Source organism: Sphingopyxis sp. H073 (assembly GCF_001468395.1).
GTDB lineage: Bacteria > Pseudomonadota > Alphaproteobacteria > Sphingomonadales > Sphingomonadaceae > Sphingopyxis.
In genome coordinates, this window is record NZ_LNSG01000011.1 from 1 (window position 1) to 57,531 (window position 57,531).

Here is a 57,531-nt window from a genome sequence, read left to right on the forward strand (position 1 = left end):
CCTGCTCGTGCTCGTTATTCATCGGGCTGTGATGCCACCAACTCGTTACGTCCGCAATTAGGAAGCCTATTCCTCGGCTTAAACGGCAAAAAACGGTCGTTAGCAGTCATCCGCTCCAGATCGGCACGAATGGCGGCTAACGACCGGAAGCTGCCCTATCCATCATCGTCACCCCGGACTTGATCCGGGGTCCATGACTTCAGCGCTGCGGTGGATCCCGGATCAAGTCCGGGATGACGAATGACAGCATACGGCCGAAAGCGGACGTAGCTACTCCGTGCCTGCAATGGGTTTGAAATCGTAAACTTGGCAGCTGAGGCCCCGGCTCTTGAGAGGCAGAGGCGGGGTTGCCCGCTTTATCCACTTGTTCCGAAACCAGAAATCGAGCGTGCAACTATCCACGAAATCAATGACCGGAAGATTGCCTCGGAAGGCCAACACTCCATACTCTCCTGCCTCGGGGAAGACAGCACGATAGATCGGACAATTTGCTCTATGGATCGCGAAATAGTCGACGGCCCAAGCATCCAACTGCTCGTCGACCTTCAATGAACCTGCATAAACATGGATCACCCTAAATTGTGCTTTCCCGCCGTTTTTTGGCGCGTCGGTGATGACACCGTAGACAATGTTATATGAGTTTTTGAACCGCTCGGTCGCCGCTTCGCGCGCTTCCGCTCCAAGGTTACGATCGGGCGGAGGAGGCGGTAGCGGGGGGCAAGCTAGGGCCGAAGATGCACGAAACATCAGAATTGCCGTTAAGATCTTTATTCCGAGAATCCTCATCGTCCAATTCCCTGCTTGCGGGTCAATCCAATCTTGCCCTTTCCAATAGGCTCTTCTGATTTACCTGCGCCGCCTCCCTGGAATACCGAGCATTGCCGATCCGATTAGTCTCTGTGAACGAAGGAGTTTAACGACGGCTTTCCACCCCATCGCGGTCATCAACGCCGCAGAGCCCCGGTGACGCACTCCGCCACCTTCAGGCCGCAAGCCGCCACCCCGTCGCATCACCCTCCCCCGCCGAACCCGCGTCTCCGCCCGGGGCCACCGCCAGCTCGCGCCGCGCGATCCCCGATAGTTGCAGCGCCAGCTTCGCCTTGAACGGTGGCACCCAGTCGAGTGTCCGCAGCAACAGGTTGCGCACCCCGCGCCGGACCCGCCCGCGAACCAGCGCCAGCTTCGTCAGCCGTCCCGCCAGCCCCAGCACCGCCTCGGCCGCCGGACGGCGCCGCGCGCCATACGCATCGAGCAGGCTTTCGGGCGCGCCGCGCACGACGCGCGCCAGCAACGGTGCCAGCAGCATCGCATCGACGATCCCGGTGTTCATCCCCTGCCCGCCCGCGGGGCTGTGGACATGCGCGGCGTCGCCCATGACGAGCAGCCGACCGTCCCGATAGGTGTCGGCGACGCGGTGGTGGACGCGGAACGCCGAACTCCAGTGGACTTCGGCGACGACCGGGACGACCGCCGGCCCGCCGCGCGCGGGGCCGCGCGTGTCGAGCAAATGCTGGATCGCGGCACGATCGGGGCGCTCGCCTTCGTGGCGGTGCGTCGCGACGATACGATGGCGTCCGCCGGGCAGCGGTGCGACCACGACCATCCCCGCGGGTGAGAAGAACAGCGACACCTCCTGCTCGCGCGGGGGCACCGCGAAGCTCACATCGGCCAGCACGAAGCTCTCTTCGTAGCGTCCGCCCTCGAAGGCGATGGTCGACGCCTCGCGCACCCTGCTGTGCATCCCGTCGCCGCCGACGACGTAGCGGGCGCGGATCGTCCGCTCGCCACTGCCGGTCGTCACGCGCACCGTCACGCCGTCCGCATCCTGCGCGAGGTCCAGCGCCTCGACGCCGCGATGCACCCGGCCGCCGAGCGCGGCGAGCCGCTCGGTCAGGATGCGTTCGGTGACGTCCTGCGGCAGCATCAGCACGAAGGGATAGCGCGACGGCAGCCGGTCGAAATCGATCGACAGCAGCCGGTGGCGCCGGTCGCGCACCGCAAAGCGCGTCATCTTCAGGCCCGCGGCCAGCATCTGCGGCACGACGCCCAGCGGTTCGAGCATTTCCAGCGTGTGCGCATGGATCACCCCGGCGCGCGACAGATTGAGGCCCGCTTCCAGCCGGTCGATCAGCAGATGGTCGATCCCCGCCTGCTGCAGCGCGGTGGCGAGCGCGAGCCCGGTGGGGCCGGCGCCGACGATCAGCACGTCGGTCTTCGTCTTCATCGTCTCGACTCCTTTTGTCAACATTTGTTGACTTTTCTCACATGGTCTTGTTTTTGTCAACAGTCGTTGATAAATGTTGCGCCATGGTCGACAAGCCGTTGAAAATGAAGAAATCGGAACGCACGCGCGCGGCGATCGAAGCGGCCGCGCGGCGGCTGTTCGCCGAGCATGGCTATGAGCGGACGGGGATTCGCGACATTGCCGCGGCGGCGGCGATCGATCCCGCGATGGTGATCCGCTATTTCGGCAGCAAGGACCGCCTGTTTGCCGAGGTCGCCGATTTCGACCTGGGCCTGCCCGATGTCGCCAGCATCGATCCCGCGCATGTCGGGCGGACGCTCGTCGCGCATTTCCTCGCGCTGTGGGAGGGCGACAGCGCGAACGGCGGCCTGCCGGTCCTGCTCCGTTCGGCGGCGTCGAACGAATTCGCGGCGTCGCGAATCCAGCAATTGTTCGCGGCCCAGGTGCTGCCCGTGCTGCTGTCGCTCGGTCCGCCCGCAACCGCGTCGCAACGCGCCGGGCTCGTCGCCAGCCAGATCCTCGGCCTCGCGCTCACGCGCTACGTCCTCGCGCTGCCTCCCGTCGTCGCGCTCGACCGCGAAACGATCCTCGCCGAGGTCGGCGCGACGGTCCAGCGTTACGCAATCGGCGGCTAGGGCAGCAGCGCGGCCAGCGCGCGTTCGACCATCTGCGCCGCGGCGTCGGCGCCGAAGCTCGCGGCGTCGAGCGACAGTTCGAGCCACAGGCCGTCGACCATCGCGGTCAGCATGATCGCCAGACGGTCGGGATCGCGCGCGCCGCACGCGACGAGCAATTCGCCGAGGCGCGCGCGATAGCCGGCGTAGCTCGTCGCGTGGATCGCTGCCATCCGCGCGTCACTCCGCGCCAGCGCCCAGAAGGCGGTCCATGCGCCGAGCAGTTCGGGATCGGTCACCGGCGCGCGGAAGCTCGCGGTGAGGTAAGCCGACAACCGCGCGCGCGGATCGGCGCCGGCCCCTTCCACCGCGCCCGCGAAGATCGCGTCCATCCGGTCGCTCGTCGCCTGATAGGTCGCGGCGACCAGGTCGTCGATTCCCTCGAAATAGTGGCGCAGCAGCCCGGGCGACACCCCCGCCTGCGCGCAGATCGCGCGGACGCTCGTCCCCGCGAGGCCATGTGCGGCCAGCACCGCCGCGGTCGCCTCGATCAGGTCCGCCCGGCGGGCATCGGCGCTTTCGCGCGTAAAGGCTTGGCGAGCGGCGGTCATGTTGTTATACAATCGTACAACAAGGAACGAACCATGGCAACGCTGCGCGACACCTTCGACACCATCGACCCGCTCCCCACCGATTCGCTGGACGGCTGGTCGCTCCCCGCCTGGACCTACAGCGACCCCGACTTCTACGCCGCCGAAATGGACCGCATCTTCCGCCCGAGCTGGCAGGTCGTCTGCCACGACAGCGACATCCCGAACACCGGCGACTGGCATAGCATCGACTATTGCGGCGAGAGCGTGATTCTCGCGCGCGGCACCGACCGCGTCGTGCGCGCCTTCACCAACGTCTGCCGCCACCGCGGCTCCCGCCTCGTCGATGGCGCGACGGGCTGCGCGAAGAAGCTCGTCTGTCCCTATCATGCCTGGACCTACGAACTCGACGGGCGGCTCTCTGGCGTACCCGACAGCGCGAGCTATCCGACCCTTGACAAGGACAAGGCCGGACTCGTGCCCGTCGGGCTCGAACAATGGCGCGGCTTCTGGTTCGTTCGGCTGGAGGACGATGGCGGCCCGTCGGTTTCTGGCATGATGGCGCCCTATGAGGCGATGATCGACCCGTACCGTTTCGAGGAACTCGGCGCGCTGGGCCGGGTCACCATGCGCCCGCGCGCGGTGAACTGGAAAAATGTCGGCGACAATTATTCCGACGGTCTCCACATCCCGGTCGCGCATCCCGGCCTCACCCGCCTGTTCGGCAAGAGCTATGGCGTCGAGGCCGAGGATCGTGTCGACCGCATGTGGGGCGATCTGATCGACCGCCCGTCGGTCAACTGGTCCGAACGCATGTACCAGCGGCTGCTGCCGCCGGTGCCGCACCTACCCGAAACCCGTCAGCGTCACTGGCTCTATTTCAAGCTGTGGCCGAATGTCGCTTTCGACATCTATCCCGACCAGGTCGATTTCATGCAATGGCTGCCGACCGGACCGACGAGCTGCCTGATCCGCGAAATTTCCTATGTGCTCCCCGATGAGCGCCGCGAGATGAAGGCCGCGCGCTATCTCAACTGGCGGATCAATCGCCAGGTCAATGCCGAGGACACCGAACTGATCACGCGCGTCCAGATGGGCATGCAGTCGAAAAGCTTCTCGATGGGCCCGCTCAGCGACAAGGAAGTGTGCCTCAAGCATTTCTGCTCGCGGATGCGCGACCTGATCCCCGAAGCGCGGCACGAGCAGGCTCCGCCGCCGGGGTGGAGCCGGGCATGACGATAATTTTCCCGTTCGCATCGAGCGAAGTCGAGATGCCCATCGGGAGTGCGCTGCCTCACGGTGTCTCGACTTCGCTCGACACGAACGGAGACTGATATGGCTGACGTTCGCCGGGTCATCATCGTCGGCGGCGGACCCGCCGGCATGGTCGCGGGGCTGCTCTTTGCCCGCGCCGGCGTTCCCGTCACCATCCTCGAAAAACATGCCGATTTCCTCCGCGATTTCCGCGGCGACACCGTACACCCCTCGACGCTCGAGCTATTCAACGAGATCGGGCTGCTCGAAGAGTTGCTGAAGGAACCGCACGCTGCGATCGACACGATGACGCTCGATCTGCTCGGCGGTCAATATACGATCGCGACGATGAAGCATCTTCCCGTCGCGGCACGCTTCGTCGCGATGATGCCGCAATGGGATCTGCTCGATTTCATCGCCGGACAGGGCAAGCGCTACCCGACCTTCGACCTGCGCATGTCGACCGAGGCCACCGGGCTGACTAGTGATGCCGCGGGTCGGGTCAGCGGCGTGACGCTCGCGACCGGGGAGACGCTGCCCGCTCGCCTCGTCATTGCCGCCGACGGCCGCCGCTCGGTGCTGCGCGACGCCGCCGAGCTGCCGCGGGAGGATCTCGGCGCGCCAATGGACGTGCTGTGGTTCCGCGTCCCCGTTCCCGCGGGCATGGATATGTCCGAGGTCGCGCTCGGCACGATCGACAAGGGCGGCATGGTCGTCGCGATCCCGCGCGGCGACTATTGGCAATGCGCGCAGATTATCGAAAAGGGAGGCTTCGCGCCGATCGAGGCGCGCGGGATCGCCGCCTTTCGCGATCGTATCGTCGAGATTGCGCCGGGCCTCGCCGCCGGCATCGATGCGATCCAGAGCTTCGATGATGTAAAATTGCTCTCGGTTGCGCTCGACCGGCTGACGCGCTGGTCGCGTCCCGGCCTGCTCGCGATCGGCGATGCGGCGCATGCGATGTCGCCGGTCGGCGGCGTCGGGATCAACCTCGCGGTACAGGATGCCGTCGCGGCGGCGAACATGCTCGCCGCACCGCTCGCCGCAAACGCCGATCCCGATCCGCTGCTCGCGACGGTGCAGGCGCGCCGCTGGACGCCGACCACGCGGATGCAGGCGATCCAGCGTTTCGCGCACCAGCGCGTCATCGAACCGATGCTGCGCGGCGAAATCACCCGCGTGCCCTTCGCCGTCCGCCTGCTCGATGCCATCCCCCTGCTCCGCCGCATTCCGGGCCGTATCCTCGGCCTCGGCTTCGGCCGCCAGCATGTCCAATCCCCGCTTGCGAAAGAATTTTCATGACCAAAGCCTATGACGCCCTGATTATCGGTGCCGGCCACAACGGCCTCGTCTGCGCCTTCTATCTCGCGAAGGCGGGGCTCAAGGTCCGCATCGTCGAGGCGCGCGACGTCGTCGGCGGCGCCGCGGTGACCGAGGAATTTGCGCCGGGGTTCCGCAATTCGGTCGCGAGCTACACGGTCAGCCTGCTCCAGCCGAAGGTGATCGCGGACATGAAGCTCGCCGATCATGGCTATCGCGTCATCGAACGCCCGATCAGCAATTTCTTGCCGCAGGAGGATGGCGGCTATCTGAAGCTCGGCGGCGGGCTCGAACGCACGCAAAAGGAATTTGCGCGCTTCTCGGCGCATGATGCCGCGCGCCTGCCCGAATATTATGACATGCTCGAGGGCGTCGCCGACGTGCTGCGTGACCTCGCGCTCAAATCGCCGCCGAATGTCGGGGATGGGTTCAAGACATTGCTCGACGCCGCACGGCAGGGGCGCGGGCTCACCAAACTCAGCCTCTCGCAGCAGCGCGACGTGCTCGAACTGTTCACCAAGTCGGCGCGCACCTTCCTCGACAGCTGGTTCGAAAGCGAAGCGGTCAAGGCCGCCTTCGGCTTTGACGCGGTCGTCGGCAACTACGCCAGCCCCGATACGCCCGGCAGCGCCTATGTCCTCCTCCATCACGTCTTCGGCGAGGTGAACGGCAAGAAGGGCGCGTGGGGCCACAGCGTCGGCGGCATGGGCGCGATCACCCAGATGATGGCGAAGGTGTGCACCCAGCTCGGCGTCGAGATCAGCCTCGAAAGCCCGGTCGACAAGGTGCTGGTCGACGGCGGCAAGGCGGTCGGGGTCAAGCTGGTTGGCGGCGAGGAAATCGCCGCCACGCGCGTAATAGCCAATGTCGGGCCGAAATTGCTCTACGAACGGATGTTCGACGAAGGCGATATCGCCCCCGAGTTCCGCCGCCGCATCAAGGCGTTCAAGGCGGGCAGTGGCACCTTCCGGATGAATGTCGCACTCAGCGAGCTGCCGAAATTTACCTGCCTGCCCGAGCCCGGCGAGCATCACCAGTCGGGGATCATCATCGCCCCGACGCTCGACTATATGGACAAGGCCTTCCTCGACGCGAAAGAGCGTGGCTGGTCGAAGAAGCCGATCGTCGAAATGCTCATCCCCTCGACCGTCGACGACAGCTTGGCGCCTCCGGGCCAGCATGTCGCGAGCCTTTTCTGCCAGCAATTCGCGCCCGAGCTTCCGGGCGGCCGCGACTGGGACGCCGAGGAGGGCAAGGCCGCCGATACGATCATCGACACCGTCGAGGCGCATGCTCCCGGCTTCCGCGCGTCGATCGTCGGGCGCCAGATCCTCAGCCCCAAGGGGCTCGAACGCAAGTTCGGCCTCGTCGGCGGCGACATCATGCACGGCAATATGAGCCTCGACCAGCTCTGGGCCGCGCGCCCGGTGCTGGGCAACGGCGGCTATCGCGGACCGGTCAAAGGACTCTATATGTGCGGTGCGGGCACGCACCCGGGCGGCGGCGTGACCGGCGCACCGGGGCACAACGCCGCGCAGGTGATCCTACGCGATCGGGGCTTCTTCGCGCCACGCTGGCGCTGAGCGACGCATCAGGAAATAGATGGGAAGCCCCGCCGCGGTCATCGCCAGGCTCCACAAGCTCGCCTCCAGCCCGGCGCCGTAAAAAGCCCAGCAGCTATAGGCTGCACCGACGAGCGTGACCGCCGCGAAGCCCGGCGACACGCGCAGCTCGCCGCGATGTTCGAGCTTCAGTGCGGCGAGGCTGCCGACGACATAGAGGATGATCGCCGTCGAGGTCGTTACCAGCACCATGAAGGTGAAGAGCCCGGCCAGTCCGCGCGAATAATTGGCGTAAACGACGAAGCTCGCGAGCGCGCTCGACAGGATCTGTGCGGCGAGGGGCGAGCCGAACCGGTTGTCGTGGCCGAGCAGCGACGGGAGAAGACGGCGGTGCGCCAGTTCGCGGGGAATCTCGCCCTGTAGCAGGACGAAGCCGTTGAGCGCGCCGAGCGCGGCGATCGCAGCGAAGATCGCGACGACGTCACCCGCCGTCGGGCTTACAAAGGCGCCGAAGAAGGTCGCATAGGCCGCGTTGGACTGCTGGAGCGTGTCGACCGGCAGCAGCAAGGTCACCGCGGTGCAGGAGAGGAGGTAAAGCAGGCCGGTCGCCGCCGCCGCGATTAATGTCGCGCGCGGGATCGTGCGTTCGGGATCCCTTACGCGATCGCCGACAATTGCCGCGCTTTCGAAGCCGAGCAGCGCGAACAATGTCAGCGTCGCGGCGCCGCTGATCGCCGACAGGCTGACCGGCGCGGTGTGTGCCATCCCCTCGACGCGCGCCTCACCCGTACCGAGCAGCCATAGCGCGACGCCGATGGCTCCGATAACCGGCACCAGCTTTAGCAGGAGCGTGATTACCTGCGTATTCCCCGCACGCCGCACGCCGGTGAGGTTGATCAGCGTAAAGAACCACAAAAAGCCGATCGCAAGCAGCGCCGCGAGTGGCCCCTTCTCCCCCAGCCGCGGGGCAACGACGGACAGGTTGCTGATCGCCGCAACCGCCAGCGTCGCGTTGGCGGTCCAGCAGCTGATCCAGTAGCTCCACGCGACGATGAAACCGACCCCGGGACCGAAGGCCGCATTGGCATAGGTGAAGGCCGCACTGCCGCCCGGCAGGCGGCGCGACAGGCGCGCAAAGATCAGCGCGAGGCACAGCGTTCCGGTGATCGTCACGCCCCAGCCGATCACGGCGTTCCACCCGAGCGGGGCAAGGTCGCGCGGGAGCAGGAACACCCCCGACCCGATCATATTGCCCATGCCGAGCGCGATGCACATCAAAAGGCCGAGCTTTTGGCCCGGCCTTTCGATTGGGTTGGCGGTTTGCACGGCGATCAGAACTTGGCGCCAGCCTTCAATCCGAAAATTCTCGGCTTCGTAGGATAGAGCCTGGCGTAGGAACCGCAGATGCTTGGCGCGCAGGTGACGTTTTTGCTGAGAATTCCCCGTTCGTCGAAGATGTTCTGAACATAGGCGCCGATCGAATAGTTGCCCCATTCGTAGCCGAGAGAGAAGTCGGCGGTCACGAAGCCCTCCGTCGGTCCGATCGCCGTTGCGTCGGCGGGCACCAGGGATGAGATCGTCCCGCTTTGATAATTGACCCCGGCCTGGACATAAGCCTCGTTCTGGCCGAACCGGAAGACATAGCGGGCACTGCCGTTAACCTTCACCTTCGGCGTAACCGGCAAGCGCGAACCCGACGCCGCGATGATCGAACCACCATTCGCGGGATCGCACCCGTTGATGACATCGCAGAACGGCTTGGTGAGTTTCGCGTCGACATAGGTGCCGGATGCGGCAAGCGTCAGGTCCCCGAGCCGCCAGTTGATATCGGCTTCGATCCCGCGCGATCGTGCCGCCCCCGCGTTGACGGTGTAGAAAATCCCCAGAAGACCGGGAAGGCTATATTGAACATCCTTCCACTCTTCCCAGAAGAGCGCACCGTTGATTCGGAGTTTCCGGTCAAAAAATTGCGTTTTCCAACCGATTTCATAGTTGGTCAGCGTGTCGGCCTGGTAAGGCGGGATGCTTTGAAGCTGCCCCAGTGCGAAGGCGTCGCGGTTGTTGCCGCCGGGCCTGAAACCGGTCGAATAGGTCGCATAGAGCATACGGTCGTCGTCGACCTTCCACGTCAGGTTGACCTTGTGGGTCTCGCCGCTTTCGACATATTTCTTGTCGATGTTGGGGCATTCCTGCGCCGTCGTGCCGGTGCATCCAAAGACGGTGATCTGGCGGTCGACGGCGCCCGCACCGCCCGAAAACCCTTCGAGCGTATTGTGCGCGATGAAACCGCGGATACCGCCGAGCAGGGTGAGGTTGGGCAGAATGTCGAAAGCCGCCTCGCCGAACACCGCATAGTCGCGGTCGACGCGGTGAATTTCGGTGTAGAAGACATCGTTTGGACCGCCGCCGGGGACTGGCGGGCTGAACGGGGCAACGGCGTCGCTGAGCCCCTCCGTAATATATTCGGCGATGCGATCGTCGACCTGGCGCTGCATGAAGATGCCGGCCGTCATGCGGAAACGATCCGCGGCGGGCGAGCTTACGCGCAGTTCATGCGCCATTTTCTCATATTTGTCGAAGCCGCGAACCGTCTGGGTCGGATCAATGTCGTTGCCCTGGCTGTCGACCAGATAATTATAGTCGACATAACTGTCATAGGCGACGTTGAAGTAGGAATAGTCGGCGAAGCTGTCGAACTTGCGGTTGAAATAGGACCCCGAATAGGTCACGTCCCAGTCGCTGAGCTTGCCCTGGATCGTGAGCGACGCGAGATACCATTTGTCGAGCGTCCGGCTGGGCACGAAGTCGTGGTTTTCGAGATCGCCCGCGCGCGGATCGAACAGGAACTGGCCGTTCGTCTTTTGATGCTGATAGATCAAGGCCGGCGTCACCGTCCAGTCATCGTCGAGCTCGATTCCCAGAGCGGCGCGGCCGCCATAGGTTTCGACATCATTGTAATCATCCTCGGCCAAGTCGGCGTTGGAAATGGTCAGGGGCGCGTCGCCGCCGGTCGTCGTGTTGGGGCGCAAATAGGTTCGGGTGGCGAGGGTGTTGTCGATATAGCCGCCCTCGCGTTCGTAGAAGCCCATCACGCGCAGCGCCATGCGGTCATTGAGTGGCAGGTTTACATAGCCTTCGAGCGAGCCGCCGAAGTCGCCATCGCCATATTTGTTGACTTCGGCGTCGACCGAACCCGAGAAGCCGCTTGTATCGGGCTTGTTGGTGATGAGCCGCAGCGTACCGGACAGCGAACTGGCGCCATAAAGCGTACCTTGTGGGCCAGCGAGCGCTTCGACGCGCGCCATGTCATACGCGTGGATGTCGACCGAGCTGAAGATGGTCGTGACGGGAATTTCGTCGATGTAGAGACCGCTGCCGGGAAGTGGTCCCGAAGCGAGGCCGTCGCCGCCGGTTGCAATGCCGCGGAAATAAAGCTGCGACTGTCCGGGGCCGAAGGACTGATAGCTAACGCTGGGAAGCAGCTTCACATAGTCGTCGAAGCGCGAAACCTGATTTTGCTCAAGCGCGTCGGACGTCAGCGCCGTGATGCTGATCGGTACGTCCTGAATATTCTGTTCGCGCTTGTTCGCGGTGACGACAATTTCGTTGCCGTCGTCGGCATTGGCCTGCTGGGCCATGGCGACGCCCGATGTGCAAAGCATCGTCGTAGCCAGCAGCATGCCGCCGGCTTTTGTAATAGTCTTGTTGGACAATCGCATATCAGACCCCCTCGCATACGCCGATGCGTCATTAGCCGCGAGGTCTTGATCGAACGCAAGGATTGTTCGATCAGCAACTTATGGTGCGGCGCGAAATAATATGCATTGTTGCCGAATAGCAACAATTTTGCGGCGCACTTGTGACCGGAAGAAACGGCTCAGGCGGGATAATCGTCGACCACGTCGCCCAGCGCATCGCGAAGGGGCTGAAGGTAGGCTCGGTACCGTTTCCAGGCACCGACGCCTTCGCGGTTGATCGGCCGCCGCACCTGTTCGGAACTGGCCGTCTGGACGGCACGGCCATTTTCGTGGAACCGCAGGCATGCAGGGTCGTAATCGAGCCCGATGTGGGCAAGCAGCGACCGCACTTCCGCCTCCGGATCGTCGAGCAGCCGTTCGTGAAAAACGCGATGGATACGCCCCGGAAGCACCGCGTCGAAATGATCCATCAGCGCGACATAGTCGGCATAGTAACGGCCAAGATCAACGAGGTCGTAGGAGAAGCCCTGGCCGCGCGCGAAATGCTGCCGAAAGTTGGAGAAGCAGCAGTCGAGCGGGTTACGGCGCGCGTCGATGATTCGCGCGTTCGGCAGGATGAGATGAATGAAGCCGGCATGAAGCCAGTTGTTCGGCAGCTTGTCGATGAACAGCGGCTTGTCCGATTTGCGATGGACACGCGTGCGATCGAGATATTCCGAGCCGAGAGCGGCCAGCGTCGCCGCATCCATGCCGACGATCCCGCCATGCGCGGCCTTTGCGCGCGCTGCGATGACGGGGAGGTCGGGCAACTCCATGGTGCCTTCGATCGCCGGGTGGCTCGCCAGTATCTGTTCGATCAACGTCGATCCCGCGCGCGGCATGCCAAGCACGAAGATCGGATCAGACGCGGGCGTCCCGACGCCCGCGCGGGCCGACAGAAATTCGGGTGTGAACAGGCCGATCGCCCGATCGACCTGTGCGCGCGTATCATCGCGATCATAGTCGACCAGCGGTCGGCGGAGACGGTTGCCTTCGGCATAGTGGGCAAAAGCTGCGGCGACATCGTCCGCATCGTCATGGGCCTTGCCCAGCGCGAAATGGAGATGGAAGCGATCTTCGTCGGTCAGGGTGGAGCCAGCGAGGGCGTCGGTCATGGCCGCGATGTCCGCCGCGCTGAATCGCACCGTCTTCAGATTGGCCAAGCTCCACCACGCTTCACCAAGGCCGGGTTGCAGGTCGATCGCGCGGCGATAGGCCGATATGGACTCCGGCTGGCGACCGACGGTTTTGAGCATGTGTCCGTAAGACATCCAGATCTTCGGATGGTCGGCGCGCTTTTCGAGCACCGATGCATAGATTTCCAACGCCTCGTCATATTCGCCGATCCGGCCGAGTGCCGCGGCGCGCAGATTGGCATTTGCCATCCGGCCCGGGTCGGCGGCCGCGATTTCGTCGAGGATGGGGATCGCTTCCGCCGACCGCGCCTGTTTGTGCAGGACCATCGCGAGGTTCGACTTGGCGGTCAGGAAATCGGGTGCTAGCTCGACGGCCCGGCGAAGCAGCTTCTCCGCGTCCTGCATGCGGCCGATTCGCCCTGCCAGTTCAGCCAGCATGCGCATGGCGACGACGTCAAACGGATTCTGCCTGAGCCGGCCCTTGAGAAGCGGCTCGGCATCGTGGAGGCGGTTTTCGGCGAGCGCCTCGGCGGCCGAAAGCATCGCCGGGTTGCGCATCGCGGCGTCAATGGCTTGCTGCGCGGTGGTCGCGCCGATCATGCCTTCGATCGCGCCTTGGCGATCGCGCGGCGCAGCGCGTCATAACCGACCTGGCCCTGGAACAGCTGGTCGCCGACGATCCAGGTCGGGGTCGCGTTTAGCTGCAACTGCGTCGCGAGCGCGAGGTTCGAATCGATCTCGCGCTGGAACAAGGCCTCGTTCGCGGTCGCGTCGGCGCTGCCGTCGGTGACTACGCCGGCGCGCGAGGCGGCGGACGCGATCGCCGACGGGTCGAGCGACGACGCCTGGAACATTGCGTGGTGGAAGGCGTCATATTTGCCTTGCCGCGCGGCGGCGAGCGCCATGATCGCGGCGTCGCGGCTCTGCGGCGAGATGATCGGCAGTTCGCGAAACACGACCTTCAGCCGCTTGTCTTCGCGGATCAGCCGGTCAACGTCGGGAACGCTCGCGCGGCAGAAGCCGCAGGCATAGTCGGTGAAGACGACGAGGGTAACGTCGCCGTCGGCATTGCCAGCCCAGGCACCGGCATAGGGCTTCTCGAGCGCCGGACGCACCGCGTCGACGGCCTTCGCCATTTCCTTGTTCCGCTGCGCCTCGAAGGCTTCGGGCACGATCTCGGGGTGCGCGCGAATATAGTCGGCGACGATCGTCTCGACCTCGCTCTTGCTCATGCCTCCGCCGAAGCGGCCGCCGAGCCAGAAGGTCGCGCCAAGCAGCAACAGCGCGCCGAGCGCAACTGCCCAGAGCGGCGCAGGCAGAGTGGGCGCCGCGGAGGCGGGACGCGACGCTGCCGGACGATAGGGCGTGCGCTCGTCATCGGCCGGCCCCGAAACCGACGGCGGCGGCGCTGCCGAAGCAGCCTTGGTCCTCGCTGATTTCGCGGGACGCCGCGCAGCTGCCTCAATCGATTCGCCAGCGAACAGCGGCAGATCGGGAGCCGCTGCCGGCGCCTCGGCGATGCGAGCCCCGGCTTCTTCGCGGGCGAGCAGTTGCTCGAGCCCCGACGGCGGCGGTGCCAGTTCCTCGCGCGGTGCGGGCCGCAGCTTGGTCGCGGCGCCGCCGATCCCGTCGCGGATCGTTTCGCCGCCGGCCCGCGCGGCGTTGCCGATGCCGGCCTTCGCCTTGTCGGCAACCTCGCCGAGCCCGCGCCCGGCCTCTCGCGACAATCGCGAAACCTTGTCGCCGATCGCCATCTTGTCCCACGCCTCGCCGCTCGCGCGGGCGGCGGCACGGCTCGCTTTCGCCGATCCGCGCCCCACCGCGCGGGCGGCGCGGGCGGTCAGTTCACCGGTTTTCGCGGCAAGTTCGCGCGAACGGCGCGGGATTTCCATCGCTTCGACACGTGCAGGAATGTCGGCCCGCTCGCCGACGTCGATCGTCCAGTCGGCGAAGGCTTCGGCGCCGTCGCGGATGCGGTCCCACAGGTTCGCGGCCCCTGCCTTGATCGCTTCGGGTTTGACCAGCGGGTCGCGCGGCTTGTCGCCCGCCCTGTAGCGCGCGAGGTCGATGCCGACCGGCGGTTCGTCCTTCGGCTTTGCCAATCCGCCCTGGTCAAGCGTGTCGCGCATGGGTGCGCTCCCGGGCGTCGGGGCCGGGTCGCGCAGCCACGGCTGGTAATAATCGTCTTTCCTGTCAGTCACTTGTCGCCCTTGTGCATCGCCGACGGCGATGCGTCCCCATCGTATCTCGTTCGAATCTAGCGTCTTTTGCGCGCCTGTTCCACCTCGGCGCGCGACACCAGCGCAATATCCTGTGCACGGATCCAGTCGGGCGACCCTTCGGCCAACCCCTGCATCGCGGTTTCGGCATTACGCAGCGCCAGCGCCGACTGTCCACCCTCAAGGCTGTAACGCTCGGCCGAAGCGAGAGCCGCGCGCGGCTGATCGCCCTTGCTCGCGTAGACGATGCCGAGTTGGTACCAAGCGAAAGGATTCTGGTTGTCGAGCGCAACCGCGGTCTTGAGCACCTTTTCCGCTTCCGCGAAATTGCCGGGATCTTCGGTCGCGATAAGTGCGTGGCCGAGCGTTGCGGCGATCAGCGGTTGCGAGCGCGAGTTGGCCACCGCCTCGCGCAACGGCGGAATCGCGTCCTTCGGCCGCCCCGATTCAAGCAGGACCTGTCCTTCGAGCTCGAGGAAATAGGGGTCGTGCGGGTTGCTTTTCAGCAACCCTTTGACCTCGCCGAGCGCCTTATCCGGGTAAGCGGTCTTGTGCCAGGCATAGGCGCGGGCGTAGCGCGCCGGGATGCTCGTGTCGCTTTCAGGATATTTGCGCAAGGTACGGTCGGGGTCGGCGATATAGCCCGACAGTTTCGCCTTGATCCGCTGGAAACGCGCCTCGATCGCCGGGTCGGCGGGTTTGCTCCACGCCGGGTCGACGACATAGACTTCGCGTAGCGCCTGGATGCGATCGCCCGACATCGGGTGGGTACGACCATAGGCCTGATCGTCGTCCTGCTTGATGCCATAGCGGAACTCGAGATTCTGAAGCTTCTTGAAGAAGGCGAGGCTGCCGCGACCGCTGATCCCGGCCTTCGACAGATATTGCGCGCCCGCCGCGTCGGCGGTCGATTCCTGGACGCGGGTGAAGGCGAGATATTTGCCGAGCGCGGCCTGCTGGCCCGCCATCAAGATACCCATGCCGGCCTCGCCGCCGCCCGCCGCCATCGCCGCTGCGCCGAGCAGCAGGCTGAGAAGCGAAATGCCGGTCGCGGTTTTGGCCCCCTCGCTCGCGCGGATCGCGTGGCCGCCCATGATGTGCCCGAGTTCGTGCGCGAGCACGCCCTGCACTTCTTCGGCACTGTCGGCAGCCTCGATCAGTCCGCTGAAGACATAAATGTCCTGGCTGCCCGCGACGAAGGCGTTGATGCTGCGGTCGCCGAGCAGGTGAACACGCACCTGCCCCGGCTGAAGCCCCGCCGCGACGAGCAGCGGATCCATCATGTCCTGGAACAGCGCCTCGGTCTCGGCATCGCGCAGGATCGACTGCGCCATTGCGGGCCGCACGGCAACGGCGACCATCGCCACCAAGGTCAAGAGGATGCGCGGCAACGCACGAAGGCCATGCGCCCGGAGCGCCTTGTACGACGGGGAAGCGGTCATCGCCGACTGTCTCGCGCCGCGCGCCTGAACCTCGAGTGAAGCCATGGAAGGCTTATTGGGGTTCAGCGCGCGCGGACGCAAGGTCAGCGTGTCGTTTCTGCGGTCAACCGCGTCGATCAGTTGCCAAAGGTGCGCTGCCACCAACCGCGACGAGGTTCGCCGTCGGGGCCTGTGCCGTCCTCTTGACCATCTGCGGCAACCGTTTCCCGGTCGCTCGTCGTCGCTTCCTCGGGCGCAGCCTCGACCGCGACGGCCTTCTTCGCGCGGCTCGCACGCTTTTTGGGCGCGGGCTTGACGATTTCGGCATCATCCTCGGGTTCGACCGCCGGTGCTTCGGCAGCGGGCGCCTCGACGGCTTCGGGCACCTCGGCCTCGGCAGCCGCAGCAGCCTTGGTCTTGCGCGGCGCGCGCTTGCGTTTCGGCTTCTCCTCGGCGGCGGGCGATTCCTCGACAACCGGCTCGGGCGCAGCTTCGGTGGGAGCAGCTTCTTCTTCGGTCACTGGCTCGGCTTCGGCTTCTTCGACCTTCTTGCGACCGCGTCCGCCGCGGCGGCGCTTGGGCTTCGCCTCTTCCGCTTCGTCCGCTACCGGAGCAGCCTCTTCGGCGGCCGCTTCGCGGGGATCTTCGCCAATGTCCTCGCCGTCGGCAGCCTCACCCTCGGGCGCTTCGCTGCCTTCCTCATCGCGGCGACCGCGACGTCCACGGCGACGGCGGCGGCGGCGCTTGCGGCCCTCGCCATCCTCGCCCTCCGGGCGTTCCTGTCGTTCGCGGCGTGCGGGGCGCTCCTCGGCTTCGGCCTCCCCGGGCTCTTCCTCTTCTTCCTCGTCCTCATCGACGAAATCGTCGTCGTCATCCTCGATCGGGGCGATCGGCGCGAAGCTGCGGCGGGCGACGGGCGGCGGCCCGCCAACCTCGATCGCCATGCGCGCGCCCTCGGTCTCGCCATCGGGCAGGATTTCGACGCTGACGCCATAGAGTTCCTCGATCTCGCGCAGCTCGCGACGCTTTTCGTTGAGGAGGTAGAAGGTCGCCTCCTGGCTGGCGCGCAGGATGATCTTGCTGCCCTTGCCGCGTGCGGCTTCCTCTTCGATCAGGCGCAGCGCACTGAGGCCAGCCGAGCTGGCGGTCCGGACGAGGCCCGTGCCCTCGCAATGCGGGCAGGGGCGGGTCGAGGCTTCGAGCACGCCGGTTCGCAGGCGCTGGCGGCTCATCTCCATCAGGCCGAAGCCCGAAATGCGGCCGACCTGGATGCGCGCGCGGTCGTTCTTCAGCGCATCCTTCATCGCCCGTTCGACCTTTCGGACGTTCGAACCATGATCCATGTCGATGAAGTCGATGACGATCAGCCCGGCCATGTCGCGCAGGCGGAGCTGGCGCGCGATCTCGTGCGCGGCCTCGAGGTTGGTGTTGAGCGCGGTCTGCTCGATATTATGCTCGCGCGTCGACCGCCCCGAGTTGATGTCGATCGACACCAGTGCCTCGGTCGGGTTGATCACCAGATAACCACCCGACTTGAGCTGGACGACGGGATTGAGCATTCCCGCGAGCTGGTCCTCGACGCCGTAGCGCTGATAGAGCGAGACCGGGTCGGCATATTGCTTCACGCGCCGCGCGTGGCTCGGCATCAGCAGTTTCATGAACTGCTTGGCCGCCTTGTAACCCTCGTCGCCCTCGACGAGCACTTCCTCGATATCCTTGTGATAGATGTCGCGGATCGCGCGCTTGACGAGGTCGCTGTCGGAGTGGATCAGCGCCGGAGCGCTCGACCCCAAGGTCTTTTCGCGGATCTCGTCCCACAGGCGCGCGAGATAGTCGAAGTCGCGCTTGATCTCGACCTTGGTGCGGCTCATCCCCGCGGTGCGGACGATGCAGCCCATCGTCGGAGGCAGGTTGAGTTCGTCGATCATCGCCTTCAGCTTGCGGCGATCAGCGCCGTTCGAAATCTTGCGGCTGATCCCGCCGCCGTGCATCGTGTTCGGCATCAACACGCAATAGCGCCCGGCAAGCGACAGATAGGTGGTGAGGGCGGCGCCCTTGTTACCGCGTTCTTCCTTCACGACCTGGACCAGCATCACCTGACGGCGGCGGATGACGTCCTGGATCTTGTAGCGGCGGCGCAGCGACATGCGATTTTCGCCGTCTTCGTCGTCGCCCCGGCGGCCACGGCCACCCTTGCGGCCATTGCGTCCGCCTTTGCTCCGCCCGCGGCGGCGATCGCCGCGGCCGTCCCTGGCCTCTTCGCCCCCGTCGTCGCCGTCGGCCTCGCCATTGTCTTCGGCGTCGTCATGCTCATCGTCGCCGTCTTCGCCCACCGTTTCGGGCGCGCGCGGGGCGTCGCCATTATCGTCACCGTTATCGTCGTCATGATATTCGACATCGGCGACGTCGCCTTCGAGCTCGTCGAGGTCATCCTCGGCGCGCTGCGCCGCCGCGGCGGCATGTTCAGCCTCTTCGCGAAGCAGCGCCTCGCGATCTTCCTTCGGAATCTGGTAATAGTCGGGGTGGATTTCGCTGAAGGCCAGGAAACCGTGGCGATTGCCGCCATATTCGACGAACGCCGCCTGCAGGGACGGTTCGACGCGGGTAACCTTGGCCAGATAGATATTGCCCTTGAGCTGCTTGTGCTCGGCGGACTCGAAATCAAACTCCTCGATGCGGTTTCCCTTGGTGACGGCGACCCGGGTCTCTTCCCGGTGCCGCGCGTCGATCAACATGCGCGTGGTCATTAGTATCACTCCAGGCGCGCAGTGGCGCGCCAAACAAAAAGGCCGCGACCATCCTTGGCGGACGGCGGCGGTCGATAGGGTTCAAAGAAAAAAAGACGTTATTGCCGCGCGGGGCCCGCGTCCGGTCGTGGACGCGCATGCGGTCTTTCGCCGCGACACATGCGGAAGCAAAAGCCTCCGCGTCGCGATCGAAAGAGGGCATGGCAAGCCTCATACGGCATCAACCTGTTTCGGGGCGGACGGGAAGCCGGGGCAATTTTCCGTCGGAAAAATCGCGTCAGCCGCCCGATCAGCCGGGTGGATCGACGGAGCGAGATTTTCGGCAGGTCCGGCACCGGGGCGGCCATGATCCGCGATTCGCGAGATCAGGCCTCTTCCCCTCAAAAGGCCGGACGGAGCCGGAAAGTCCTCCGTCGTGGCAGGGTGCTAGCATCGGCATGGGCCGACGGCAACCTCCACCACCCGATAAAGATGGGAGAGTGTGACCACATTGCAACCATCTCGCCGCATTCTCCCGTCTTTGCCGCATGCGTCCGGCGTGGTTAACCGCCGTTTGACACAGGCTGGCTAATAAGGGATTTGCCCTGTTGGATTGCCCCGGCGCCATGGAATGACGATGATCCTGCCCTTTCTCCTCGTGGCAATCGCACCGGCCCCGGCGCTTCCGGTCGAAGCCGCGCTGCATCCTCGCCGGAGCGAAGCGGCGCGACACGCCGGTTTCTTGCGCGCCGATCGCCCGAAAAAGCGCTACAGCGTCACTGTTCCGATCGGCAAGCCCAAGCCCGCAGTGGCCCTGCCGCGGATCGAAGGCCCCGACAATCCGCGCCTGCCGCTCGTGGTGATCGACGCCGGGCACGGCGGACACGATCCGGGCGCGACTTCTCCCTACAGCGGCAAGCGCGAAAAGGATCTGACGCTGGAGCTCGCGCGCGCGATCCGCGACGATCTGGTCGCCGGGGGCCGCGTCCGCGTCGCGCTTACGCGGTCCGACGACCGCTACCTCGTGCTAGAGGAGCGTTACGGCATCGCCCGGCGGCTGAAAGCCGACCTGTTCCTTTCGATCCACGCCGACGCGGCAGAGAATGAGCAGGCAAACGGCGCGTCGGTCTATACGCTCTCCGAGGTCGCATCCGACCGTGAAGCCGCGCGGCTCGCGGCGCGCGAGAACAAGGCGAACATCATCAACGGCGTAGACCTTGGCGCGCACAGCAACGACGTATCGTCTATCCTGCTCGACCTCACGCAACGCGAGACGATGAATGTCGCGTCGGATTTCGCGAGGCTGCTGCAGCGCGAGGCATCGGACGAGATGACCTTCCGGACGACCGCGCACCGTTTCGCGTCGTTCGTCGTGCTCAAGGCGCCCGATACGCCCTCGGTGCTGTTCGAGACGGGCTTCATCTCGAACAAGGGCGATTCCGAGTTTCTGACGTCGAAGGGTGGGCAGAAAAAGGTCGCGCGCGGAGTACGCGACGCGGTGCAGATTCATTTCGCACGGAAGATCGCCGCCGCGCGCTGAAACGCCTTGACCATCGCCCGGCGCGCCGACAGCTTGCCGGCGACGGGAGAGATCGATGGGGTGGAGCAACTGGTCGGGCAGCGTGACCGCGCCCGCCGAGGTCGCAAGGCCGCAAAGCGAAGACGAATTGGCCGCGCTCGTACGCCGCGCGGGCAAGGTCCGCGCGACCGGCGCCGGGCACAGCTTCATGCCGCTCTGCCAGTCGGACGAACTGATCCTCGGCCTCGACCGGCTGGCCGGAGAGATGCGGATAGCCGCCGACCGGACCACCGCGCACATTCCGGCGGGCTGGAGCATCAGGAAGCTGACCGCAGCGCTTTGGGAGGCGGGCCTGTCGCTCGCCAATCAGGGCGACGTCAATCCGCAGTCGCTTGCAGGCGCGATGGCGACCGGCACACACGGCACCGGCATCGACCTTGGTTCGCTGGCGACGATGGCGCGCGGTTTTCGTCTGGTTGGCGCCGACGGTGCGACGCGGTGGTGCGACGCCGCGACCGAAGCGGACCTCTATCAGGCGCAGCGGCTGTCGCTCGGGATGTTCGGGATCGCGACAGAAATCGAGGTCGCCGTCGTTCCCGCCTATCATCTCGAGGAGCGGATCGAGAAGCGGCGCTGGAGCGAGGTGCGCGAAAGCTATGACGAGCTTGCTTCGCAGCACCGCCACATCGAATTCTGGCTCTTTCCGCACGCCGACGACGTGATCCTGAAGACGCTCACGCCGTGCGACCCTTGCGATCCGCCGCCCTCGACGACCGACATGGAGGAGAGCGCCTTTCGCCGCGTGCTCGATATCGCCGCGAAACTGCCCTTCCTCACCCCCTTCCTGCAGCGCGCGATCATGCGGACGCGGTTCGACGGACATCGCCACGGCCCCGCCCATGCGATCTTTCCGTCCGACCGGACGATCCGCTTCGAGGAAATGGAATATGAACTGCCGCGCGCGGCGGGTCTGGCGGCGCTGGACGAAGTCGTTGGCTGGATTCGCAAGAAGCGGCTGCCGGTGACCTTCCCCTTCGAATATCGCACCGTCGCGGCCGATGATATCTGGATGAGCCCGATGAACGCCGGACCCGTCGCGGCGATTTCGATGCACCAATATGCCAGGATGCCGTGGCAAAGCCATTTTGCGGGCGCCGAGGCGATCTTCCGCAGCTTCGGCGGACGGCCGCACTGGGCGAAGCGCCACACGCTGACGCGCGATGACGTCGACGCGCTTTACCCGATGGCCGAGCACTATCGCACCGCACGCCGCGCCGCCGACCCGCACGGCAAATTTCTCAACGCGCATCTGGAGAGCCTGTTTTCATGAGCGACGATTTGACCCTGCACGCGCATCTGATCGGTCGGCAGGGGTCGCGCGCCGATCTCAACACGCCCGTGCTCGTGCTCGACCGGGGAGCGCTCGACCGCAATATCGCCGCGATGGCCGAACTGGCGGCGCGGCATGGCGTGGGGCTCCGTCCGCACGCGAAGACGCACAAGAGCGTCGACATCGCGCTGCGCCAGATCGGCGCGGGCGCGCTCGGCGTGTGCTGCGCGAAGATCGGCGAGGCCGAAGTCCTGTGCGATGGCGGGATAACCGGCATCCTGATCACCTCACCCGTCGCGGCGCCGCGTGCGATCGAACGGCTTGCCGCGCTCGCGGCGCGTGCCGTGGGGCTGATGGCGGTGGTCGATCATCCCGCCGTCGCCCGGCGAATCGACGCAGCGCTTGCGACGGCGGGGACGACGCTCGACGTCATCATCGACATCGATCCCGGTATCGCACGCACCGGTGTGGCGTCGGCGGAGGCAGCGGTCGCACTGGCGGAGACGATTGAGGGGCTGCCGAACCTCAATGGGCGCGGCGTGCAATTCTACTGCGGTTCACAGCAGCATATCGAGAATTATGCCGAACGCCGCGCGGCGATCGTCGAACGCACCGGCTATCTAAAGTCGGTGATGGCGGCGCTGACCGAGGCCGGATTCAAGCCCGAGATCGTCACCGGATCGGGCACCGGCACGCACCGGATCGATCTCGACCTCGGCGTCTTCACCGAGTTGCAGGCCGGCTCCTATGTCTTCATGGACCAGCAATATCTAGACTGCGATCTGACCGGCAACGACAGCACTCCGTTCGAAACCGCGCTCGGCGTCGACGCGCGCGTGGTCAGCGCCAATCATTCGGGGCTCGTGACGATCGATGCCGGATTCAAGTCGCTTTCGACCGACGGCGGCGTCGCGGTGGTGCGGCACGGCGCACCCGAAACCGCGTTCTTCGTCTTCATGGGCGACGAACATGCGGCGCTGATCGCGCCGGGCATCGGCGAGCAGCTCATACCCGGCGATCCGGTGACGCTGACAGTGCCGCACTGCGACCCGACCGTGAACCTCTACGATCATTATCATGTCGTCGAGGGCGACACGCTGGTTGCCATATGGCCCGTGAGCGCTCGCGGCAGAGCGCGGTAAGGCAAACCGCCGCAACGCAGCTTCCCTTTCGTTCACGCAGGCTTTAGAGGCTCTTCGCATATGGCTTCCGAGACCGCGTCCCATTTCCGCCTGCGCCTGCGCCGCGACAGCAATGCCGTCATCGCCTGGTTCCGCGAGATGTGGACACGGCGCTGGTTCCGCATCCTCGGCTATCTGGCGGGCGCGGGGCTGCTCGCCATGCTGCTGATCTGGGTGGCCTTCGCGCGCAACCTGCCGTCGGTCGACCAACTGCGCGATTATCAGCCGCCGCTGCCGACGATGGTCCGCGACGCCGAGGGCAAGCCGGTGCACAGCTATGCGCGCGAGCGGCGCGTCCAGCTCGAATATGCGGAATATCCGCAACTGCTGGTCCGCGCCTATCTCGCGGCCGAGGATCGCACCTTCTTCGAACATGGCGGGATCGACTATCCGGGCATCGTCACCGCGATCATCACCAACCTCACCAACAGCGGCCGCCCCGTAGGCGCCTCGACGATCACGCAGCAGGTCGCGAAGAACCTGCTGCTGACCAATGAGGTCAGCTACACGCGCAAGATTCGAGAGGCGATCCTCGCCAAGCGCATCGAGGCAGCGCTGACCAAGGAGCAGATTCTCGAACTCTATCTGAACGAAATCCCGCTCGGCCGTCGCAGCTTCGGCGTACAGGCCGCGGCGCGCGCCTATTTCGACAAGGATGTCGACCAGCTCGCGCTCCATGAAATGGCGTTTCTCGCGATCCTGCCGAAGGCACCTGAAACCTATGGCCGCGCGCGCAACGCCGACAAGGCGATGGCGCGACGCAATTTCGTGCTGTCCGAAATGTACCGCAACGGATGGATCACGGCGGCGCAGCGCGACGCCGCGCAGGCGCAGCCGCTCGGCCTCACCAACAGCGGCAACACCGCGATCGCGCAGGTCGGCGGCTATTACATGGAAGAGGTGCGGCGACAGCTGATCGACCAGTTCGGCGAAACCCCCGAAGACGGTCCGCTGTCGGTCTATGGCGGCGGTCTGTGGGTGCGCACCGCCTACGACGGCAAGATGCAGCAGGCGACGACCAAAGCGCTGCGCCGCGGCCTTATCCGTTACGACACAGGCAAGGGCTGGTCGGGGCCGATCGCGACGATCGAAGCCGACGACCAGTGGCAGAGCCGCCTCGCGTCGAGCTTCATCGGCATTGATTACGACCAGTGGCGGATCGCGGCAGTGTTGTCGAAATCGGCGAGCGCCGCGCGGATCGGTTTCGCCAATGGCGACACGGGCAGCCTGCCCGCGAGCGCGGCGCAGCTCGGCTATCGCAAGAGCGGCGGCCCGGCCTTCTCGGCGCTGCGCCCCGGCGACCTGATCGCGGTCAGGGCGACCGCACCCGGCGTCTATCAGCTCAAGAATATCCCTGAAGTGTCGGGCGGGATGGTCGTCGAAAGCCCGCATTCGGGGCGCATCTATGCGATGCAGGGCGGCTTCGACGTCCGCCTGTCGCCCTTCAACCGCGCGACGCAGGCCGAGCGCCAGCCGGGTTCGACGATCAAGCCCTTCGTCTATGCCGCCGCACTCGACAACGGGATGACCCCCGCGACGATGATCGTCGACGGGCCTTTCTGCGTCTATCAGGGCGCGCGTTTCGGCAATAAATGCTTTCGCAACTTCGGCGGCAGCGCGGGGTCGGGCGAGCATACGATGCGCTGGGGCCTCGAACAGTCGCGCAACCTGATGACGGTGCGGACCGCGAGCCAGATCGGCATGGAACCGGTCGTCGAGACGATCCAGACGATGGGCATCGGCAAGCACGAACCCTATCTCTCGACCGCGCTCGGCGCCGGGTCGACTACGGTCGAGAAGATCACCAATGCCTATGCGATGCTCGCGAACCATGGCCGCGAACTCAAGCCGCGCCTGATCGACTATGCGCAGGACCGCCGCGGCAAGGTCATCTTCCCGAAGAATTGGCGGCCCTGCCAGGGCTGCAACATGAAGGACTGGGACGGCAAGCCGATGCCGCGCTTTGCCAAGACCGGCAAGCAGCTGATGGACCCGATGACGGCCTATCAGGTCGTCCACATGCTCGAGGGCGTCGTCCAGCGCGGCACCGCGGTGCGCCTTCGCGACCTCGGCGTCCCGCTGTTCGGCAAGACGGGGACGACCTCGGGGCCGAAGGACGTCTGGTTCGTCGGCGGGTCGCCCGACGTGATCGCGGGCGTCTATATCGGCTTCGACCAGCCGCGAAACATGGGCGGCTATGCGCAGGGCGGCAGCCTTGCGGCGCCGATCTTCAAGGAATTCTTCCAGGGGTCGCTGATGGATGCGCCGCCGGTGCCCTTCACTGCGCCGAAGGGCATTCGCATGGTGCGTATCGACCGCCAGTCGGGCCGCCGCGTCTATGGCAGCTGGCCGGGCACCGACCCCAAGGCCGCGATCATCTGGGAAGCCTTCAAGCCCGAAAGCGAACCGCGCCGCACGATCCGTGAGGACGAGATCAAACCGATCAAGACGCCGAAACGGTCGAACGGCCCGGCGCAGAAGGGATCGTCGGGCCGCACCGACACCGACTTCCTCGACGACCGCGGCGGGATTATCTGACGCCAGTAATCTGGCTTGTCACCGGCGCCCGAGCCTCTATGGCCGGTCGCATCGGATTTCAGGAGCAAAGACCATGCGCGCCGAAGCGCAGGATCATGTCGATACCATCAAGGCCGCCCTCGCGTTGCTGCGCCGCTTCCTCGACTGGGACCGCGCGGTGCGCCGCCTCGACGAACTCAACGCGAAGGTCGAGGACCCGACGCTGTGGGACAATCCCAAGGCGGCACAGGACGTCATGCGCGAACGCCGCCGCCTCGATGAGGCGATCACCGCGACGCGCGCGATCGAAAGGGAGATGGGCGACACGGTCGAACTGATCGAACTCGCCGAGATGGAAGGCGACGAGGCGCTGGTCGACGATGCCGTCGCCGCGCTGGCGACGCTCGCCGCGCGCGCCGAAGACGACAAGATCAAGGCGTTGCTCGCGGGCGAGGCCGACAGTTACGACTGCTATATCGAGGTCCACGCCGGCGCCGGCGGCACCGAAAGCCAGGACTGGGCCGAAATGCTCCAGCGGATGTACAGCCGCTGGGCCGAGAAGCGCGGCATGAAGGTCGAGCTGATCGAATATCAGGCGGGCGAGCAAGCGGGGATCAAATCGGCGACGATGCTGGTCAAGGGCGAGAATGCCTATGGCTATGCCAAGACCGAAAGCGGGGTCCACCGCCTCGTCCGCATCTCGCCCTACGACAGCTCGGCGCGGCGCCATACCAGCTTCTCGTCGGTGTGGGTCTATCCGGTGATCGACGACAATATCGAGATCGAGATCAAGGAAAGCGACCTCAAGATCGACACTTATCGCGCCTCGGGCGCCGGCGGCCAGCACGTCAACACGACCGATTCGGCGGTGCGCATCACCCACATGCCGACCGGTATCGTCGTCGCGTCGCAGATCGACCGTTCGCAGCACAAGAATCGCGCGACCGCGATGGGGATGCTGAAGGCGCGCCTTTATGAAGCCGAGCTGCAGAAGCGCGAGGCCGAAGCATCGGGCGAATATCAGGCGAAGACCGAGATCGGTTGGGGCCACCAGATCCGCTCCTACGTCCTTCAGCCCTATCAGCTGGTGAAGGACCTGCGCACCGGGGTTACCTCGACCGCGCCGGGCGACGTCCTCGACGGTGCGCTCGATCCGTTCATGGCGGCGGCGCTGTCGCAGAAGGTGACGGGCGAAAAGGTCGAGGTGGAGGACATCGACTGATGATGCGCGGCGTCCTCGCGGCGCTGGCCCTCGTGCCGCTGCTTGGCGGCTGCGACGGCCCGTGGAACGAGGATAGCGATCGTATCGAGACCGCGCGTGAATTCCCGCCTGCAGATCGACCGGTTGCGCCGATCACCTCGACCAAATGGTCGACCGAGGAAGCGCGCGACCGCGTCAACGAAGCCGATGACGTGATGGATTCGGCCGACGTCCGCCCGGGAATGACCGTCGCCGACATCGGCGCGGGCGATGGCTACTACACCGTGCGCCTCGCCCCTCGCGTCGGTGCAACGGGCCGCGTGCTCGCGCAGGACATCCAGCCCGAAGTGATCGAGCGCCTCGCCGATCGGGTCGCACGCGAGCGGCTCGACAATGTCTCGCTCAAGCTCGGCGCGGTCGACGATCCGCGACTGCCGGCGAACAGCTTCGACCGCGTGTTCATGGTCCATATGTATCACGAGATCGGCGAGCCCTATGCCTTCCTCTGGCGATTGCGCCCGGCGCTGCGGGCCGGCGGGCAGGTGATCGTCGTGGACGGCGACCGTTCGATCGCGCAGCACGGCACCCCCTTCCGCCTGCTCGTCTGCGAGTTCGAGGCGGTGGGCTACAAGCTGGTGTCGTACAACGACAAGGCGCACGCCGGCGGCTATCTCGCGCGCTTCGTCCCCGAGGGCGAGCGCCCCGCACCCGACGCGATCACAGTCTGCAAAAATCCCTAATAGGTTAGCAGCTGGTCGTTCGGCCCACTGTCGGCAAGAAAACTGACGAGACCGCCCGCGCGGACCTGCGGCACCAAGTCGCTTGCCGTCATCCGCACCAGCGCCATGCCCGACTGACAGACGGTCAGCCGCACGTCCATCGCCATCGCCTCGGCGATCAGCGAGACGAGATCGGGTTGTCCCGCGGCGCGCCGCGCGGGGTCGCCGTCGAACGCGACGGGTGTGCGGAGCAGCGCCGCGGCTTCGCCCTGCAGGAAGATGCGCGCCGATCGGCCGAGCGCCGCCGCCGCCGCCGCGACTTCGAGCGCGGCATAGAAGCGCTGGCCATCGGCCGAGGCGACGATGATGCTCAGCCCCGGCATATCGGACACTCGGGATCCTTGGGCACCGCCACTTCGCGCCAGCGTCGGTCGAGCATGTCGATGATCGCGAGCTTGCCGGTCAGGGGCTGCCCCCATCCGGTGAGCGCGCGCACCGCTTCGAGCGCCGCCATCGTCCCGATCATCCCCGCAAGCGCGCCCATCACCCCCTGTTCGGCGCAGTTGATTCCGGGCCGGTCGGGGTCGTCGCCGACGAGACAGGCATAGCAGGGGCTGTCCTCCCGCCAACCTTCATAGAGCGCGACCTGCCCTTCGAACGCGCCGATCGCGGCCGAGAGCAATGGAATTCCGAGCGTAACGGCGGTGCGGTTGACGGTCAGCCGCGTTTCGAAATTATCGCAGCCATCGAGGATCAGGCCGGCACCGGTCAGCAGAGCATCGGCGTTGCCCGCATCGAGCCGCCGGGGAACCGCGACGGCCTCGACATGCGGATTGATCCGCCGCGCGGCGTCGGCGGCGACGTCGGCCTTGGGGGATCCGATATCGGCGTCGGCAAATAGAGGCTGGCGCTGGAGATTGCTGCGCTCGACGACATCATGGTCGATGATCGTCAGTTGACCGATGCCCGCCGCCGCAAGATAGGTAATCGCCGGACAACCGATGCCGCCCGCACCGATGACCGCGACATGCGCGGTCTTCAGCTTCGCCTGCCCCGCGCCGCCAAAGGCGGGCAGGATGATCTGGCGTGCATAGCGGTCGAGTTCGGCGTCTGACAGCAACGCCTATTCGCCCGGCTGGCGGAGTTTCATCGCGGACAGCGAGCCGACATTTTCGGGGATATTGTCATCTTCGATCGCGTCGTCACCGGTGCCGCTCGCGACGCCGGTCGACCCAAAGCCTCCGGCCCCGCGGGCGGTTTCATCGAGCGTCTCGACCTCGGCAAAGACGGCGCGCTGGACGGGCGCCGGGACGAGCTGCGCGATGCGGTCGCCACGCGTGATCTCGAAATTATCCTCCGACAGGTTGGCGAGGATCACCTTCACTTCGCCGCGATAGTCGCTGTCGATCGTGCCCGGCGTGTTGAGACAGGTGATACCGTGCTTGAGCGCCAGACCCGATCGCGGGCGAACCTGTACCTCATAACCGGGCGGGATCGCCATCGCGAAGCCGGTCGCGACCGCGTGGCGCGTGCCCGGCCGCAGGGTCAGCGTTTCGGCGGCGACGACGTCCATCCCCGCTGCGCCGCCCGACGCATAAGCGGGAAGCGGCAGGCCGCCGCCGTTCGGCAGGCGCTGGATGGCGATCTCAATCGGAATTAGCGGGTGCACGGGTTGCGAGTTCATCGGCGATCTTTTCCATCAATTTGCGGGCGACCGCGTTTTTGGGCAGCCGGTCCCAACTATCTACGCCTGCTTTGCTAACGATATGTACCCGGTTCGTCTCGCCCCCCATCGGGTCGACCGAGACGTCGTTGGCGACGATCCAGTCGCAGCCCTTGCGTGCGAGCTTGGCCTCGGCATGCGCGATCACATCGTTGGTTTCGGCGGCGAAGCCGATCAGCAGCGGCGGGCGCTGCGGGCTTTTCGCGACGCTGGCGAGAATATCGGGATTCTCGGCGAGCGCCAGCGGCGGCACGGCGCCGCTGCCGTCTTTCTTGATCTTTTGCGGCGCGGTGTCTGCCGCACGCCAGTCGGCGACCGCAGCAACCATGATCGCGGCGTCGACCGGCAGGCCCGCTTCGACCTCGGCCGCCATCTCGCGCGCGGTCTCGACATCGACCCGGATCACTCCGGGGGGCGTCGGCAGATCGACGGGGCCGGCGATCAACAGCACCTCGGCGCCCGCTTCGGCGGCGGCGGCGGCGATCGCGAAGCCCTGCTTCCCGCTCGAGCGGTTGGCGATGTAGCGCACCGGGTCGATCGGCTCGTGCGTCGGGCCGGCGGTTATCAGGATGCGGCGGCCGAACAGCGGGCGATGGCTCGCGGGCGCGAAGTCGGGCTGGCCGGCGAGCGGGATCGGGGCGGGCGCGTTGGCGAGCGTCCGGTCGATCGCCGCCTTGATCGCTTCGGGTTCGGGCAAGCGGCCCGGGCCATATTCGCCGCACGCCATTTCGCCCTCGTCGGGCTCCATCACGGTGACACCGTCGCCGCGCAGCGTCGCGACGTTGCGGCGCGTGGCGGGGTGCAGCCACATGCGGACGTTCATGGCGGGCGCCGCGAGCACGGGCTTGTCGGTCGCGAGCAAAAGCGTCGTTGCCATATCGTCGGCGATGCCCGCCGCCATCTTTGCAAGCAGGTCCGCGGTCGCCGGCGCGACGACGACCAGGTCGGCCTCGCGGCTTAGCTGGATATGCCCCATTTCAACCTCGTCCTTCAGGTCGAAAAGATTTGTATATACTTTATTTTCGGACAGCGCGGCGAGCGTCAGCGGGGTCACGAACTGCTCGCCCGCGCGGGTGAGCACGCAGCGCACGACATAGCCCGACTTGCGAAGCAGCCGGATGAGTTCGATGCTCTTGTACGCAGCGATACCGCCACCGACGATGAGCAGGATGCGGGGATTGGCCATCGTTTCAGTATCCCGTCAGCAGGACGTCGAGCGCCCCGACAATCGTGAAATGCTCGCTTTCCAGATTGGCGATCGGACGTTGCAGACGGTCTCGCGGGATCGCGAAGATCAATTGGGTGGCCATTATCAGTTCCTCGCCATTGATGGCAAAGGCCGGGTTGAGCCGGGGAACCGGTTCAAAACCCTTGGCCGGCATGAGCGGCACCACGACACGCGTTACGAGATCGCCAAGCAATTCGCTCTGACAGTCGAGCAGATAGCCCAATCCGCGCGAGCCCGGATAAACGTCGTACCGCGCCATCAAAACTGCCGGTATTTGTCATAAGGCATGCCATTTTTGCGGATATATTCGTTCCAGCTCTCGATGGCCGCGCGGTTTTCCTCTTTCCACGCGGCGTCTCGCGCCTTCTTGACCTCGGCGGCAAGGCCGGACTGGCAGGCATCGCTGACGTTGATGCCCAGCTTTTTCGCCTCTTCGACAAGCTCGGCATTCAATGAAACATTGGTTGCCTTTTTGGGCCCTTCGAATCGCGCTGGACGGTTCACCACCATTCTCCTTGCGCATAATCTATGCGCAGATCGCTCCCCGTTCAACCCATCCAGTTCAGAGCCGCCGCCCCGGCCGCCGCGCCTGCCAGCGCGGTCAGCGCATACCGCCACCAGCGCCGCGTCGCGCGCTTTTCCCACATCAGGGGAATGTCGGGCAGCGGCGGTGCGGGCGGCGCGGCGCCTTTCTTGGGCAATTGCTGATCGAGGCGGCGAATGATGTCGGGGATCAGCGCCAGCGTCTTGCCCTGTTCGCGGAGGCCATCGGCGAGCGCGGCTTCGGGGCCGAGTTCGTCGCGGATCCATTCGCTTACAAACGGGCCGGAAACGTCCCACATGTTGATCTTCGGATTGAGCATCGTCGCGACGCCCTCAACCATCACCATCGTCTTTTGAAGAAGGAGGAGGTGCGGCTGCGTCTGCATGTCGAAATCGCGCGTGATCGCGAACAGCCCGTCGAGCATCTGACCGACGCTGAGCTCGCTCACCGGCTTGCCACGCATCGGCTCGCCGACCGCGCGCAGCGCCGTCGCGAACTCCTCGACGCTGTGATAGTCGGGCACATATTGCGCCTCGAAATGAATCTCGGCGACGCGGCGGTAATTGCCCGTTGTCAGGCCATAAAGGATTTCGGCGAGCCAGTAGCGCGCCTGCCGGTTGATCCGCCCCATGATACCGAAATCGACCGCGGCGATCGTCCCATCGGCCTTCACGAACAAATTGCCCTGGTGCATGTCGGCGTGGAAGAAGCCCTCGGCGATCGCCTGCCGCAGAAAGGCGTTCACCAGATTGCCCGACAAGGCCTCCATGTCGTGCCCCGCCGCGACCAGCTGATCGCGGTGCGAAATCTTGATGCCGTCGATCCAGTCGAGCGTCATCACGCGATTGGCGGTGCGATCCCAGTCGATCGCGGGCACCTCGTAAGTCGGTACGGCCGCCATCGCGTCGGCGAGCTCCGACGCCGAAGCGGCCTCGCGGCGCAGGTCGAGTTCGCGCAGCGTCCAGCGGCGGAAGTTGGCTATCACCTGCCGCGGGCGGAGGCGGCTCGCCTCGCCGCCAAGCGCCTCGAGATGCGCGGCGGCCCATTCATAGGTTTCGATGTCGCGCGCGAACTGCTTGTCGATACCGGGGCGGCGGACCTTGACCGCGACCCTGCGGCCGTCGGTCGTCACCGCCCGGTGGACCTGGGCGATCGAGGCCGAGCCGACGGGTTCGGGATCGAATTCGCTATAGAGGCTTTCGAGCGGAGCTTCGAACGTCGATTCGATTTCTTGCCGGATGCGGTCGAAAGCGACGGGCGCGAGCGCGTCCTGCAAAGTGAGCAGGTTACGCGCAGCCTCTTCGCCGACGAGATCGGGACGCGTTGCGAGCGTCTGGCCAAGCTTGACCGCGGCGGGGCCGATCGCCTGAAAGGCCGCGGCATAGTCGGGCACCGCGGGCTGGATCGTCCCGAAGCGCGCAATGCGGCACAGGCGCTTGACCCCCGGCGGGGTCTGCGGCGCGCTCTCGATCCCGCGCAGCGCGCCATGGCGCGCGAGGATGCGTCCCCACTTCAGCAAGCGGGCAATATGGGTGATCGGTCGGGTCAAGCTTTCCACCCACTGTGGATCGCGACGAGGCCGCCCATGATCGGCTCGACCTTCACCGCTGTGAAGCCCGCCTCGCGGATCATCCGCGCGAATTCGGGCATCGGCGGGAAGCGGCGGATCGATTCGATCAGGTAGCGATAGCTGTCCTCGTCGTCGGCGATCAGCTTGCCGAGCTTCGGCACTAAATGATGCGAATAGGCGTCATAGACCTGTGCGAAGCCCGGCCATTCGTTGGTCGAAAATTCGAGGCAGAAGAAACGCCCGCCAAAGCGCAGCACGCGGTGCGCTTCCTTCAGCGCCGCAGGGATGTCGGTGACGTTGCGGATACCGAAGGCGATCGTATAGGCGTCGAAAAACTGGTCGGGAAAGGAGAGCTTCTCGGCATTCTGTTCGGACCAGACGAGCGTGTCGATCCCGCGCTCCGCCGCGCGCTCCATGCCCACGCCGAGCATGTCCGGGTTGATGTCGGCGACAGTGATGCTGGCGCCCGACCGCTCCATGCGGAAGGCGATGTCGCCGGTGCCACCCGCCATGTCGAGGATCGTCTCGCCCTCGCGCGGTTTGACGCGGCGCACGAAGCGATCCTTCCACAGGCGATGCATACCGCCCGACATCGCATCGTTCATGATGTCATACTTGCGCGCGACGCGGCTGAACACTTCGCCGACCATCGCGGTCTTCTCGCCCGCGGGGACTTGCTCATAGCCGAAGCTGACGGTTTCCGGAGTGGCCATGCAATTGCGCTTTCATGCGGGGAGAAACAAAGTCTGACCGGCCTTTAGCCAAGGGTTGAAGCGCAAGCAAATGGCGCGTAGCCGGTTCGTCGATATGCCCGAACTTCCCGAAGTCGAAACCACCGTTCGCGGCCTGACGCCCTTCCTCGAAGGGCAAAGGCTGGTCGCCGTTACGACCTTCCGCCCCGACCTCCGCCGCCCCTTTCCCGCCGACCTTGCGCAGCGACTGAGCGGCGCGACGGTCACCAGCCTGTCGCGCCGCGCCAAATATGGCATCGTCTCGACCGACCGCGACGACCATATGATCTTCCACCTCGGCATGTCGGGGCGCTGGCGGACCGAGGGCGGCGAGGCGGGCAAACATGACCATCTGCTGCTGGAGACGGCCGCGGGACACCGGCTGTTCCTGCACGACCCGCGGCGGTTCGGATCGGTCGACCTGGTGAACGGCGACCCGCTCGCGCTGTTCCCGTCCTTCGTGTCATTGGGCCCCGAGCCGCTGTCGGACGATTTCGACGCCGCCTATTTGGCGCGCGCGCTGGCGGGACGCCGGGCGCCGATCAAGGCGATGCTGCTCGACCAGACAATCGTCGCCGGGCTGGGCAACATCTATGTCTGCGAGGCGCTGAACGTGGCGAAGATTTCGCCGCTGAGGCCAGCGGCCGATGTGTCCAGGGCGAAACTGGCCGCGCTCGTGCCGGCAATCAAGGATGTCCTGATCGCGGCGATCGCCGCGGGCGGATCGACCTTGCGCGATTTCCTGAGCCCCGAGGGCGATCTGGGCTATTTCGCCAAGGACTGGCGCGTCTATGGCCGCGAGGGCGGGACGTGCGAATGCGGCGGCAAGATCGCGCGCACGGTGCAGAGCGGCCGCTCGACCTTTCATTGCCCGAAATGCCAGCGTTAGGGGCGTTTCGCGGTTGACCCGAAATGACAATCTGGCTATGGGCGCACCCTTCGAGCAGGGTCCGGTCGTCCGGAACCGGCCGCATCCGGACATTGATTCGCTGCTTTCGCGCGATTCGGCTGCTCCGCTGAGGCTGTGCTCCGACCATGTAGACCGTTTGAAAGACTAGAGGAATTTATGGCCAATACGCCGCAGGCAAAGAAGCGCATCCGCCGCAACCAGGCGCGTGCCACGATCAACAAGAATCGCGTTTCGCGCATCCGCACGCTGGTTAAGAAGGTCGAGGCCGCCGTCGCTTCGGGCGACAAGGACGCTGCGGCGACCGCGCTGAAGGCGGCGCAGCCCGAAATGGCGCGCGGCGTTGCCAAGGGCGTGCTCCACAAGAACACGGTCGCCCGCAAATATGCGCGCCTGACCAAGAGCGTGAACGCGATCGCCTAACCGCGCGATCGCCTGAACCCATTGTCCCGAAAGGGAACAAAAAGGACCCGCCGGCACCCAGTCGGCGGGTCCTTTTTTATGGCCCACTTTGTGACTCGGCGATGGCATTTGTGTTGCAGCGCGGTAAGTCACGGAATTCTCGCGATTCGCTAGCGTCACAAACGATGTCACAAATAATGCATTGAAATTATTGAATAAAAATTGATCTTGGCGCGATTCCTGACCCCATCGGGAGTCAAGATTTTTATTTCAGTATTTTTACATGAGCGCCCCTTGATCGACTCGGCACCGCCTGCCTAGACAGGGGTGTCGTCGGCCTTCGCTGGCGGCCGCCACATCGACATGATTCGTTCTTTTTCGGACTGCGTGTCCGGGACAGGATGCTTGCGCCCTAGGCGTGGGCTGTGACGGACCAGTATGTGCGCAGGCCGCGCGAAGCGTCTGGACGGTGGGGGACTTCAGGGGGCGACAAGGGTGATACAAAGCAGGAATCGGCATGGGATGGACGCAAGGGATGGAGCTGTGAGTGGTGGAGACGCCGCTACGCTCTGGCCGCGCGTCGCAGAGGGGCTGCGCCGCGACCTCGGCGCGCGCACCTTCGACCATTGGCTGAAGCCGGTCCGCTTTGCCGACTATTGCGCGCTTTCGGGCGTCGTGACGCTCGAGACCGCCAGCCGCTTTTCGGCAAACTGGATCAACGAACGCTTTGGCGAACGGCTCGAACTCGCGTGGCGGCAGCAATTGCCCACGGTGCGCGGGGTAACGGTGCGCGGCGGCGCAGCGGCCGCCGACCGTGCGACCGCCCTGTCGTCGCAGCCGCTCCCCGCGTTCGAGGCGCCGCAACCGCCCCCCGCCGCGAACCCTGCCCTGCTCGGTTTCGATCCGCGCCTCTCGTTCGACCGTTTCGTCGTCGCGCGCTCGAACATTCTCGCCGCCAATGCCGCACGGCGCATGGCGATGGCCGAGACACCGCAGTTCAACCCGCTCTATCTCTGCTCGGGTACCGGTCAGGGCAAGACGCACCTGCTTCAGGCGATCGCGCAGGATTATGCCGCGTCGCACCCGACCGCGAATATCATCCTGATGTCGGCCGAGAAGTTCATGCTCGAATTCGTCGGCGCGATGCGCGGCGGCGACATGATGGCGTTCAAGGCGCGGCTGCGCGCCGCCGACCTGCTGCTGCTCGACGACCTGCAGTTCGTGATCGGAAAGAATTCGACGCAGGAAGAGCTGCTTCACACGATCGACGACCTGATGACCGCGGGCAAGCGCCTCGTCGTCACCGCCGACCGGCCGCCGGCGATGCTCGACGGGGTCGAGGCACGGCTCCTGTCGCGGCTGTCGGGCGGGCTCGTCGCCGACATCGAGGCGCCCGAGGATGATCTTCGCGAACGGATCATCCGCCAGCGGCTCGCCGCGATGCCGATGGTCGAGGTGCCCGACGCGGTCGTTGCCTATCTGGTCAAGCATTTCACCCGCAACATCCGCGAGCTCGAAGGCGCGCTCAACAAGCTGCTCGCCTACGCCGCGCTCACCGGCACGACGGTCGACCTCGCGCTCGCCGAAGACCGGCTGGCGGAGAATGTTCGCAGCGCGCGCCCGCGGATCACGATCGACGAGATCCAGCGCGCAGTGTGCGCTCACTACCGTCTCGACAAGTCGGAAATGGCCTCGAAGCGCCGCGTCCGCGCCGTCGCCCGCCCGCGTCAGGTCGCGATGTATCTCGCAAAGGAACTGACGCCGCGCTCTTATCCCGAGATCGGTCGCCGCTTCGGCGGGCGCGACCATTCGACGGTGATTCACGCCGTACGCACGGTCGAGGCGCTGCGCGTCGCCGACAGCGAACTCGACGCCGAAATTGCCGCCATCCGGCGCAGCCTGAACAGCTGATTGGGTCGCACCAAGGAAAAGGCCCGGCTTCCCTGGGGAAGCCGGGCCTTTTTTCTTGTCGCTTGCCGCTTGGCGATCAGCCCTTTTCGGGCGGCGCCACGGTGATGCGCACGCGCTCGCCCGAATTGCCGGGGAAGCCCGTGAACATCGCCTCGACGAGGTTCGGGACGATCGCCTGCAGATTATTGTCGCGCGACTGCGCTTCGGCATGGCCTTCGAACAGGCGATAACCATCGGCGGCGCGGTTGATCTGGAGGTTGAGGCCGCTGGTGTAGACGGTGTAGCTCGACACGTCGTTATAACCCCAGCCGGGTCCGAAACCGCCCCACAGGAAGGGGTCGCGATAGCCATAGACATAGCGGCGGCCGCCCGAACCGCGGACGATCACGGGGCGATAATAGGAAGGACCCCAGCCGCCGTACCATGGATCGCCGAAGCCGGGGCTCGAGACGACCTTCTCGCGGCCCTTGTCGACGCCATAGTCCATGCGGACGACAAGGTCCGGGCGCTCCCCGCTACTGGCAGGACGATAGCCGTAGCGGGTGAGTTCGCCCGCCACGAGATTGGCATATTGGCCGAACTCGATGCCGCCCTGCAACGCGGGATTGCTCGCCTCGATCGCAAAACTCTGGCCCTGCGGCGCGGGAAGCTGCGTCTGGAAGCGCGCGACATCGGCCTTGAAAGGCGTCGCGCAGCTTGCGAGCGCCAGTGCGGCACCCGTCATGGCGGCCAGGCCGAGATGCCGGAAATTGATCTTGCTCATGTCTCTGCTCCGTGATTCGGATCGGCACACACGGCGCCTTTTATAGCATGACTATATCGATGCGACTTAACCTTGGTTGAACCCGCTTCGTCGCGCGGCGGTTCCATCTCCCCGATATGGGGAGGTGGAACCGGCAAACAAGATTTTTCGTAATGAGACGAAGGCTTAACGGCAGAGCCCAAGCGCGGCATAGGCGGCATCGAGCGTCGGCTTGGCGAGCGCCGCGGCGCGCGCCGCGCCGGCTTCCAGCGCCGCGTCGATCGCCGCCGGATCGGCCTTCAATTCGGCAAAGCGCGTCGCGATCGGCCGCAGCGTCTCGACGAGCAATTCGCCGAGTGCCGGCTTGAACGCCCCGAACCCCTGCCCCGCAAAGCGCGCGAGCACCTGATCGACGCTTTCATCGGCCATCGCGGCATATATCGAAACGAGATTGGCCGCCTCGGCCCGACCTTCGAGCCCCGCGGCTTCGGACGGCAGCGGTTCGGGATCGGTCTTCGCCTTCCGGATCTTCGCCATGATCGTATCGGGATCGTCGATCAGGTTGATCCGGCTCGCGTCACTCGGGTCCGATTTCGACATCTTCGCCGTCCCGTCGCGCAGGCTCATGATCCGCGCCGCGGTCGGCGGGATCGTCGGCTCGGGAAGCGTGAAGGTCTCGGTCCCGGTATCGAGGTTGAACTTGGTCGCTATGTCGCGCGCGAGCTCGAGATGCTGTTTCTGATCGTCGCCGACGGGGACATGCGTCGTCTGATAGAGCAGCACGTCAGCCGCCTGCAGTACCGGATAGGCATAGAGGCCGACGCTCGCGCCCTCGCGGTTCTTGCCCGACTTTTCCTTGAACTGCGTCATCCGGTTGAGCCAGCCGATCCGCGCGGTGCAGAAGAGCAGCCAGGCGAGTTCGGCATGCGCGGGGACGCGCGCCTGGTTGAACAGGATCGCCTTGTCGGGGTCGATACCGGCCGCCATCAGCGCCGCCGCCATTTCGCGCGTGTTCGCGGTGAGCTCGGCCGGGTCGTTGTGGACGGTGATCGCGTGAAGATCCGCGAGGAAGTAAAGCTTTTCCCCCGGCATATCGTCCTGCATCCGCACCCAGTTGCGAATCGCGCCCAGATAATTGCCGAGGTGCAAATTTCCGGTGGGCTGGATGCCCGATAGCGTCCGCATGCCTTATTCCTTCGTGGTCGCCGCGCCATTGCGGCGCCGCCGCGTCAGCATGGCGAGCAGATCCTTGTCAAGCGCGCCGGTCGCGAAGGCGGCGGCAAAAAAGACCATGCCGCCCGCGGCGACGAGGATGGCGAGCGACCAGACGCGCTCGAAGGCACTGCCGCCGTAAAAGGGCTCCATCAGCGGCATCATATAGAGGAGCAATGCCGCCATCGCCGCGACCGCAACCAGCTGGCGCGCGATGCGCCCGGCGAGCTTCGCCGTGAAATGGAACCAACCGCGACGATGAAGCACCGTATAGAGCAACAGGCAATTGACCGACGCCGACACCGCGGTCGCTCCGGCGAGCCCGACGATGCCATAGCGTTCGACGACATAAAGGTTGATCACGATGTTGACGAGCAGCGAGGCAAGCGCGGTCCACACCGGCGTCTTGGTATCCTCGCGCGCGAAGAAGCCGGGATTGAGGATTTTCACGATCACATAGGCGGGCAGGCCGCAGATCAGCGCGACGACGATTTGCGCCATGATCACGCCGTCGCCCGCGGTGAACTTGCCGCCGACGAAGAAGGCGGTGACGAACGCCGGTGCGCAGATCGCGAGCGCCGCCGCAGCGGGGAGCGTCAGCAGCGTGGCAATTTCGAACGCGTTCGCCTGCAACCGCTGTGCCTCCGATGAGTCGCCGCTGTGGATGTGGCGCGAGAGCATCGGCAGGATCGCGGTGCCCAGCGCGATGCCGACGATCCCGAGCGGCAACTGGTTGAGTCGGTCGGCAAGCTTGAGCAAAGTCAGCGACCCCTGCGGCAGCGAGGTCGCGAAGAAGGTGTCGACGAACTGGCTGACCTGATAGATGCCGGCGCCGAAGGTCGCGGGCAGAATCAGCGCCCCAAGCCGCTTCACCTCGGGGGTGAATTTCGGGAAGCGCCAGTGGAGCGTCAGGCCCGCGCGCCGCACCGCCCACACCATATAGGCGAGCTGAACGACGCCCGCGAGGCTCACCGCGATCGCGAGCGCTTCCGCAACGATCCGGTCGTCGCCGCCGGGACCGCGCAGCCACCAGCCGGTGACTATCCCGCCGATCAGCACGATATTGAGCAATACCGGCGCAAAGGCGCCGGGCGCGAAGCGCGAGCGCGCGTTGAGCAGGCCCGAGAGCATCGCGACGAGGCTGATGAGCGCCAGATAGGGAAAGGTCACGCGGCTCAGGAACACCGCGAAGTCGAACTTGCCCGGCACCTGCTGGAAATCGCGCGCGAGCAGCCACACGATCCCGGGCATCACAACCATCATGATCGCGGAGAAGCCGAGCAGCACCCAGAGGAAGACCGAGAGCACATCGTCGGCGAATTTCGCCGCCGCTTCCTCACCGCCCGCTCCGCCTTGTCCCGTTCCGTGCAGCGCGCGGCTGTACATCGGCACGAAGGCGACCGAAAAGGCCCCTTCCGCAAACAGTCGGCGGAAGGTGTTGGGCAGGGTGAAGGCCAGCTGGAAGGCGTCGGCGGCGAGCCCGGCGCCGAGGACGCGGGCAAGCAGCATGTCACGCGCAAAGCCGAAAAGGCGGCTGACCATCGTCAGGCCGCCGATCGTCCCCACGCTTTTGACGAGGCTGCTCAACCGCTCCGCCTGCCCCGTCGTGGGGTTTAGGCCTGACCGACCACGACGTCGCCGGCCGCTTCGGCCTGCATCGCCTGCGCCTGTTGCATGAACAGGCCGTGAAAATCGATCGGTTCGAGGAGCAAAGGCGCGAAGCCGCCGTCGCGCACGACGTCGGCGACGACGCGGCGCGCGAAGGGGAAGAGGATGCGCGGCGCTTCGGCCAGGAAGAAGGGCTGCAGCTGGTCGTCAGGGACGTTGCGGACGCCGAACAGGCCGGCATATTTCAGGTCGACGATGAACGACGTGCCCTCGTCGGTCTTCGACGTGATGTCGATCTTCAGCGACACTTCGTACAGATTTTCGCCGACGTTGTCGGCACCGATGTTGAACTGGACATCGACCTGCGGCGCCGACTGCCATTGGTAGACGGCGGGCGCGTTCGGATTTTCGAACGACAGATCCTTCACATATTGCGAGATCAGACCGATCGCGGGCGCGGTATCCTCGCCGTTCGGCTGCAGGGCGGGGTTGAAGTCGCTGCTGGTCTCGTCAGCCATGATCTTAACGCTTTCGTTGGAAAAAAATGGGAAGGATCGGCCGCGAAGGCGGCGCGTTGCCGCGGCGCTTAGCAGCGGCGAAGCGTCAGCACAATGGGCGCGAATCGTTGACCTGCCGCAAGCCTGCGGTCATGGTGATTTGAAACATGGCCGCGGATCGCCTATGTTGAACCAAGATTTTCCATCGTCCGCACTGGATATTTGCCTGTGACCGCTTTTTCGATCGTCCTGCTCGCCATGATCGCTGCCTTTTTGGGTATGCGGCTCTACTCGGTGCTCGGCAAGCGAACGGGGCACGAGCAGGAACCCGTGCTCCCGCGCCGCGACGACCGTCCAACCTCGCCTTCTGCCTCCGCGCCGGTTCGCCTCGACGACGCCGACACGTTGAGCGCGCCGCAGGCGGCCGCGCCCGGCGGGACAGGCCTCGTCTATGAACCCGCCGCCGAAGCGGGCCTTCGCCAGCTGCTCGCGAGCGATCGCAATTTCGACGCCGGCCGCTTCATGGAGGGCGCCGAGGCGGCGTATCGGATGATCCTCGAGGCCTTCTGGACCGGCGACCGCGACACGCTCCGCGACCTCTGCGACGACGACAGCTACGATGGTTTCGTCACCGCGATCGAAGCGCGCGAGGCGCGCGGCGAGAAACTCGACAACCGCCTGATCGGGATCGATTCGGCAAAGATCACTGCGGTCGAGATCGACCGCCGCGAGGCGCGCATCACCGTCCGCTACCGGGCCGACATCAGCGCCGTCACCCGCGACGCCGACGGCAAGATGATCGCGGGGTCGATGAGCGACGCGTCGCAGACCGACGATTTCTGGACCTTCCGCCGCCAGCTCGGCAGCAGCGATCCGAACTGGTTGCTCGACGAAGTCGAAGCCGCCTGATTTCCGTGGCTGACGCGAAGACGCACCGGGCGCCGCTGGCGCGCCGATCCGGCTTCGCCCTCTTGGCCTTCCTGCCGTTGCTGTCGGCCTGCACTTCGGTGATCCCCGAAGCGGGCCCGCGTCCGGCCGCTGCGACGCAGGCCCCCACGCCTGCGCCCACGCCCGTCGGTTCCCCGCGCCCCTATACGCCGCGCCCATCGGAAACCGGGAGTGTCGCCGCGCAGCCGGTCCCTGCGGCACCCAATCCGCCGCTACCGGCACCCGCCCCGTCCGCGACAGCGACGACCGCGGCCGAGGCGGGCGTGATCGTCGGGCCGGAATATACCGAGCTGGGGATCGGCGCCGAACAGGCGACCGCCGCGCTGAAGGCGTTTCGCCTGAGCTGTCCATCGCTGCTCCGCCGCACCGACACGAGCGGTCTCACCCAGAATGCCGAATGGACCGAAAGCTGTGCCGCGGCGAAAAACTGGGCCGACCGCGACGCGACCAATTTCTTCAGCCGCTATTTCGGGACCGTGCAGGTCGGCGCGGGCACCGCCTTCGTTACCGGCTATTACGAGCCCGAAATCGCCGGATCGCGGACCCCGCGCCCGGGCTATGACGTGCCCATCTATCGCCGTCCCGCCGACCTGGTCGACGTCGACCTCGGCCAGTTTTCGGGCGACCTCGCGGGCAAGAAGATCCGCGGCCGCGTCGAAGGCGGCAATCTCATTCCCTATTACGACCGCACCGCGATCGAGAGCGGCGCGCTCGCGAACCGCGGTCTCGAAATCGCCTGGGCGGCCGACGCCGCCGAATTCTTCTTCCTGCAAGTTCAGGGGTCGGGGCGCCTCCGCCTGCCCGACGGCGGGATCATGCGGATCGGCTACGACAGTCAGAACGGCCGCGATTATGTCGGCATCGGCAAGCTCCTGCTCGACCGCGGCGAGTTGCAGCGAGGACAGGCGTCGATGCAGGGCATCCTCGACTATCTGCGCGCCGATCCCGTGCGCGGCGCGGCGGTGATGAACGAGAATCCGAGCTGGGTCTTCTTTCGCGAAATCACCGGCCCCGGACCGCTCGGCGCGCTCGGCGTCCCGGTGACCGCGCGCTCAAGCCTTGCCGCCGATCCCAAATTTGTGCCGCTCGGCGCGCCGGTCTTCCTGTCGCTCGACCGCGCCGAACCGAACGGGCTTTGGATCGTACAGGACACCGGCGGCGCGATAAAGGGCGCAAACCGCTTCGACAGTTTCTGGGGCGCGGGCGATCAGGCGCGCGCGATCGCCGGCGGCATGGCGGCGCGCGGCGCGGCGCTGCTCCTCCTGCCGCGCGCGAGGGTCGCGCGGCTCGCCCCGCGACCCTGACATGGCACGCCGGCTCGATCCGCACGAAACGGCGCTCTGGAAAAGGGTCGCGGCGACCGTCGAGCCGATCGTCAAGCGCCCCGCAGCACCCGAACCCAAGGCCCCGCCGACCGTGCGCCCGCCGAAAGCCACGCCGCGAAGCGCCGCCGTGCCTGCCGCTACACCTGATCCGGTCCGCTTGCCGCCACGGCGGCGTAGCTGGTCGGGCGCGACCCTCGACGGCCATTGGGACCGGCGCCTGCGCAAGGGGCTCGTGCGCCCCGAGATGACCATCGACCTTCACGGGCACAGCCTCGCCTCGGCGCAGGCCCTGCTCGACGAGGCGATCGGGCGCGCCCTGATGCGCGGGGCGCGTGTCCTGCTGGTGGTTGCCGGGCGATTGCGCCCAGGCGCCGACCGCTTGCCGCTGATGCACGGCGATCCGCGTCCGCGCGGCGCGATCCGCGCCTCGCTGCCCGACTGGCTGTCGGTGTCGCCCTATGCCGACCGGATCGTCGCGCTGCGCCCCGCGCATATCAGCCACGGCGGCGGCGGCGCGGTCTATGTGATCCTGCGCCGCCCGAGAGAAGACTAGAGGAAGGCGCGCATCAAAATGCCGCGATAGATGGCGGTCAGCTTGTGCAGGTCGTCGACCGCGACCGCCTCGTCGAGCTTGTGCATCGTCGCGTTGGTGAGGCCGAATTCGACCACCGGGCACAGCGCGTGGAGGAAACGCGCGTCGGAGGTGCCGCCGGTCGTCGACATTTCGGGCATCAGGTCGGTCTCGGCATGGATCGCCTCGGCGACAAGCCCCGACAGTTCGCCCGGCGGGGTCAGAAAGGCTTCGCCCGAAATCCTGCCCACGACCTTCGCCAGCGGCTCGACGTCCTGCGCCAGCCGTTCGACCATCGCGACGAGATCGGCGCCGCGATGCTGGTCGTTGAAGCGGATCGACAGCCGCGCGCGCGCCGAGGCGGGGATGACGTTGGTCGCGCCATTGCCGACCTCGATGTCGGTGAATTCGATGTTCGACGGCTGGAACCAGTCGGTCCCGGCGTCGAGGCTGACCGCGTCGATCGCCGCCAATATCCTGACCAGCTTGGGGATTGGATTGTCGGCGAGGTGGGGATAGGCGACATGGCCCTGCGTCCCCGGCACGTCGATCCAGATATTGACCGAGCCGCGCCGCCCGATCTTCACCATATCGCCGAGCCGGTTGACCGATGTCGGCTCGCCGACGACGATCATGTCGGGCCTTATGCCGCGCGCGTCCATATGCTCCATCAGCGCACGGGTGCCGAAGATCGCGGGCCCCTCCTCATCCCCGGTGATGATCAGGCTGATCGTCCCCGCTTCAGCCGGGGTCGCAGCGGCGGCGGCGGCGAAGGAGGCGATCGCGCCCTTCATGTCGACCGCCCCGCGCCCGTAGAGCAAATCACCACGGATCTCCGGCACGAAAGCATCGCTCGTCCAACCGACGCCCGGCGGCACCACATCGAGATGCCCCGCGAAGCCGAAATGCACCGGCCCCTTACCAGCACGCACCGCGAGCAGATTCTCGACCGGCCCGTCGGGTTCGATGCCGTCGATGAACCGCTCGACCGTGAAACCAAGGGGCGTCAGCGCCTCCTCGAGCACGTCGAAGACACTCCCCGTCGCGGGCGAGATGCTCGGCGCGGCGATCAGCGCCTGCGCGAGGGTGACGGGATCGACGGCGTTGTTCATGCCGCTCCCTTACCCGCTTGCGCCGCACCAAGTCGAGGCTTTGCATCGGACCCGCCTTGTGCGAAACAAAGGAAGAACAAGGAAAGGGACTGCCATGCCCAAGCTCGATCTCGACGCCATCCCGCAGACCAATGCCACCGGCTATCCCGCGCCCTATGACGCGCCGGTACAGGGGCGCTGGTATCGCCGCCTCGCGCCGCCGAGCGGGATCAGCGACTTCGCGGCGAGCCACGTCGTGCTGAAACCCGGCGCCTGGTCGTCGCAGCGCCACTGGCACGACGGCGAGGACGAGATGCTGGTGATGATTTCGGGCGAGGCGGTGCTTGTCGAGGATGACGGCCGCTGGCCGATGCGCGCGGGCGATATCGCGGTGTGGCCGAAAGGCAGCACCAATGGCCATCATCTGATCAATGAATCGGATGCCGATTGCGTGTTCGTCGCGCTGGGCGGCGGCAAGAAATATGATACCGGCGGGGGCTATTCGGACATCGACATGGTTTTTACGCCCGACGGCTATTTCCACAAGGACGGCACGCCCTATCCGGCGAAGCGGATTCCATGATGCCCAGGCAGCAGCGATGGGCCGCTCTGCGGCGGGGAGCCGACAGTGCTTCATCCTCTTCGGTCATCGCGTGCCCAGCCCGGGAGTGACGATGAAACAAGCATCGCCTTCGGCCGGACCCTAGCCGCTTTCCTATTCTATCCGCCGCCCTATATCCTGCTCGCTTCATGACCCGCGCCCGCGTCCTCCTTTTGACCGCCGCCCTCGGCCCGCTCGACTATCGCGTGCCCTATGGCAGCGAAGCCCCGCTCGGCAGCGTCGTCGTCGCGCCGCTCGGCCCGCGGCGGATGGGCGGCGTGGTGTGGGAGGACGCCAGTTTCGGCGCCCCCGAGCCCGTCGGCGACAACCGCCTGCGCAACCTGTTCGAGGTCGTGCCGGTCCCGCCCGTCGCCGCGCCGCTACGCAAACTGGTCGAATGGACGAGCGACTATTATCTCGCACCGCCCGGATCGGTGCTGCGCATGGTGCTGCCCGGCGCGGCCTTTGCCGACGCGCGGCGCCCGATCGTCGAATATCGCGCCACCGGCGAATTGCCGGCCCGGATGACCCCGCAGCGCACCGTCGCGCTCGAAAAGATCGGCACGCGGCAGGGCATCGTGCGCGAACTCGCCGCCATGGCCGAGGTCAGCGAGGCGGTGATCCGCGGGCTCGTCCAGACCGGGGCGCTCGAAGCGGTCAGCGTCTCGGCCGACCAGCCCTATCCCGAGCCCGACAGCGACTTTGCCCCGCCCGACCTCTCCGACGAGCAATCCGCCGCCGCGCAGCAACTGAGGGACGCGGTCGCCGCGGCGAAATTCGAGACTTTGCTGCTCGACGGCGTCACGGGATCGGGCAAGACCGAAGTCTATATGGAGGCGATCGCCGCCGCGATCGACGCGGGCAAGCAGGCGCTGGTGCTGCTCCCCGAAATCGCGCTCACCGAGCCGATGCTGACGCGCTTCGCCGCGCGCTTCGGTTGCGAGCCCGTCGCCTGGCACTCGGGCCTGCGCTCGACCGAGCGCCGTCGCGCCTGGCACAGCATCGCCGCGGGCGAGGCGAAGATCGTCGTCGGCGCACGCTCGGCGCTGTTCCTGCCCTATGGCAATCTCGGCGTGATCATCGTCGACGAGGCGCATGAGACGAGCTTCAAGCAGGAGGACGGCGTCCATTACCACGCGCGCGACGTCGCGGTGATGCGCGGGCATTTCGAGGGGCTGCCGGTCGTCCTCGCGAGCGCGACCCCGGCGCTCGAAAGCCTCGCGCAGGTCGAGGCGGGCCGCTACCGCCACATCGTCCTCCCTGCGCGCTACGGCGGCGCGACGATGCCCGACCTCGCCGCGATCGACATGCGGCAAGACCCGCCCGACCGCGGGCGCTGGCTCGCGCCGCCGCTGGTCGAGGCGCTCGCCGACCGGCTCGCGAAGGGTGAGCAGAGCCTGCTCTTCCTCAACCGCCGCGGCTTCGCGCCGCTGACGCTCTGCCGCACCTGTGGCCACCGCATCCAGTGCCCGAACTGCACCGCGTGGATGGTCGAGCACCGCCTCGTCCATCGCCTCGCGTGCCACCATTGCGGGCATGTCATGCCGCCGCCGCGCCTCTGCCCCGAATGCGAGGACGAGGACAGCCTCGTTGCCTGCGGCCCGGGGGTCGAACGCGTCGCCGACGAGGTGAGCTTACGCTTCCCCGAAGCGCGCACCGCGATCGTCACCTCGGATACCCTGTGGTCACCCGCGAAGGCGGCCGAATTCGTCGATGCGGTCAAGGCCGGGATGGTCGACATCATCATCGGCACCCAGCTCGTGACCAAGGGCTATCATTTCCCGAACCTCACGCTCGTCGGCGTCGTCGACGCCGACCTCGGCCTCGACGGCGGCGACCTTCGGGCGTCGGAGCGCACCTTCCAGCAGATCGCGCAGGTCGCGGGACGCGCGGGGCGCGGGGTCAAGCCCGGCGAAGTGCTGATCCAGACCCGCGTCCCCGACGCCCCTGTCATGGCCGCACTCGTCGCGAACGACCGCGAGGGATTCTACGCCGCCGAGGCCGCGGCGCGAAGGCAAGCCGGCGCCCCGCCCTATGGCCGCTTCGCTGCGCTCGTCATCTCGTCCGAGGATATCGAGGTCGCCCGCGGCGTTGCCAAGAGGCTGGGCGAGAAGGCGCCGGTCGCCGACGGACTCGCCATCTACGGCCCTGCCCCCGCGCCGCTCGCGATGCTCCGCGGCCGCCACCGCTTCCGCCTTTTGCTCCACGCGCCGCGCAGTTTCGACCTGCAAGGGGCGATCCGCGACTGGGTCGGCCGCATCGACTGGCCGGCGAAGGCGCGCCTCGCGATCGATATTGATCCATATAGCTTTGTATAGTCGTACCAGCCCTTTACACCGTCGGACGGTGCTGGGAGCATTGCGGCATCAGGGGACGGGGGCGCAGAATGAAGAAAGCCGGTTTGGGCCTGTTGGCCGGAATCGCGATCATGGGCGGGGCAGACAGGGCTGAGGCCAAATGGCTGCGCGCCGATACCGACAATTTCATCATCTACAGCGAGGGCAGCGAGAAATCGCTGCGCGACTTCGCCGACAAGCTCGAACGCTTCGACGCGACGCTCAGCCTGCGCTTCGGCATTTCGCGCGTGAAGGAACCCAACCGCCTCACCATCTATCTGGTCGAGCGCGCCGCCGATGCCGGCAGACTCACCGCGGGCCGGCTGGGGCCATCGATCGCGGGCTTCTACAGCGCCGACCCCGAGGGTAGCTTCGCGGTGTCGAACCGCGAGAGCACCGTCATCAAGGGCACGCCCGAATGGCAGCAGACGCTGTTCCACGAATATGGGCACCATTTCATGCGGCGCTATCTGCACGCCGCCTTCCCCGCCTGGTTCATCGAGGGGTTCGCCGAATATTATTCGACCACCGATTTCACCAAGGACGGCAAGGCGGAGATCGGCAAGCCACCCTACGGACGCGCCTATGGCCTGCTCGAAATGCCCAAGATCCCGGCGGAGACCCTGCTCTTCCAGCGGCCGGGCACGATGCGCAATTCGGGCCAGATGGACGTCTATTACGGGCGCGCCTGGCTGCTCACCCACATGCTCTACAGCAGTACGACGCGCTCGGGTCAGCTCGGCGCCTATCTGGGCGCGATCAACAAGGGGGTCGAGGCGAAGAAGGCCGCGACCGACGCCTTCGGCGACCTGGCTCAGCTCGACCGTGACCTCAACACCTATCTGAAACAGCGCCTATCCTATCGCACCACGGGCGAACCGATAGCCGTTTCGGCCACCGTCACGATCACGCCGCTGTCACCCGCCGACGATGCGATGCTGCCGCTGCAACTCGAGCGGAAAAGCGCGAGCGGCAATGAAGAACGTCTGGTCAAGGTGCGCGACAGTCTGACGAAACTGGCGGCGCAACATGCCGGCGACGCCGACGTCTGGTACGAACTGGCGATGGCCGAATGGGACCGGGGCAAGGAAAAGCGCGACCCCGCCGCCGCGCGTGCGTCCGTCGACAAGGCGCTGGCGCTCGACCCCAGGCATGTCCGCGCCAATGTCCTGCTCGGCCGCATCATGCTCGACGCGCTGCGCGAGAAGGACGATCCCTCGGCGGCCGACTGGAACGCCGCGCGCAAGCCGATCATCCTCGCCAATCAGACCAACCCCGACGATCCGGTGCCGCTGTTGGCCTATTTCCAGAGCTTCGCCCCTCAGGGCCACGAGCCGCCGTCGATCGCAATCGACGGTCTCGCGCGCGCATTCGAACTTGCGCCCGAAAATGGCGAGGCGCGGATCAACTATGCCTTTGCGCTTGCGAATCGGGGCAAGTTCGACCGCGCCATCGCCCTCGCCAAGAGCATCGCCTACGATCCGCATGGCAATGGCGATGGCCCGGCGCTGCTCGACCGGCTCGAAGCGATGAAGGCAAAAAGCGAAGGCAAGGCCGCGGCCGACGACGAAAGCGCCGACTGACCCTGCCTCAATAGTCTGGCTCTTCGCCGCCCAGAACCTGCGCGGTTTGCGCAGCGAGCCACGCCATCGCCCCTGCCCACGGCTGGTGCCCGTGGCTGATCCGCGCGACGCCGAGCGCGGCCAGTTCCCGGTGCGTCGGGCCGCCCTTGCCGCGCAATATGTTCACCGGCAGCGGCGAGCCTTCGCAGATCGCGCCGATAGATTTCGGGTCGAGCAGGAAAGGCACGAACAGCGACCCTGCGCCCGCGTCGGCGTAGGCACGCGCGCGTTCGAGCGTCGCGGCGACCAGCGCCGCGCCGTCCTTTGCGACGTCAGCCCCGCGAAACGTGTCGCAACGCGCATTGACGAAGATGCCGGTGTCGGCCGCGGCGCGATAGCGCGCCACCGCCTCGGCGACCGGCAGCAGCGCACTCTCGCCGGGCAGCCGGTCCTCCATATTGATCCCCGCCGCGCCCGCCGCCTTCGCGCGGCCGACCGAAGCGCCGACCGCGGCCGGATCGGCGCCATAGCCCGATTCCATGTCGATCGTGACCGGCAGGTCGGTCACCGACAGGATACGGTCCAGATTTTCGAACACATCCTCGAGCGGGAAATCCTCGCCGTCGGCGCGGCCCTGCGCGCCCGCGACACCAAAGCTGCCCGTTGCGATCGCCTTCGCGCCCGCGCCGGCGACCGCGCGCGCGCTCCCGGCATCCCAGATATTGACGAGGATCAGCGGGTTGCCCGGAACATGCAGCGCGCGGAACTCAGCCACTTTATCGGTCATTTGCTCTCCCTCTTCAGAAGCTCGCGCTTGATCGGCAGGCCATAGGCATAGCCGCCGAGCGACCCGTCGCTGCGTACCACGCGGTGGCACGGGATCAACACCGCCACGTTATTTGCGCCATTCGCGCTCCCCGCCGCGCGCACCGCCTTGGGCTTGCCGACCGCCGCGGCGATATCGGCATAGCTGCGCGTCTCGCCCGCCGGAATCTTGCGCAGCTCGCGCCACACCGCCTCCTGGAAAGCGGTGCCCTTCACGTCGATCGGGATATGGTCGAAGCCGGCCGTCGGCGCCTCGACCGCGTCGACGACCTCTTTCAGCAGCGCCGAAAACTCGTCACCGCCTTCGACCAGCTCGGCCGCGGGAAACCGCTCTTCGAGCGCCTCGCGCCCCTCGTCGAAGCTCAGGCGGCACACGCCTTTATCGGTCGCCGCGACGAGCATGTCGCCAAGGCTGGTCGACACGACCGCCCAGTGGATCGTCGCGCCCTTGCCGCCATTCACCCACGCCGAAGCCGTCATGCCCATGCGTCCCTCCATATTGTCATAGAAACGCGAAGGCCCCGAAAAGCCCGCGTCGTAAATCGCGTCGGTCACCCTCGTCCCGTCGCTCAGCGCCTGCCGCGCACGCTCCTCGCGCAGCGCGCGCGCGTAAGCGGCGGGCGACAGGCCGGTGTGGCGGGTGAAGACGCGCTGGAAATGCGTCGGCGAATAGCCGGTGCGCGATGCAAGATCGGCGAGCGCGAGCGGTTCCTCGCTTTCCTTGATCGCCTGGATCGCGGCGAGCACCGCCCCCTCGTCGCGCGCGACGTCGTCGGGCAGGCAGCGCCTGCACGGACGCAGGCCTGTCTCCCGCGCCGCCGCACCGTCGGCGAAGAAGCGGATATTCTCGCGCAGCGGATGGCGGGCCGCGCAGCTCGGCCGGCAATAGATGCCGGTCGTGAGCACGCCGGTCACGAAGCGCCCGTCGAGCGCGCGGTCGCGGCGCAGCACCGCCGCCCAGCGATCGTCGTCGGTCATCAGATCGCCGGTCATGCTGCATCCCTTTCGATCCGCGCGGCAAAGCAGCCATACGCAGCGTTGTGAGCGTGAATATAGGCAATGCCATCATCGGCGAACAGGTCGCGGATCGCCGTGTCGGCCTCTCCCGGCGCCGCGAGCCGCGCGGTCTGCAGCATCCCCGCAGAGTCGAAGGCGCGCAGCGCGAGCGGGCGGCCCTCGAACACCGGCGGCGTCCGGGCGCGATAGGTCGCCGCTTCGACGCCGGGCCGGACATAGATCGCATAGGCGCTCCGATAAGGCGTCGCGACGTCGTGGCTGGTGTGATGCAGCAGGATCAGCTCCTCCCCCGCCCTCGCATCCTCCAGGCTGATGCGGCAGGGAAAGCCGCGGTCGGCGGTCGCGGTGACGCGGCGGGCGTTCAGGGCATCGAGGCCGGCCTCATCGAGGTCGAACAATCGGGAAAAGGGTTCGGGGTCGAGCCCCCGGATCACATAGGTCATGGCTTGTCCTTTCTCTTGCCTGGACCGCCAATGCCACGCCTCGATCCCGGCCGCGTCCCGATGCTTGCGTTCAAAATATCGCAGCGAACTGTATTACTGTATTATATCATTGACTCACTTGGGTGACAGCGCCATTCTCCCAACAATTTCGGGGAGTCTGCCATGGCGACAATCGACGCATCCCTCGTATCCGCCCGGCCCGCGCGCCGCGCCGACTGGCTGGGCCGCGCCGCGACCTTTTGCTATCTGTCGATCGCGGCGGGACAATTGCTCTTCACAGCTTTCATCCTGCTCTTCTATTACCCCTCGTCGCTGTCGGGCGATTTCGCCGCATGGAACACGAAGCCGCTGATCAAGGGCTTCGTCGCGGGCGACGCGAGCGGCAATCTTTTCTTCGCGGCCCATGTGCTGATGGCGGCGGTCATCACCTTCGGCGGGCTGATCCAGCTCGTCCCAGCAATCCGGGGTCGCTGGCCGCAGGTCCATCGCTGGAACGGCCGCCTCTATCTGGCGAGCGCGCTCATGCTGTCGCTCGGCGGGCTGTGGCTGACATGGGGCCGCGGCACCTGGCTCAACCTGACTGGCGCGGCCGGCATTACGCTTGACGCGCTGCTCATCCTGGCATTTGCGGCAATGGCGTATCGCGCCGCCCGCGCACGCCGCTTTGCCGATCATCGCCGCTGGGCGCTGCGCCTGTTCGCGGTCGCTTCCGCCGTCTGGTTCATGCGGGTCGGCTATATGGCGTGGGGCATCGCGACCGGCGGCGCGGGGATCGGCAAGGCGATGGACGGACCGTTCGACATCTTCCTTGCCTTCGCCAACTCGCTGCTGCCGCTGGCGGTGACCGAACTCTATCTCCGCGCCGGCGCACGCGGGACGCCTGCCGCCAGGAATGGCGTCGCCGCGCTGCTGGCAATCGGCGGCGTCGTCATCCTCGCGGGCAGCGCGGGCGCGTGGATGATGATGTGGAGCCCTTATCTGTAACTGGCTGACTATTCTGTAACTGGCTGACTATAAAGTCGTGCTCGCGCCATTCCGCTTTGACTCCTCGGGAGCTGGATTCCCGCCTTCGCGGGGACGCAGGACATTTCATGTCCAGCGGCTTGCCTTCGTGGCCTCAACGGCTAGGTTCGCCGCCATGACCCGCTTCCTCGCGCTCCTGCTCGCCCTCCTCACCGTCACCCTCCCCGCCCGCGCCGCCGACGATATCAGCGCCGTTTCGCGCAGCGTCGTGCGCGTCGTCACCGTGGCGATGGTCGATGGCGAGGTCGTCGGCTTCGGCCACGGCAGCGGCATCGCCATTTCGCCGACGCGCATCGTCACCAACGCGCACGTCGTCGAATCGGCGGCGCGCTACCCGGGCAATGTCGCCCTGGGCGTCGTCCCGTCGGAGGGGCAGAAAAGCTATGCCGCGAAACTGATCGCGATCGACACCGAGCGCGACCTCGCGCTGATCGAGATGACCGAGGGGCGCGTTCCCGCCGCCGCGGTCTATTCGGGGCCGATCGATTCGGGGGTCGACGTCGTCGCCTTGGGCTACCCGGGCAACGTCGATCTCGCGACCGCGCGCAGCGCCGCCGACTATATCACCCCGCGCACCCCGGTGCGCAGCGAGGGCAATGTCTCGAACCGCCAGCTCGTCGAGGGTGTCGATTCGCTCGTCCATACAGCAAAGATCTCGCGCGGCAATTCGGGCGGGCCGCTCGTCGACCAGTGCGGCCGCGTCGTCGGCATCAACGCCGCGATCACCCGCGCAGACGAAGGCGATTCGCCTTTCGCCTTCGCGATCTCGACGCGCGAGCTCGCGCGCTTCCTTGCCGATGCGAACCAGCCCTACAGCTCGATCGGGACGCCCTGCCTGTCGATGGCCGAGGCCGATGCACGCGACCGAGCCGCGCTCGACGCCGATGCACGCAGGGCGGCCGAAGCCAATGCCGCGAAGGAAGAGGCCGCGGCGCGCGACCGCCAGCTGAGGCAGGAGCGCGCCGATGAGGAAGCGCTTGCCGCGCGCGAGAACCGTATCGCGCTGGCCGGAGTGTTGTTCGTCATCGGCGCGCTGTCGGCCGGCGCAGGCCTGATGTTCCATGGCCAGAAGAACGCCCGCAACGCAAAGATCGCCGGCGGCGCCGGTGCGGCGCTGATCCTGGCCGCGGCGGTCGTCTTCATCACCCGCCCCGACGCCCATGCCGAGCCGCCCGCGGAGAAAGCGAAACCTGTCTTCGCCGATGCGCCGACGGTCGCCGAGGGGCAGTTCCTCTGCACAATCCGGGCCGACCGCAGCCGCATCACCGTCTCATCGACCACCGACGTGCCGATGAAGGTCGCCGCGAACGGCTGTGTCAACGACCGCACCCAATATGCGCGGGGGGCCGACGGCCATTGGCAGCGCATCCTCGTCCCCAACGACGACGCGACCGTCACCGTCGCCTCGCTCGACCCGACGGGGAAGGAGTATCGCGTCGAACGCTTTCTGCTCGACGCCGACACGATGACGCGGGCGCGCGAGATTCGCGCCGGGGTGACGCTCAAGAGCTGCACCGCCGACCCCGACGCACTCGCGGGCCTCGCGACCCAACAGGAGGCGATCCGCGCCGTCCTGCCCGCGAGCCCGAACGAGCGCCTCGTCTATCAGTGTCAGAAGGCAGCCGCGAGCGCGGCCGCGCCTGCCCCCTGATCGGGGAAACGACGGCCGGGGAGCGGGCGCGAGCGGCCGCGCGCTATTTCGACAGGTCGCGCAGCAGGCTGTCCCAGTGCGCCAGCGCGGGGGCGATCGCGTCGACGGGCACGCGCTCGTTGAGGCCGTGCGCGTAGCTGTCGCTGGCTTTCGAGAAGAGCCCCGCGACGCCGTAGCTCGGCACGCCCTGGATGCGGAAATGATAGCTGTCGGTCGCGCCCGCGCTCATCGACGGGATGATCGGCAGGCCCGGCGCGCGGGCATGGACCGCCTTCGCCACCGCCGCCATCACGTCTGCGCGCAGCGGCGAGGCGTCGCTGGCGCTGGCGTCGGGATCGGGGTTCACCATCACGCCGGGGTCGCCGATCACCTTCACCAGTTCGGCGCGCACCTCTTCGACCGGCACGCCCGGGAAGATGCGGCAATTGATGTTCGCGGTCGCGCGCTGGGGCAGCGCATTTTCGGCATGGCCGCCCTTGACGAGCGTCGGCACGCAAGTCGTACCGATCTGGCCGACATATTCGGGGTCGGCGCGGATCGCGGCGATCGCCTTCGCATCCGACGGGTTTGCGGCAAAAGCTTTCAGCGCCGCGCCGATGTCGCCGCCGACCTGATCGGCGACGATCGGCATACCGACCCTGGTCAGCTCGTTCTGCTGCGGCGTAAAGCGATAGGCGCCGATCTTGGCGAGCGCCTCGGACAGCTCGGCGATCGCATTGACTGCGCCGGGACGCGAGCTGTGGCCGCCGGGATTGGTGACTTCGAGGGTGAAGTCGGCATAGGTCTTCTCGCCCGCCTGCAGCCCGTAATATTTGGGCTTGCCGTCCTCGCCGATCAGCCCGCCGCCGCCGTCGCCGTTGAGCGCGAACTCGGCGTTCTTGTATTTGGCGGCGAGCGCGCGCGTCGTCGTCATCGAGGTTTCCTCGTCGCCCGACAGGAGCAGGATGATCGAGCGCTTGGGCTTGAAGCCGTCCTTCTTGAGCTGCGCCATCGTCGCGACCATCATCGAGACGTCGAACTTGTTATCCTCTGACCCGCGGCCGAAAATATAGCCATTCTCCTCGACCGGAACGAAGGGATCGCGCGTCCAGTCCTTCGGATCGGCCTCGACGACGTCCATATGGCCGAGCAGGACGATCGGCTTTTGCTTCGTCGTGCCCTGCAGGGTCGCGGCGAAGGTTGCGGTCTCGCCCATAGGGGTGATTTCGATGTCGGCGTCGGTGTAGCCCGCCGCCTTGAGCACGCTCGCATAATAGGCCGCCAGCTCGGGAACCTTGCCGCGGCCCATCACCGTCGGGATCGCGATGCTGTCCTTCAGGATCTTTTTCGCCGCGTCGGTGTCGGCGGGCTTGGCGTGGACGGGCGCGGCGGCGAGCAGGGCGGCGGCGAGGGCGATGGGGGCGGTAAGGTTTCGCATGGAAACCCAACCTAGCCGGCCGGCGCCGCGGCGCAAGAGATAGAAATGGATCACCATCGCGTCGATGCCGATCCGCATCGCAGCAGCCTATTCGCTCGCTTCGGCTTTCGGCTTGCGGAATTCACTGACCAGCAATTTGTCGATCTTGCGCCCGTCCATATCGACGATCTCGAACTTCCAGCCGCGATCGGTGAAGCATTCGCCTTCCTTGGGCAGATGTTTCAGGATCGCAAGCGCATGGCCCGCCGCGGTTGCATAGTCGCGGTCGTCGCCAAGCTCGATCCCAAGCCGCTCGGCCATCTGGTCGGCGGGCATCGATCCCGCGATCAGCAGGCTGCCATCCTCGCGCTCGACCACGAAGGGCTCGCTGCCGATATCCTGGTCGGACGCGAATTCGCCCGCGATTGCGGAGAGCAGATCGGCGGGGGTCACCAGCCCGTCGAAATGGCCATATTCGTCGTGGACGAGCAGCATCGGCACCTCGGCCGCGCGCAACCCCTCGAGTGCGTCCATCGCGTCGAGCTGGTCGTGGATGACCTTTACCGGCCGCATCAGCTGCTCGAGGTCGATCACGTCGCCGCGAAACAGCGCCGCCACTATATCGCGCGCCTGCACGACGCCGACGATGTCGTCGACCGACCCGCGTGCGACCGGCAATCGGCTGTGCGGGGTGTCGAGCAGCTTGTCGCGCACTCCGCGCGCGTCGAGCGACGTGTCGATCCAGTCGACGTCCTTGCGCGGGGTCATCACCTCGCGCACCGGCCGATCGGCGAGCCGCACGACGCCCGAGATGATCGCACGTTCGCTTTCCTCGATCAGGCCCGACTTCGACGCCTCGGCGACGATCAGGTGCAACTCCTCGGCGGTCACCCGGTCCTCGGATTCGCGGCTGAGCCCGAGCAGGCGAAAGACGAGCGCCGAGCTGTTGTCGAGCAGCCAGACGAGCGGCGCCGCGACGCGCGACAGCCAGACCATCGGTCCCGCCATCGCGATCGCGATGCGTTCGGGCGCGCGCAGCGCAAACTGCTTCGGGACCAGCTCGCCCGCAATCAACGAGAAATAGGTGGTGATGCCGATGACGACCGCGAACCCCGCAGCCTCGGCATGTTCGGCGTCGAGCCCGAACCAGGCGACGAGCCGGTCGGCGACCGGCTGCCCCAGACTCGCGCCCGAATAGGCGCCCGCCAGAATGCCGATCAAGGTGATGCCGACCTGCACGGTCGACAGGAAGCGGCCGGGGTCGGCGGCGAGTTGCCGCGCTATCTTCGCGCCGCGGCTCCCGCGCTTTTCTGCCGCCTGCAGCCGCGGGTCGCGCGACGAGACGATTGCGAGCTCGGACATGGCGAACAGGCCGTTGAGGAGGATCAGCACCGCGATGATCGCGACGTCGGACCAGGGGAAAGGAGTCATCGGGCGTGCGTGCGGCGCATCGGCGCCCGGCCCCTGTCGGCGTTGGTCATCGCGCACCTATAGGCGAAACAGGACGCGCAGCACAATGGCGCTCGCTGAACGGCCCGGTCAGGGGGCGTTCAGCGAGATTTTGGAACCAGTTGCCCCGGCCATATGTTATCGACACCGACGGCGGCGATCGCAGGGCCGACAGGCAGCCGCCGCAGACAAGGGAGCGACAAGATGAACAGCAAGACGATCAAGCTCACCGCCCTCGCCAGCATCGGCGCGCTCGCGCTGACCGGCTGTGTGACCGACCCCGAAACCGGCAAGCAGACGATCTCGAAGGCCGCGATCGGCGGCATCGGCGGCGCGCTCGGCGGCTATCTGCTCGGCGATCTCGTCGGCGGCCGCAACGATCGCACCGAGAAGATCCTCGGCGCGGGCATCGGCGCCGTCGCGGGCGCGGGGGTCGGCTATTATATGGACCAGCAGGAAAAGAAGCTGCGCGAACGGACCGCGGGCACCGGCATCGACGTCGAGCGCCAGGGCGACCAGCTCGTCCTCAACATGCCCGGCGACGTCACCTTCGACTATAACAGCGCGGTGGTGAAGCCGAACTTCCGCAGCGCGCTCGACAGCGTCGCCTCGACCCTCGGCGAGTATCCGAGCACCTTCATCGACGTCTACGGCCACACCGATTCGACCGGCAGCGACACCTATAACCAGGGCCTGTCCGAGCGCCGCGCCGCGTCGGTCGCCGACTATCTCGCCGGCCGCGGGGTCAATCGCGCGCGCATGGCGACGCTCGGCTATGGCGAATCGCAACTGAAGTGTGCACCCGAGCGCAGCGAGGCGGATTATCAGTGCAACCGCCGCGTCGAAATCCGCATCGCGCCGGTGACGCAGAACGACGTCAACGCCGCGCAGTAACAAGCTTCCATTCCCGTGGAAGGATCGGGGCGT

At 66.2% G+C, this 57,531-nt stretch carries 47 protein-coding genes and 2 pseudogenes; 22 read left to right on the forward strand and 27 right to left on the reverse strand.

All coding sequences use genetic code 11. The annotated features are described in order from the left end of the window. Positions 1-270: 270 nt before the first annotated feature. Together ATE64_RS21795 and ATE64_RS17690 are read right to left on the reverse strand one after the other, a co-directional pair. Positions 271-786, reverse strand: coding sequence for a hypothetical protein (locus ATE64_RS21795; protein WP_156416602.1), 516 nt, complete (start codon positions 784-786; stop codon positions 271-273). 196 nt (positions 787-982) lie between these two features. Then, positions 983-2,224 (reverse strand): FAD-dependent monooxygenase, encoded by a 1,242-nt coding sequence (locus tag ATE64_RS17690; RefSeq protein ID WP_197410167.1) that lies wholly within the window; start codon positions 2,222-2,224, stop codon positions 983-985. A gap of 104 nt (positions 2,225-2,328) precedes the next feature. On the opposite strand from ATE64_RS17690, the gene ATE64_RS17695 reads away from it, so the two are divergent. Beyond that, positions 2,329-2,880 (forward strand): TetR family transcriptional regulator, encoded by a 552-nt coding sequence (locus tag ATE64_RS17695; RefSeq protein ID WP_197410168.1) that lies wholly within the window; start codon positions 2,329-2,331, stop codon positions 2,878-2,880. Here the strand turns inward: ATE64_RS17695 and ATE64_RS17700 are convergent. Continuing rightward, on the reverse strand, positions 2,877-3,470 hold the full coding sequence (locus ATE64_RS17700) for a TetR family transcriptional regulator C-terminal domain-containing protein (RefSeq protein WP_058456377.1): 594 nt from the start codon (positions 3,468-3,470) through the stop codon (positions 2,877-2,879). The two genes, ATE64_RS17695 and ATE64_RS17700, sit on opposite strands and share 4 nt — an antisense overlap. A 33-nt stretch (positions 3,471-3,503) precedes the next feature. Here ATE64_RS17700 and ATE64_RS17705 point away from each other — a divergent pair, with 33 nt between their 5' ends. The 3 genes from ATE64_RS17705 to ATE64_RS17715 all read left to right on the forward strand — a co-directional run bounded on the left by ATE64_RS17705 (position 3,504) and on the right by ATE64_RS17715 (position 7,606). Further along, on the forward strand, positions 3,504-4,685 hold the full coding sequence (locus ATE64_RS17705; protein WP_058456289.1) for an aromatic ring-hydroxylating dioxygenase subunit alpha: 1,182 nt from the start codon (positions 3,504-3,506) through the stop codon (positions 4,683-4,685). 99 nt (positions 4,686-4,784) lie between these two features. Further along, complete coding sequence (locus ATE64_RS17710; RefSeq protein WP_058456290.1) at positions 4,785-6,005, forward strand: FAD-dependent oxidoreductase; 1,221 nt, start codon at positions 4,785-4,787, stop codon at positions 6,003-6,005. Then, positions 6,002-7,606, forward strand: a complete 1,605-nt coding sequence (locus tag ATE64_RS17715) for an NAD(P)/FAD-dependent oxidoreductase (protein WP_058456291.1) — start codon at positions 6,002-6,004, stop codon at positions 7,604-7,606. The genes ATE64_RS17710 and ATE64_RS17715 overlap by 4 nt, the downstream gene beginning before the upstream one ends. On the opposite strand, the gene ATE64_RS17720 is transcribed toward ATE64_RS17715, so the two are convergent. The 6 genes from ATE64_RS17720 to ATE64_RS17745 form a co-directional block, all read right to left on the reverse strand. Then, entirely contained in the window at positions 7,568-8,860 is a 1,293-nt protein-coding gene (locus ATE64_RS17720) for an amino acid permease (protein ID WP_058800178.1), read from the reverse strand. The genes ATE64_RS17715 and ATE64_RS17720 overlap by 39 nt on opposite strands. A gap of 56 nt (positions 8,861-8,916) precedes the next feature. Beyond that, on the reverse strand, positions 8,917-11,265 hold the full coding sequence (locus tag ATE64_RS17725) for a TonB-dependent receptor (protein WP_197410169.1): 2,349 nt from the start codon (positions 11,263-11,265) through the stop codon (positions 8,917-8,919). A 197-nt stretch (positions 11,266-11,462) separates the two neighbouring features. After that, positions 11,463-13,058: a sulfotransferase gene (locus tag ATE64_RS17730; RefSeq protein WP_058456294.1), complete on the reverse strand. Its 1,596-nt coding sequence runs from the start codon at positions 13,056-13,058 to the stop codon at positions 11,463-11,465. After that, the gene (locus ATE64_RS17735; protein WP_058456295.1) at positions 13,055-14,659 is read right to left on the reverse strand and encodes a thioredoxin domain-containing protein; all 1,605 of its coding nucleotides are present in this window, start codon (positions 14,657-14,659) and stop codon (positions 13,055-13,057) included. The genes ATE64_RS17730 and ATE64_RS17735 overlap by 4 nt, the downstream gene beginning before the upstream one ends. A 56-nt stretch (positions 14,660-14,715) precedes the next feature. Next, positions 14,716-16,038 carry a M48 family metalloprotease gene (locus tag ATE64_RS17740; protein WP_058456378.1) on the reverse strand — a complete coding sequence of 441 codons (1,323 nt, stop codon included), beginning with the start codon at positions 16,036-16,038 and terminating at the stop codon, positions 14,716-14,718. Positions 16,039-16,235: 197 nt separating this feature from the next. Further along, the gene (locus ATE64_RS17745; RefSeq protein ID WP_058456296.1) at positions 16,236-18,845 is read right to left on the reverse strand and encodes a ribonuclease E/G; all 2,610 of its coding nucleotides are present in this window, start codon (positions 18,843-18,845) and stop codon (positions 16,236-16,238) included. Positions 18,846-19,572: 727 nt separating this feature from the next. Here ATE64_RS17745 and ATE64_RS17750 point away from each other — a divergent pair. The 6 genes and pseudogenes from ATE64_RS17750 to ATE64_RS17775 form a co-directional block, all read left to right on the forward strand. Beyond that, positions 19,573-20,364, forward strand: a pseudogene (locus tag ATE64_RS17750) (N-acetylmuramoyl-L-alanine amidase); the annotation flags it as partial. 55 nt (positions 20,365-20,419) lie between these two features. Then, a complete protein-coding gene (locus tag ATE64_RS17755) occupies positions 20,420-21,673 on the forward strand; it encodes a D-arabinono-1,4-lactone oxidase (RefSeq protein ID WP_058456297.1) in 1,254 nt (417 codons plus the stop codon). After that, complete coding sequence (locus tag ATE64_RS17760) at positions 21,670-22,815, forward strand: DSD1 family PLP-dependent enzyme (protein WP_058456298.1); 1,146 nt, start codon at positions 21,670-21,672, stop codon at positions 22,813-22,815. Before ATE64_RS17755 ends, ATE64_RS17760 begins: the two co-directional genes overlap by 4 nt. 60 nt (positions 22,816-22,875) lie before the next feature. After that, the gene (locus tag ATE64_RS17765) at positions 22,876-25,392 is read left to right on the forward strand and encodes a PBP1A family penicillin-binding protein (RefSeq protein ID WP_058456299.1); all 2,517 of its coding nucleotides are present in this window, start codon (positions 22,876-22,878) and stop codon (positions 25,390-25,392) included. Between the two features lie 73 nt (positions 25,393-25,465). Continuing rightward, positions 25,466-26,593: a peptide chain release factor 2 gene (prfB, locus tag ATE64_RS17770; protein ID WP_058456300.1), complete on the forward strand. Its 1,128-nt coding sequence runs from the start codon at positions 25,466-25,468 to the stop codon at positions 26,591-26,593. A gap of 2 nt (positions 26,594-26,595) precedes the next feature. Further along, the gene (locus ATE64_RS17775) at positions 26,596-27,312 is read left to right on the forward strand and encodes a class I SAM-dependent methyltransferase (RefSeq protein WP_156416606.1); all 717 of its coding nucleotides are present in this window, start codon (positions 26,596-26,598) and stop codon (positions 27,310-27,312) included. On the opposite strand, the gene ATE64_RS17780 is transcribed toward ATE64_RS17775, so the two are convergent. From ATE64_RS17780 to ATE64_RS17815, 8 genes and pseudogenes are all read right to left on the reverse strand, one after another. Next, positions 27,309-27,674, reverse strand: a complete 366-nt coding sequence (locus ATE64_RS17780; RefSeq protein WP_058456302.1) for a DsrE family protein — start codon at positions 27,672-27,674, stop codon at positions 27,309-27,311. The two genes, ATE64_RS17775 and ATE64_RS17780, sit on opposite strands and share 4 nt — an antisense overlap. Next, the gene (moeB, locus tag ATE64_RS17785) at positions 27,662-28,411 is read right to left on the reverse strand and encodes a molybdopterin-synthase adenylyltransferase MoeB (protein ID WP_058456303.1); all 750 of its coding nucleotides are present in this window, start codon (positions 28,409-28,411) and stop codon (positions 27,662-27,664) included. The genes ATE64_RS17780 and moeB overlap by 13 nt, the downstream gene beginning before the upstream one ends. 102 nt (positions 28,412-28,513) lie before the next feature. Then, a pseudogene (gene dut, locus ATE64_RS17790) lies at positions 28,514-28,975 on the reverse strand (dUTP diphosphatase); the annotation flags it as partial. Continuing rightward, complete coding sequence (gene coaBC / locus ATE64_RS17795; protein WP_058456305.1) at positions 28,938-30,200, reverse strand: bifunctional phosphopantothenoylcysteine decarboxylase/phosphopantothenate--cysteine ligase CoaBC; 1,263 nt, start codon at positions 30,198-30,200, stop codon at positions 28,938-28,940. The pseudogene dut and the gene coaBC, both read right to left, overlap by 38 nt. Before the next feature lie 4 nt (positions 30,201-30,204). Beyond that, entirely contained in the window at positions 30,205-30,501 is a 297-nt protein-coding gene (locus ATE64_RS17800) for a CcdB family protein (protein WP_058456306.1), read from the reverse strand. Beyond that, positions 30,501-30,746 (reverse strand): type II toxin-antitoxin system CcdA family antitoxin, encoded by a 246-nt coding sequence (locus ATE64_RS17805; protein ID WP_082657818.1) that lies wholly within the window; start codon positions 30,744-30,746, stop codon positions 30,501-30,503. The genes ATE64_RS17800 and ATE64_RS17805 overlap by 1 nt, the downstream gene beginning before the upstream one ends. Positions 30,747-30,790: 44 nt before the next feature. Continuing rightward, positions 30,791-32,335, reverse strand: a complete 1,545-nt coding sequence (ubiB, locus tag ATE64_RS17810; RefSeq protein ID WP_058456379.1) for a 2-polyprenylphenol 6-hydroxylase — start codon at positions 32,333-32,335, stop codon at positions 30,791-30,793. After that, positions 32,332-33,069 (reverse strand): class I SAM-dependent methyltransferase, encoded by a 738-nt coding sequence (locus ATE64_RS17815; RefSeq protein WP_058456308.1) that lies wholly within the window; start codon positions 33,067-33,069, stop codon positions 32,332-32,334. The genes ubiB and ATE64_RS17815 overlap by 4 nt, the downstream gene beginning before the upstream one ends. Before the next feature lie 94 nt (positions 33,070-33,163). Here ATE64_RS17815 and mutM point away from each other — a divergent pair, with 94 nt between their 5' ends. From mutM to dnaA, 3 genes are all read left to right on the forward strand, one after another. Then, positions 33,164-33,976 carry a bifunctional DNA-formamidopyrimidine glycosylase/DNA-(apurinic or apyrimidinic site) lyase gene (gene mutM / locus ATE64_RS17820; protein WP_058456380.1) on the forward strand — a complete coding sequence of 271 codons (813 nt, stop codon included), beginning with the start codon at positions 33,164-33,166 and terminating at the stop codon, positions 33,974-33,976. A gap of 177 nt (positions 33,977-34,153) precedes the next feature. Further along, positions 34,154-34,417, forward strand: coding sequence for a 30S ribosomal protein S20 (rpsT, locus tag ATE64_RS17825; RefSeq protein WP_058456309.1), 264 nt, complete (start codon positions 34,154-34,156; stop codon positions 34,415-34,417). Positions 34,418-34,939: 522 nt separating this feature from the next. Next, entirely contained in the window at positions 34,940-36,307 is a 1,368-nt protein-coding gene (gene dnaA, locus ATE64_RS17830; protein WP_231729165.1) for a chromosomal replication initiator protein DnaA, read from the forward strand. A 76-nt stretch (positions 36,308-36,383) separates the two neighbouring features. On the opposite strand, the gene ATE64_RS17835 is transcribed toward dnaA, so the two are convergent. The 4 genes from ATE64_RS17835 to secB all read right to left on the reverse strand — a co-directional run bounded on the left by ATE64_RS17835 (position 36,384) and on the right by secB (position 40,387). After that, the gene (locus tag ATE64_RS17835; protein ID WP_058456311.1) at positions 36,384-37,070 is read right to left on the reverse strand and encodes a DUF4136 domain-containing protein; all 687 of its coding nucleotides are present in this window, start codon (positions 37,068-37,070) and stop codon (positions 36,384-36,386) included. A 165-nt stretch (positions 37,071-37,235) separates the two neighbouring features. Then, positions 37,236-38,234 carry a tryptophan--tRNA ligase gene (gene trpS, locus ATE64_RS17840; protein ID WP_058456312.1) on the reverse strand — a complete coding sequence of 333 codons (999 nt, stop codon included), beginning with the start codon at positions 38,232-38,234 and terminating at the stop codon, positions 37,236-37,238. Between the two features lie 3 nt (positions 38,235-38,237). After that, complete coding sequence (gene murJ / locus ATE64_RS17845; RefSeq protein WP_082657814.1) at positions 38,238-39,848, reverse strand: murein biosynthesis integral membrane protein MurJ; 1,611 nt, start codon at positions 39,846-39,848, stop codon at positions 38,238-38,240. Positions 39,849-39,874: 26 nt separating this feature from the next. After that, the gene (gene secB / locus ATE64_RS17850) at positions 39,875-40,387 is read right to left on the reverse strand and encodes a protein-export chaperone SecB (RefSeq protein ID WP_058456313.1); all 513 of its coding nucleotides are present in this window, start codon (positions 40,385-40,387) and stop codon (positions 39,875-39,877) included. Between the two features lie 207 nt (positions 40,388-40,594). Here secB and ATE64_RS17855 point away from each other — a divergent pair, with 207 nt between their 5' ends. Genes ATE64_RS17855 through ATE64_RS17865 form a run of 3 tightly spaced genes read left to right on the forward strand, consistent with a single transcriptional unit; the run spans position 40,595 to position 43,192 of the window. Next, positions 40,595-41,275: a Tim44/TimA family putative adaptor protein gene (locus ATE64_RS17855; protein ID WP_156416603.1), complete on the forward strand. Its 681-nt coding sequence runs from the start codon at positions 40,595-40,597 to the stop codon at positions 41,273-41,275. Between the two features lie 5 nt (positions 41,276-41,280). Further along, the gene (locus ATE64_RS17860; RefSeq protein ID WP_240481999.1) at positions 41,281-42,618 is read left to right on the forward strand and encodes a murein transglycosylase A; all 1,338 of its coding nucleotides are present in this window, start codon (positions 41,281-41,283) and stop codon (positions 42,616-42,618) included. A gap of 1 nt (position 42,619) precedes the next feature. Beyond that, positions 42,620-43,192 carry a Smr/MutS family protein gene (locus tag ATE64_RS17865; RefSeq protein ID WP_058456314.1) on the forward strand — a complete coding sequence of 191 codons (573 nt, stop codon included), beginning with the start codon at positions 42,620-42,622 and terminating at the stop codon, positions 43,190-43,192. Here the strand turns inward: ATE64_RS17865 and dapE are convergent. Continuing rightward, entirely contained in the window at positions 43,189-44,322 is a 1,134-nt protein-coding gene (gene dapE, locus ATE64_RS17870) for a succinyl-diaminopimelate desuccinylase (RefSeq protein ID WP_058456315.1), read from the reverse strand. The two genes, ATE64_RS17865 and dapE, sit on opposite strands and share 4 nt — an antisense overlap. A 94-nt stretch (positions 44,323-44,416) precedes the next feature. Here dapE and ATE64_RS17875 point away from each other — a divergent pair, with 94 nt between their 5' ends. From ATE64_RS17875 to ATE64_RS17885, 3 genes are all read left to right on the forward strand, one after another. After that, positions 44,417-44,884 (forward strand): cupin domain-containing protein, encoded by a 468-nt coding sequence (locus tag ATE64_RS17875; RefSeq protein ID WP_058456316.1) that lies wholly within the window; start codon positions 44,417-44,419, stop codon positions 44,882-44,884. A gap of 167 nt (positions 44,885-45,051) precedes the next feature. Next, positions 45,052-47,220, forward strand: coding sequence for a primosomal protein N' (locus tag ATE64_RS17880; protein ID WP_058456317.1), 2,169 nt, complete (start codon positions 45,052-45,054; stop codon positions 47,218-47,220). 68 nt (positions 47,221-47,288) lie between these two features. Further along, complete coding sequence (locus ATE64_RS17885) at positions 47,289-48,821, forward strand: hypothetical protein (RefSeq protein ID WP_058800179.1); 1,533 nt, start codon at positions 47,289-47,291, stop codon at positions 48,819-48,821. Positions 48,822-48,828: 7 nt separating this feature from the next. On the opposite strand, the gene ATE64_RS17890 is transcribed toward ATE64_RS17885, so the two are convergent. Genes ATE64_RS17890 through ATE64_RS17900 form a run of 3 tightly spaced genes read right to left on the reverse strand, consistent with a single transcriptional unit; the run spans position 48,829 to position 51,085 of the window. Further along, positions 48,829-49,587, reverse strand: a complete 759-nt coding sequence (locus ATE64_RS17890; RefSeq protein WP_058456319.1) for an isocitrate lyase/phosphoenolpyruvate mutase family protein — start codon at positions 49,585-49,587, stop codon at positions 48,829-48,831. Next, positions 49,584-50,618, reverse strand: coding sequence for a bifunctional DNA-binding transcriptional regulator/O6-methylguanine-DNA methyltransferase Ada (ada, locus tag ATE64_RS17895; protein ID WP_156416604.1), 1,035 nt, complete (start codon positions 50,616-50,618; stop codon positions 49,584-49,586). Before ada ends, ATE64_RS17890 begins: the two co-directional genes overlap by 4 nt. Continuing rightward, positions 50,615-51,085: a DUF1203 domain-containing protein gene (locus tag ATE64_RS17900; protein WP_058456320.1), complete on the reverse strand. Its 471-nt coding sequence runs from the start codon at positions 51,083-51,085 to the stop codon at positions 50,615-50,617. The genes ada and ATE64_RS17900 overlap by 4 nt, the downstream gene beginning before the upstream one ends. 162 nt (positions 51,086-51,247) lie before the next feature. On the opposite strand from ATE64_RS17900, the gene ATE64_RS17905 reads away from it, so the two are divergent. Further along, positions 51,248-52,069 carry a DUF2306 domain-containing protein gene (locus ATE64_RS17905; RefSeq protein ID WP_058456321.1) on the forward strand — a complete coding sequence of 274 codons (822 nt, stop codon included), beginning with the start codon at positions 51,248-51,250 and terminating at the stop codon, positions 52,067-52,069. 154 nt (positions 52,070-52,223) lie between these two features. Continuing rightward, the gene (locus tag ATE64_RS17910) at positions 52,224-53,759 is read left to right on the forward strand and encodes a serine protease (RefSeq protein ID WP_058456322.1); all 1,536 of its coding nucleotides are present in this window, start codon (positions 52,224-52,226) and stop codon (positions 53,757-53,759) included. Positions 53,760-53,802: 43 nt separating this feature from the next. Here ATE64_RS17910 and ATE64_RS17915 read toward each other — a convergent pair whose 3' ends face one another. Together ATE64_RS17915 and ATE64_RS17920 are read right to left on the reverse strand one after the other, a co-directional pair. Beyond that, positions 53,803-55,176, reverse strand: coding sequence for a M20/M25/M40 family metallo-hydrolase (locus ATE64_RS17915; protein WP_058456385.1), 1,374 nt, complete (start codon positions 55,174-55,176; stop codon positions 53,803-53,805). Between the two features lie 87 nt (positions 55,177-55,263). Further along, positions 55,264-56,586, reverse strand: coding sequence for a hemolysin family protein (locus ATE64_RS17920; protein ID WP_058456386.1), 1,323 nt, complete (start codon positions 56,584-56,586; stop codon positions 55,264-55,266). Positions 56,587-56,808: 222 nt separating this feature from the next. Here ATE64_RS17920 and ATE64_RS17925 point away from each other — a divergent pair, with 222 nt between their 5' ends. Then, positions 56,809-57,498, forward strand: a complete 690-nt coding sequence (locus ATE64_RS17925) for an OmpA family protein (protein WP_058456323.1) — start codon at positions 56,809-56,811, stop codon at positions 57,496-57,498. Positions 57,499-57,531: the final 33 nt, after the last annotated feature.

Bases quoted from the DNA above. Each gene is read 5' to 3' on its own strand.
- ATE64_RS17835 (WP_058456311.1), bottom strand. From the start codon at position 37,070: ATGAGCAAGATCAATTTCCGGCATCTCGGCCTGGCCGCCATGACGGGT.
- ATE64_RS17780 (WP_058456302.1), bottom strand. From the start codon at position 27,674: ATGCCGGGGCTGAGCATCATCGTCGCCTCGGCCGATGGCCAGCGCTTC.
- coaBC (WP_058456305.1), bottom strand. From the start codon at position 30,200: ATGGCCAATCCCCGCATCCTGCTCATCGTCGGTGGCGGTATCGCTGCG.
- ATE64_RS17745 (WP_058456296.1), bottom strand. From the start codon at position 18,845: ATGACCACGCGCATGTTGATCGACGCGCGGCACCGGGAAGAGACCCGG.
- ATE64_RS17875 (WP_058456316.1), top strand. From the start codon at position 44,417: ATGCCCAAGCTCGATCTCGACGCCATCCCGCAGACCAATGCCACCGGC.
- ATE64_RS17910 (WP_058456322.1), top strand. From the start codon at position 52,224: ATGACCCGCTTCCTCGCGCTCCTGCTCGCCCTCCTCACCGTCACCCTC.
- ATE64_RS17865 (WP_058456314.1), top strand. From the start codon at position 42,620: ATGGCACGCCGGCTCGATCCGCACGAAACGGCGCTCTGGAAAAGGGTC.
- rpsT (WP_058456309.1), top strand. From the start codon at position 34,154: ATGGCCAATACGCCGCAGGCAAAGAAGCGCATCCGCCGCAACCAGGCG.
- ATE64_RS17800 (WP_058456306.1), bottom strand. From the start codon at position 30,501: ATGGCGCGGTACGACGTTTATCCGGGCTCGCGCGGATTGGGCTATCTG.
- ATE64_RS17755 (WP_058456297.1), top strand. From the start codon at position 20,420: ATGGGGTGGAGCAACTGGTCGGGCAGCGTGACCGCGCCCGCCGAGGTC.
- dapE (WP_058456315.1), bottom strand. From the start codon at position 44,322: ATGAACAACGCCGTCGATCCCGTCACCCTCGCGCAGGCGCTGATCGCC.
- ATE64_RS17900 (WP_058456320.1), bottom strand. From the start codon at position 51,085: ATGACCTATGTGATCCGGGGGCTCGACCCCGAACCCTTTTCCCGATTG.
- ATE64_RS17890 (WP_058456319.1), bottom strand. From the start codon at position 49,587: ATGACCGATAAAGTGGCTGAGTTCCGCGCGCTGCATGTTCCGGGCAAC.
- secB (WP_058456313.1), bottom strand. From the start codon at position 40,387: ATGGCTGACGAGACCAGCAGCGACTTCAACCCCGCCCTGCAGCCGAAC.
- ATE64_RS17925 (WP_058456323.1), top strand. From the start codon at position 56,809: ATGAACAGCAAGACGATCAAGCTCACCGCCCTCGCCAGCATCGGCGCG.
- ATE64_RS17710 (WP_058456290.1), top strand. From the start codon at position 4,785: ATGGCTGACGTTCGCCGGGTCATCATCGTCGGCGGCGGACCCGCCGGC.
- ATE64_RS17705 (WP_058456289.1), top strand. From the start codon at position 3,504: ATGGCAACGCTGCGCGACACCTTCGACACCATCGACCCGCTCCCCACC.
- ATE64_RS17760 (WP_058456298.1), top strand. From the start codon at position 21,670: ATGAGCGACGATTTGACCCTGCACGCGCATCTGATCGGTCGGCAGGGG.
- ATE64_RS17725 (WP_197410169.1), bottom strand. From the start codon at position 11,265: ATGCTGCTGGCTACGACGATGCTTTGCACATCGGGCGTCGCCATGGCC.
- ATE64_RS17720 (WP_058800178.1), bottom strand. From the start codon at position 8,860: ATGTGCATCGCGCTCGGCATGGGCAATATGATCGGGTCGGGGGTGTTC.
- trpS (WP_058456312.1), bottom strand. From the start codon at position 38,234: ATGCGGACGCTATCGGGCATCCAGCCCACCGGAAATTTGCACCTCGGC.
- ATE64_RS17690 (WP_197410167.1), bottom strand. From the start codon at position 2,224: ATGAAGACGAAGACCGACGTGCTGATCGTCGGCGCCGGCCCCACCGGG.
- ATE64_RS17700 (WP_058456377.1), bottom strand. From the start codon at position 3,470: ATGACCGCCGCTCGCCAAGCCTTTACGCGCGAAAGCGCCGATGCCCGC.
- ATE64_RS17715 (WP_058456291.1), top strand. From the start codon at position 6,002: ATGACCAAAGCCTATGACGCCCTGATTATCGGTGCCGGCCACAACGGC.
- ATE64_RS17695 (WP_197410168.1), top strand. From the start codon at position 2,329: ATGAAGAAATCGGAACGCACGCGCGCGGCGATCGAAGCGGCCGCGCGG.
- ATE64_RS17730 (WP_058456294.1), bottom strand. From the start codon at position 13,058: ATGATCGGCGCGACCACCGCGCAGCAAGCCATTGACGCCGCGATGCGC.
- ATE64_RS17740 (WP_058456378.1), bottom strand. From the start codon at position 16,038: ATGGTCGCCGTTGCCGTGCGGCCCGCAATGGCGCAGTCGATCCTGCGC.
- ATE64_RS21795 (WP_156416602.1), bottom strand. From the start codon at position 786: ATGAGGATTCTCGGAATAAAGATCTTAACGGCAATTCTGATGTTTCGT.
- ATE64_RS17920 (WP_058456386.1), bottom strand. From the start codon at position 56,586: ATGACTCCTTTCCCCTGGTCCGACGTCGCGATCATCGCGGTGCTGATC.
- ATE64_RS17905 (WP_058456321.1), top strand. From the start codon at position 51,248: ATGGCGACAATCGACGCATCCCTCGTATCCGCCCGGCCCGCGCGCCGC.
- ATE64_RS17880 (WP_058456317.1), top strand. From the start codon at position 45,052: ATGACCCGCGCCCGCGTCCTCCTTTTGACCGCCGCCCTCGGCCCGCTC.
- ada (WP_156416604.1), bottom strand. From the start codon at position 50,618: ATGACCGGCGATCTGATGACCGACGACGATCGCTGGGCGGCGGTGCTG.
- ATE64_RS17915 (WP_058456385.1), bottom strand. From the start codon at position 55,176: ATGCGAAACCTTACCGCCCCCATCGCCCTCGCCGCCGCCCTGCTCGCC.
- mutM (WP_058456380.1), top strand. From the start codon at position 33,164: ATGCCCGAACTTCCCGAAGTCGAAACCACCGTTCGCGGCCTGACGCCC.
- ATE64_RS17765 (WP_058456299.1), top strand. From the start codon at position 22,876: ATGGCTTCCGAGACCGCGTCCCATTTCCGCCTGCGCCTGCGCCGCGAC.
- ATE64_RS17815 (WP_058456308.1), bottom strand. From the start codon at position 33,069: ATGGCCACTCCGGAAACCGTCAGCTTCGGCTATGAGCAAGTCCCCGCG.
- prfB (WP_058456300.1), top strand. From the start codon at position 25,466: ATGCGCGCCGAAGCGCAGGATCATGTCGATACCATCAAGGCCGCCCTC.
- ATE64_RS17885 (WP_058800179.1), top strand. From the start codon at position 47,289: ATGAAGAAAGCCGGTTTGGGCCTGTTGGCCGGAATCGCGATCATGGGC.
- ATE64_RS17775 (WP_156416606.1), top strand. From the start codon at position 26,596: ATGCGCGGCGTCCTCGCGGCGCTGGCCCTCGTGCCGCTGCTTGGCGGC.